Origin of the sequence: Lacticaseibacillus thailandensis DSM 22698 = JCM 13996, assembly GCF_001436135.1 — a bacterium.
Lineage (GTDB): Bacteria > Bacillota > Bacilli > Lactobacillales > Lactobacillaceae > Lacticaseibacillus > Lacticaseibacillus thailandensis.
The window spans coordinates 1-57,159 of record NZ_AYZK01000005.1; the positions used below are offsets into that span (position 1 = coordinate 1).

56 protein-coding genes, 1 other RNA gene and 1 pseudogene (1 of these 58 only partly in view) are annotated in these 57,159 nt (G+C 54.3%); 42 read left to right on the forward strand and 16 right to left on the reverse strand.

Annotated features, from left to right (window positions below):
• Nucleotides 1-79: 79 nt before the first annotated feature.
• Nucleotides 80-274: pseudogene (locus FD19_RS10070) on the reverse strand (ISL3 family transposase); the annotation flags it as partial.
• Nucleotides 275-706: 432 nt separating this feature from the next.
• On the opposite strand from FD19_RS10070, the gene FD19_RS07300 reads away from it, so the two are divergent.
• From FD19_RS07300 to FD19_RS07310, 3 genes are all read left to right on the forward strand, one after another.
• The gene (locus FD19_RS07300) at nt 707-1,606 is read left to right on the forward strand and encodes an ABC transporter ATP-binding protein (RefSeq protein WP_056969537.1); all 900 of its coding nucleotides are present in this window, start codon (nt 707-709) and stop codon (nt 1,604-1,606) included.
• Nucleotides 1,599-2,840, forward strand: coding sequence for an ABC transporter permease (locus FD19_RS07305; RefSeq protein ID WP_056969539.1), 1,242 nt, complete (start codon nt 1,599-1,601; stop codon nt 2,838-2,840). Before FD19_RS07300 ends, FD19_RS07305 begins: the two co-directional genes overlap by 8 nt.
• Before the next feature lie 266 nt (nt 2,841-3,106).
• A complete protein-coding gene (locus FD19_RS07310; protein WP_054750592.1) occupies nt 3,107-3,406 on the forward strand; it encodes a hypothetical protein in 300 nt (99 codons plus the stop codon).
• Nucleotides 3,407-3,461: 55 nt separating this feature from the next.
• Here the strand turns inward: FD19_RS07310 and FD19_RS07315 are convergent, their stop codons facing one another.
• Nucleotides 3,462-3,965, reverse strand: coding sequence for a thiol peroxidase (locus FD19_RS07315; protein ID WP_054750591.1), 504 nt, complete (start codon nt 3,963-3,965; stop codon nt 3,462-3,464).
• Between the two features lie 301 nt (nt 3,966-4,266).
• Between FD19_RS07315 and FD19_RS07320 the strand changes: the two genes are divergently transcribed.
• On the forward strand, nt 4,267-4,866 hold the full coding sequence (locus tag FD19_RS07320; RefSeq protein WP_054750590.1) for a nitroreductase family protein: 600 nt from the start codon (nt 4,267-4,269) through the stop codon (nt 4,864-4,866).
• Nucleotides 4,867-4,955: 89 nt separating this feature from the next.
• The gene (locus FD19_RS07325; protein ID WP_054750589.1) at nt 4,956-5,585 is read left to right on the forward strand and encodes a sugar O-acetyltransferase; all 630 of its coding nucleotides are present in this window, start codon (nt 4,956-4,958) and stop codon (nt 5,583-5,585) included.
• A gap of 181 nt (nt 5,586-5,766) precedes the next feature.
• Here FD19_RS07325 and FD19_RS07330 read toward each other — a convergent pair whose 3' ends face one another.
• Nucleotides 5,767-6,225 (reverse strand): DUF2975 domain-containing protein, encoded by a 459-nt coding sequence (locus tag FD19_RS07330; protein ID WP_056969541.1) that lies wholly within the window; start codon nt 6,223-6,225, stop codon nt 5,767-5,769.
• Between the two features lie 224 nt (nt 6,226-6,449).
• On the opposite strand from FD19_RS07330, the gene FD19_RS07335 reads away from it, so the two are divergent.
• Nucleotides 6,450-7,448, forward strand: a complete 999-nt coding sequence (locus tag FD19_RS07335) for a DNA/RNA non-specific endonuclease (RefSeq protein WP_056969543.1) — start codon at nt 6,450-6,452, stop codon at nt 7,446-7,448.
• Between the two features lie 129 nt (nt 7,449-7,577).
• Here FD19_RS07335 and FD19_RS07340 read toward each other — a convergent pair whose 3' ends face one another.
• Both FD19_RS07340 and FD19_RS07345 read right to left on the reverse strand, forming a co-directional pair.
• Entirely contained in the window at nt 7,578-7,928 is a 351-nt protein-coding gene (locus FD19_RS07340; RefSeq protein ID WP_054750587.1) for an MmcQ/YjbR family DNA-binding protein, read from the reverse strand.
• Between the two features lie 16 nt (nt 7,929-7,944).
• Nucleotides 7,945-8,889 carry a zinc-binding dehydrogenase gene (locus FD19_RS07345; RefSeq protein ID WP_054750586.1) on the reverse strand — a complete coding sequence of 315 codons (945 nt, stop codon included), beginning with the start codon at nt 8,887-8,889 and terminating at the stop codon, nt 7,945-7,947.
• A gap of 93 nt (nt 8,890-8,982) precedes the next feature.
• On the opposite strand from FD19_RS07345, the gene FD19_RS07350 reads away from it, so the two are divergent.
• Nucleotides 8,983-9,780 (forward strand): MerR family transcriptional regulator, encoded by a 798-nt coding sequence (locus FD19_RS07350; RefSeq protein ID WP_054750585.1) that lies wholly within the window; start codon nt 8,983-8,985, stop codon nt 9,778-9,780.
• 66 nt (nt 9,781-9,846) lie between these two features.
• Here FD19_RS07350 and FD19_RS07355 read toward each other — a convergent pair whose 3' ends face one another.
• The 4 genes from FD19_RS07355 to FD19_RS07370 form a co-directional block, all read right to left on the reverse strand.
• A complete protein-coding gene (locus FD19_RS07355) occupies nt 9,847-11,193 on the reverse strand; it encodes an APC family permease (RefSeq protein ID WP_056969545.1) in 1,347 nt (448 codons plus the stop codon).
• A gap of 25 nt (nt 11,194-11,218) precedes the next feature.
• Nucleotides 11,219-12,385 carry an amidohydrolase family protein gene (locus tag FD19_RS07360; RefSeq protein WP_056969547.1) on the reverse strand — a complete coding sequence of 389 codons (1,167 nt, stop codon included), beginning with the start codon at nt 12,383-12,385 and terminating at the stop codon, nt 11,219-11,221.
• 100 nt (nt 12,386-12,485) lie between these two features.
• Nucleotides 12,486-13,853, reverse strand: a complete 1,368-nt coding sequence (locus FD19_RS07365) for a glutamine synthetase family protein (protein ID WP_054750584.1) — start codon at nt 13,851-13,853, stop codon at nt 12,486-12,488.
• A gap of 201 nt (nt 13,854-14,054) precedes the next feature.
• A complete protein-coding gene (locus FD19_RS07370; protein ID WP_054750583.1) occupies nt 14,055-14,807 on the reverse strand; it encodes a gamma-glutamyl-gamma-aminobutyrate hydrolase family protein in 753 nt (250 codons plus the stop codon).
• Between the two features lie 172 nt (nt 14,808-14,979).
• On the opposite strand from FD19_RS07370, the gene FD19_RS07375 reads away from it, so the two are divergent.
• From FD19_RS07375 to FD19_RS07390, 4 genes are all read left to right on the forward strand, one after another.
• Nucleotides 14,980-15,309, forward strand: a complete 330-nt coding sequence (locus tag FD19_RS07375) for a PTS sugar transporter subunit IIB (RefSeq protein WP_054750582.1) — start codon at nt 14,980-14,982, stop codon at nt 15,307-15,309.
• A 56-nt stretch (nt 15,310-15,365) separates the two neighbouring features.
• Nucleotides 15,366-16,187 carry a Cof-type HAD-IIB family hydrolase gene (locus tag FD19_RS07380; protein ID WP_054750581.1) on the forward strand — a complete coding sequence of 274 codons (822 nt, stop codon included), beginning with the start codon at nt 15,366-15,368 and terminating at the stop codon, nt 16,185-16,187.
• A 94-nt stretch (nt 16,188-16,281) separates the two neighbouring features.
• Entirely contained in the window at nt 16,282-16,641 is a 360-nt protein-coding gene (locus tag FD19_RS07385; protein ID WP_054750580.1) for a hypothetical protein, read from the forward strand.
• A gap of 512 nt (nt 16,642-17,153) precedes the next feature.
• Nucleotides 17,154-18,482, forward strand: coding sequence for a PTS sugar transporter subunit IIC (locus FD19_RS07390; RefSeq protein WP_191978614.1), 1,329 nt, complete (start codon nt 17,154-17,156; stop codon nt 18,480-18,482).
• Between the two features lie 1,082 nt (nt 18,483-19,564).
• On the opposite strand, the gene FD19_RS07395 is transcribed toward FD19_RS07390, so the two are convergent.
• Nucleotides 19,565-20,938, reverse strand: a complete 1,374-nt coding sequence (locus tag FD19_RS07395; protein WP_056969551.1) for a glycoside hydrolase family 1 protein — start codon at nt 20,936-20,938, stop codon at nt 19,565-19,567.
• Between the two features lie 183 nt (nt 20,939-21,121).
• Between FD19_RS07395 and FD19_RS07400 the strand changes: the two genes are divergently transcribed.
• On the forward strand, nt 21,122-21,856 hold the full coding sequence (locus FD19_RS07400; RefSeq protein ID WP_054750579.1) for a GntR family transcriptional regulator: 735 nt from the start codon (nt 21,122-21,124) through the stop codon (nt 21,854-21,856).
• Nucleotides 21,857-22,192: 336 nt separating this feature from the next.
• Here FD19_RS07400 and FD19_RS07405 read toward each other — a convergent pair whose 3' ends face one another.
• Entirely contained in the window at nt 22,193-22,900 is a 708-nt protein-coding gene (locus FD19_RS07405) for a GntR family transcriptional regulator (protein ID WP_056969553.1), read from the reverse strand.
• A 337-nt stretch (nt 22,901-23,237) separates the two neighbouring features.
• On the opposite strand from FD19_RS07405, the gene FD19_RS07410 reads away from it, so the two are divergent.
• The 9 genes from FD19_RS07410 (at nt 23,238) to FD19_RS07455 (ending at nt 34,071) form a co-directional block, all read left to right on the forward strand.
• Nucleotides 23,238-23,558: a PTS sugar transporter subunit IIB gene (locus tag FD19_RS07410; RefSeq protein WP_056969555.1), complete on the forward strand. Its 321-nt coding sequence runs from the start codon at nt 23,238-23,240 to the stop codon at nt 23,556-23,558.
• A gap of 24 nt (nt 23,559-23,582) precedes the next feature.
• Nucleotides 23,583-23,951 (forward strand): PTS lactose/cellobiose transporter subunit IIA, encoded by a 369-nt coding sequence (locus FD19_RS07415; protein ID WP_054750577.1) that lies wholly within the window; start codon nt 23,583-23,585, stop codon nt 23,949-23,951.
• A 100-nt stretch (nt 23,952-24,051) separates the two neighbouring features.
• Nucleotides 24,052-25,509 (forward strand): 6-phospho-beta-glucosidase, encoded by a 1,458-nt coding sequence (locus FD19_RS07420; protein ID WP_056969558.1) that lies wholly within the window; start codon nt 24,052-24,054, stop codon nt 25,507-25,509.
• Between the two features lie 123 nt (nt 25,510-25,632).
• A complete protein-coding gene (locus tag FD19_RS07425) occupies nt 25,633-26,262 on the forward strand; it encodes a DUF4352 domain-containing protein (RefSeq protein WP_054750576.1) in 630 nt (209 codons plus the stop codon).
• A gap of 30 nt (nt 26,263-26,292) precedes the next feature.
• A complete protein-coding gene (locus FD19_RS07430; protein ID WP_056969560.1) occupies nt 26,293-26,892 on the forward strand; it encodes an SOS response-associated peptidase in 600 nt (199 codons plus the stop codon).
• Between the two features lie 690 nt (nt 26,893-27,582).
• Nucleotides 27,583-28,782, forward strand: a complete 1,200-nt coding sequence (locus FD19_RS07440; protein WP_056969564.1) for a metal-dependent hydrolase family protein — start codon at nt 27,583-27,585, stop codon at nt 28,780-28,782.
• A 59-nt stretch (nt 28,783-28,841) separates the two neighbouring features.
• A complete protein-coding gene (locus tag FD19_RS07445; RefSeq protein WP_162205194.1) occupies nt 28,842-30,494 on the forward strand; it encodes a peptide ABC transporter substrate-binding protein in 1,653 nt (550 codons plus the stop codon).
• Nucleotides 30,495-30,521: 27 nt separating this feature from the next.
• Nucleotides 30,522-31,916 carry a M20/M25/M40 family metallo-hydrolase gene (locus tag FD19_RS07450; protein ID WP_082619532.1) on the forward strand — a complete coding sequence of 465 codons (1,395 nt, stop codon included), beginning with the start codon at nt 30,522-30,524 and terminating at the stop codon, nt 31,914-31,916.
• A gap of 202 nt (nt 31,917-32,118) precedes the next feature.
• The gene (locus FD19_RS07455) at nt 32,119-34,071 is read left to right on the forward strand and encodes a S9 family peptidase (protein ID WP_056969567.1); all 1,953 of its coding nucleotides are present in this window, start codon (nt 32,119-32,121) and stop codon (nt 34,069-34,071) included.
• A 109-nt stretch (nt 34,072-34,180) separates the two neighbouring features.
• Here FD19_RS07455 and FD19_RS07460 read toward each other — a convergent pair whose 3' ends face one another.
• Nucleotides 34,181-35,023, reverse strand: coding sequence for an aldo/keto reductase (locus tag FD19_RS07460; protein WP_056969569.1), 843 nt, complete (start codon nt 35,021-35,023; stop codon nt 34,181-34,183).
• Between the two features lie 170 nt (nt 35,024-35,193).
• On the opposite strand from FD19_RS07460, the gene FD19_RS07465 reads away from it, so the two are divergent.
• Nucleotides 35,194-36,174: a zinc-binding dehydrogenase gene (locus FD19_RS07465; protein WP_056969571.1), complete on the forward strand. Its 981-nt coding sequence runs from the start codon at nt 35,194-35,196 to the stop codon at nt 36,172-36,174.
• A 178-nt stretch (nt 36,175-36,352) separates the two neighbouring features.
• On the forward strand, nt 36,353-37,159 hold the full coding sequence (locus FD19_RS07470) for a Cof-type HAD-IIB family hydrolase (RefSeq protein ID WP_156639673.1): 807 nt from the start codon (nt 36,353-36,355) through the stop codon (nt 37,157-37,159).
• A 58-nt stretch (nt 37,160-37,217) separates the two neighbouring features.
• Here FD19_RS07470 and FD19_RS07475 read toward each other — a convergent pair whose 3' ends face one another.
• A complete protein-coding gene (locus tag FD19_RS07475; RefSeq protein ID WP_056969573.1) occupies nt 37,218-38,318 on the reverse strand; it encodes a glycosyltransferase in 1,101 nt (366 codons plus the stop codon).
• A gap of 331 nt (nt 38,319-38,649) precedes the next feature.
• Between FD19_RS07475 and FD19_RS07480 the strand changes: the two genes are divergently transcribed.
• From FD19_RS07480 to FD19_RS09755, 6 genes are all read left to right on the forward strand, one after another.
• Nucleotides 38,650-40,557, forward strand: a complete 1,908-nt coding sequence (locus tag FD19_RS07480) for a heavy metal translocating P-type ATPase (RefSeq protein WP_054750670.1) — start codon at nt 38,650-38,652, stop codon at nt 40,555-40,557.
• A 24-nt stretch (nt 40,558-40,581) separates the two neighbouring features.
• A complete protein-coding gene (locus FD19_RS07485; protein ID WP_054750570.1) occupies nt 40,582-40,812 on the forward strand; it encodes a heavy-metal-associated domain-containing protein in 231 nt (76 codons plus the stop codon).
• Nucleotides 40,812-41,363: a ferritin-like domain-containing protein gene (locus FD19_RS07490; protein ID WP_054750569.1), complete on the forward strand. Its 552-nt coding sequence runs from the start codon at nt 40,812-40,814 to the stop codon at nt 41,361-41,363. The genes FD19_RS07485 and FD19_RS07490 overlap by 1 nt, the downstream gene beginning before the upstream one ends.
• A 31-nt stretch (nt 41,364-41,394) precedes the next feature.
• Nucleotides 41,395-42,069, forward strand: coding sequence for a Crp/Fnr family transcriptional regulator (locus FD19_RS07495; RefSeq protein WP_054750568.1), 675 nt, complete (start codon nt 41,395-41,397; stop codon nt 42,067-42,069).
• 178 nt (nt 42,070-42,247) lie between these two features.
• Nucleotides 42,248-43,027, forward strand: coding sequence for a Cof-type HAD-IIB family hydrolase (locus FD19_RS07500; RefSeq protein WP_162259464.1), 780 nt, complete (start codon nt 42,248-42,250; stop codon nt 43,025-43,027).
• Between the two features lie 75 nt (nt 43,028-43,102).
• Nucleotides 43,103-43,273, forward strand: a complete 171-nt coding sequence (locus FD19_RS09755; RefSeq protein WP_156321900.1) for a hypothetical protein — start codon at nt 43,103-43,105, stop codon at nt 43,271-43,273.
• Between the two features lie 72 nt (nt 43,274-43,345).
• Here FD19_RS09755 and FD19_RS07505 read toward each other — a convergent pair whose 3' ends face one another.
• From FD19_RS07505 to FD19_RS07515, 3 genes are all read right to left on the reverse strand, one after another.
• Complete coding sequence (locus FD19_RS07505) at nt 43,346-44,176, reverse strand: energy-coupling factor transporter transmembrane component T family protein (protein ID WP_054750566.1); 831 nt, start codon at nt 44,174-44,176, stop codon at nt 43,346-43,348.
• Nucleotides 44,176-45,882, reverse strand: coding sequence for an ABC transporter ATP-binding protein (locus tag FD19_RS07510; RefSeq protein ID WP_056969574.1), 1,707 nt, complete (start codon nt 45,880-45,882; stop codon nt 44,176-44,178). Before FD19_RS07510 ends, FD19_RS07505 begins: the two co-directional genes overlap by 1 nt.
• A 132-nt stretch (nt 45,883-46,014) precedes the next feature.
• Nucleotides 46,015-46,575 (reverse strand): ECF-type riboflavin transporter substrate-binding protein, encoded by a 561-nt coding sequence (locus FD19_RS07515; RefSeq protein WP_054750565.1) that lies wholly within the window; start codon nt 46,573-46,575, stop codon nt 46,015-46,017.
• Nucleotides 46,576-47,367: 792 nt separating this feature from the next.
• On the opposite strand from FD19_RS07515, the gene FD19_RS07520 reads away from it, so the two are divergent.
• From FD19_RS07520 to holB, 13 genes are all read left to right on the forward strand, one after another.
• Nucleotides 47,368-48,558 carry a quaternary amine ABC transporter ATP-binding protein gene (locus FD19_RS07520; RefSeq protein ID WP_054750564.1) on the forward strand — a complete coding sequence of 397 codons (1,191 nt, stop codon included), beginning with the start codon at nt 47,368-47,370 and terminating at the stop codon, nt 48,556-48,558.
• 13 nt (nt 48,559-48,571) lie between these two features.
• Nucleotides 48,572-49,429 (forward strand): ABC transporter permease, encoded by an 858-nt coding sequence (locus FD19_RS07525; RefSeq protein ID WP_202813246.1) that lies wholly within the window; start codon nt 48,572-48,574, stop codon nt 49,427-49,429.
• Nucleotides 49,430-49,451: 22 nt separating this feature from the next.
• The gene (locus FD19_RS07530) at nt 49,452-50,354 is read left to right on the forward strand and encodes a glycine betaine ABC transporter substrate-binding protein (protein WP_056969634.1); all 903 of its coding nucleotides are present in this window, start codon (nt 49,452-49,454) and stop codon (nt 50,352-50,354) included.
• Nucleotides 50,355-50,586: 232 nt separating this feature from the next.
• On the forward strand, nt 50,587-51,195 hold the full coding sequence (locus tag FD19_RS07535) for a class I SAM-dependent methyltransferase (protein ID WP_054750562.1): 609 nt from the start codon (nt 50,587-50,589) through the stop codon (nt 51,193-51,195).
• An 11-nt stretch (nt 51,196-51,206) separates the two neighbouring features.
• Nucleotides 51,207-51,716, forward strand: coding sequence for a tRNA adenosine(34) deaminase TadA (gene tadA / locus FD19_RS07540; RefSeq protein WP_054750561.1), 510 nt, complete (start codon nt 51,207-51,209; stop codon nt 51,714-51,716).
• A 54-nt stretch (nt 51,717-51,770) separates the two neighbouring features.
• An RNA gene (gene ffs / locus FD19_RS09630) (signal recognition particle sRNA small type) lies at nt 51,771-51,857 on the forward strand.
• A gap of 133 nt (nt 51,858-51,990) precedes the next feature.
• On the forward strand, nt 51,991-53,775 hold the full coding sequence (gene dnaX, locus FD19_RS07545; RefSeq protein ID WP_054750560.1) for a DNA polymerase III subunit gamma/tau: 1,785 nt from the start codon (nt 51,991-51,993) through the stop codon (nt 53,773-53,775).
• 377 nt (nt 53,776-54,152) lie between these two features.
• The gene (locus FD19_RS07550; RefSeq protein ID WP_235804147.1) at nt 54,153-54,452 is read left to right on the forward strand and encodes a YbaB/EbfC family nucleoid-associated protein; all 300 of its coding nucleotides are present in this window, start codon (nt 54,153-54,155) and stop codon (nt 54,450-54,452) included.
• A gap of 25 nt (nt 54,453-54,477) precedes the next feature.
• Nucleotides 54,478-55,077 carry a recombination mediator RecR gene (gene recR, locus FD19_RS07555; RefSeq protein ID WP_054750559.1) on the forward strand — a complete coding sequence of 200 codons (600 nt, stop codon included), beginning with the start codon at nt 54,478-54,480 and terminating at the stop codon, nt 55,075-55,077.
• Between the two features lie 10 nt (nt 55,078-55,087).
• On the forward strand, nt 55,088-55,360 hold the full coding sequence (locus FD19_RS07560) for a DUF2508 family protein (protein ID WP_056969578.1): 273 nt from the start codon (nt 55,088-55,090) through the stop codon (nt 55,358-55,360).
• A gap of 152 nt (nt 55,361-55,512) precedes the next feature.
• Nucleotides 55,513-56,160 (forward strand): dTMP kinase, encoded by a 648-nt coding sequence (tmk, locus tag FD19_RS07565; RefSeq protein WP_054750557.1) that lies wholly within the window; start codon nt 55,513-55,515, stop codon nt 56,158-56,160.
• Nucleotides 56,161-56,181: 21 nt separating this feature from the next.
• Nucleotides 56,182-56,511: a cyclic-di-AMP receptor gene (locus FD19_RS07570; protein ID WP_056969580.1), complete on the forward strand. Its 330-nt coding sequence runs from the start codon at nt 56,182-56,184 to the stop codon at nt 56,509-56,511.
• Nucleotides 56,511-57,159, forward strand: partial view of a DNA polymerase III subunit delta' gene (holB, locus tag FD19_RS07575; RefSeq protein WP_056969581.1) — the 5' portion only. It continues 329 nt past the right edge of the window; the window shows 649 of its 978 coding nt (coding positions 1-649); the start codon lies at nt 56,511-56,513; the stop codon falls past the right edge of the window. The genes FD19_RS07570 and holB overlap by 1 nt, the downstream gene beginning before the upstream one ends.

Below are 57,159 nucleotides of genomic sequence, written 5' to 3' on the forward strand. Positions count from 1 at the left end.
CGTAGGCAGCTCGGAAGCGTGGGAAGCGTGGGGCTTGATCGAGACCGAGGTTAACCGCGGCCTGCGGGACAGGGATAATTCATTCCTTTAATCCCCGTAAATATTGGCTCTTGGCTCGTTCAAATTTGTCTTCGTTGAGGTGAAATAAGCGCCACTGAGATTTTAGAATGCGATAGCGACGACTATGTTGGTCGATTTCTTGGTGGAGTAGCCGTAGGCGCTCCTGATCAAGTGCCCTAGCCGCCAGTTGCATGATGTGAAAGCACTCAGTGGTGAACTCAGCGTCGCTTTGACTACACGGATCTTTCTCCCTTGCACTCGCTTTGGCTGGCTAATAGCGATTTCTGCGAGATGTGGGCCTGTCAATTCGAGCAAACTTAGGATAGAATCACCTTGGGGCACCATATTTCCTCTTCTCGATTAGGTTTAGGCGCTTAAATCGTAGCATGAGGGGACAATGATGCCCTTTTGATTTGCCAAAATTAAAAAACTGGCATTGGCTTTCACCAATACCAGAAAATGTAGACCCTAAAAAAAGCCAGCGCAGTCACTATCGACTGCGCTGGCTTTTTGCTGAAGCTGAGTGCAACCGCCCTGACCACCATGTGGGTGTCCCCCCCAAAAAAAATAAAAATGATTGCGCTTTCATCGCTTTAATGATACCTTCTGGATGAATGTTAACGCCATGAACGAAGGAGGGGATAATATGCTGGAACTGACGGGGGTCACAAAGCGCTTTGGTAAACAGGTGGCCGTGGATCAAATCAGCCTCACTGTTAAGCCAGGTGAAATTCTGGGTCTAATTGGCCAAAACGGTGCGGGCAAGACGACGACGTTTCGGATGATTCTGGATTTTTTGCACCCTGATAGTGGGACGGTGCAATGGCAAGGCCAAGCCATGAGCAAAATTGACCATGACTTTATTGGTTACTTGCCCGAGGAGCGGGGATTGTATCCCAAGCTGAGCATAGTCGAGCAAATCGAGTTCTTTGGCCAACTGCACGGTATGACCCGCACAGCGGTGCGGGATGCTTTGCCGGAGTGGTTGGAGCGCTTTGAAGTGAAGGGCAAGCTGACGGATAAGGTCAAGGATCTGTCCAAAGGTAATCAGCAAAAGGTGCAGTTGATTGCCGCCCTGATTTTTATGCCCAAACTGGTAATCTTAGACGAGCCGTTTTCGGGTCTGGATCCGGTCAATGCGAGCCTGCTGGAAGCAGGCGTGCGGTACTTGCAGACTAGTGGATCGGCCATTATTTTTTCCAGCCACAACATGCGCAATGTCGAGTCGCTGTCCGACCGCTTAGTCATGCTGAAAAACGGTGCCGTGGTGCTTGCGGGCACGGTCGGCGAGATTCGCGCCCAGTACGGTGAGACCCGAATTAGTCTCACCAAGCCGCGGTTATCGGCTGACGCGTTGGCGCAATTGCCCGGGGTGTTGGCGGTGCAAGGGCATGGGGATGAGTTTGAGTTACAGTTGGATGACCCGGAGCGCGGGCAGGCTATTTTCCAGACAGTGACGCAGGGGGAATATATTGCGGGGTTCCAGCAGCACGCTCCGAGTTTGGACGAGATTTTTCGCAGGAAAGCGGGTGACGAACATGCGTAAATTATGGTTGATTGCCAGCATGGTGTTCCGGAAGAATATCCGTAGCTTTTCCTGGTGGAGCTTGGTGCTGACCCCGCTTCTGGCAGTGGGCGCGATTGGGGTGATCCAGTGGTACGTGAGCCATACTCATGAGCCGGCTCGCGTCGTGGTGGTCGCGCCGCGTGCTGTTGCCAGTGCGTTCAAAGCAAGTGCGGATGGCGATATCACGTACACCGTGGCAGCAACCAAGACAGCGGGTCAGCGGCAGTTACGGCATGAGGATGCCGATGCGCTGCTGGTCGTACCCCGCACCTTGGACCATGCGGCCCATTTATACAGCCGCGACAATGGTCAGTCGGTGGATGCCGCCACCGTGCGGCGGGCCCTTTCCGGGCTCAAGACCATGGATACCGCGCAACAGCTTGGACTGTCTGCCGCGCAGCTGGCGCAGCTCAACGCGCCGGCGCAATTGCGCACCCAAAGTGTGAGTTTCAAGGCCCGCAAAATGGTGGTTGCCCGCAGTAAGACTGACTGGTTGAAAGTCATCTTGTCACTAGCCGTCGGGGCCCTGATGTACGTCTTTTTGCTGAGTTACGGCACCATCGTGGCGCAAGAAATTGCTACGGAGAAGGGTTCACGGATTGAGGAGTCGATCCTGACGGCCATTAAGGCCTCCACGCAATTTTACGGCAAGCTGCTGGGCGTGACGGTGTTACTACTGGTGCAAATTGGTGCGTATGCCGGGGTAGCCGCCATCGCGTGGTTGTTGCGGGACCGGTTTGCGGTTGTCCGTCAATTCCTGGCCACGATTGATTGGTCGGGGATTGGTTGGCCGTTCGTCCTGGTGATGGTGGCGTTCTTTGTCATTGGGATTATTAGTTACACCGTGTTGGCGGCGTTGTGTGGATCCCTTGTCAGCAACCAGGAGCAGGCTGGGATGGCCCTCCAGCCGGTTCTCTACCTGGGCGTAATCGGATACATGGCGGCGCTCAACGTGAGCTCGGGTAGTGGCCCCATTTTAAGGACAATGAGTTACATTCCGTTCTTGAGTCCCATGGTGGCCCCAGCACGCTTTGGGGTGGGCCAAATGGGCCTGGGGATGGTGACGCTTTCCTTGATCATCAGTGTTGTCTTTTTGGTGGCCTTTACCTGGTTCAGTGCCCGGGCCTACCGTGATAACGTACTGGTTTACAGTGATAGCGGTTTATTCAAAGCTTTGAAGAAGAGTTGGACGCTGAGTCGTAGCAGTCGGTAGTTGCGACCAACGTGTGGATGATGTGGGGCGACTACAACCGCCCTGGTGGCACGGTCTGCAACGACTTTGCGCACGACATGCCCCGAATGGGAAAACCACCAAATTTATGCTAACACCTTGAAACGGCCATGACGCCAGTACCGGCGCTGGTTTTCGCCCGCCAGTGGGTCGCTTTCGTGGTACCCTTTGACGGTCACTCGCCGTACGCTATTGGCATAGCAACCAGTGATACTGTGCATGGTGACGTTTCAAGGAGGGCGACGTTTATGCGTAAACGACCGGTAGTAGCTTACCCCGTAATTTTTAAATACTTCACTGCAGACTCCGGCCCGTTCATTTCGGTGACTAGTCCTAATTTACCAGGTCTGGTCGTTGGGGCGAACAATGCTCGGGCGGCGTTGCACGACACCCAGGCGGGAATTGCTCAATTGTTGAGTTGCCCACCGTACCCAGAGGTGGTTGATGCGACCACTTGGGCGTTGCAACCCAATGAGGAGGTCGTCTTCGTGTCGGTAGACCTTGACCGGTGGCACGCGGGCATGTTGTCAGCGGGTACACATGAATGAAGTAGTGGGCACAAAGGGGCGCGACCATTGGCCGCGCCCCTTTTGTTGGGCTGAATTAATTGAGTTCTTGGTGTGCTTCGAGGTATGCCAGGGCGCTGTCGTAGTCGGGCTCGTGGGTTTGTTCCGTGATGAGTTCACGGTACGCGACTTTGCCTTGTGGATCAATGATCCACACGCTGCGCGCATCCGTGCCGTCACTCGCAATATACAGGCCCATGGCGCCACCAAAATGGTGCTCCTGGTCGGACACCAGCTGCATCCGGTGCACGTTTTCGGCTGCACACCAGTGAGCTTGGTCGGCGACCGTGTTGGTGGAGACCGTTAGAAAGTTGATATGGTGGAAACGGTCCACGGATTCGTTGAAGCGTTTGGTTGAAATACTGCAAACGCGCGTGTCAATATTGGGCACGACGCTGATCAGGGTGTAAGCACCGCGCAAGTCCTGGGCGATGAGGGTGGTCCCGTCAGCTTGAATTACCGTGAAGTCGGGAAGCTGATGACCAACGACTGGTGGTTCACCGTTGGTTTGGTTGGGTTCGTTGTGTCGGGTAATTTGCATGTCGATATCCTCCTTGCGTAGGGGTTGCGCCCGCGTAACCCCTACTTAACTACCCACAGTTTACCATACTTATGTGGCTGGCCTAGTAGTTGTGCAAGGCCGGTAGGCACCGCGGTGGGTGCCCTCGACAATTAATTTGTTGCATATTTGACATGCAAGTACCGATTGTGTATCCTTAAAGTACGATATCAGACGGTCAATTAATTTACTAAGTTGGCCAGTCACCAGATAACAACCAGTGGATGCAGGTGTTTGTGACGTGTACAGTTTAGCAGTTGCAAACGGTTGACGAGGAGGAAAAATGGAATTTTATGACGTAATCAAGCAGCGGCGAACGATTCGCCAATTCAAGAATAAGCCGATTGCTCAAGATAAATTGGAGCGGATATTGTCAGCGGGACTCGCTGCCCCATCCTCCAACCATCAGCGCCAGTGGCAATTGGTAACCGTGACGGACCGTGACAAGCTGGACGCCATCGCACAAATTGTGAAACCATACCCTGATCGCATCAAAGAACCAAAAACCCCACAACAAGAAATGTTCAAAATTTCGTATTCGCGGCAACGGACGATGATTAAAGAGGCACCTTGCGTAATTTTACCGTACCTACGCATGAAGTATGATTTGACTACCAGCAAGAACAAATGGGGACTGTGGGATTACGGTGCCGGCTGGGCGTTGATTGAAAATATGTTGCTGGCGGCAACTGCCGAGGGTCTGGGTACTGGGATTCATGCTCTGGTGAAGCAAGAGCCGGATCAGATTCAAGAATTAGTTGGCGCCAAGGATGGTTATTATCTGCCTGCATTGGTCATCTTGGGTGAGGCAGCCGATAATGCTGAAATACCAACTCAAGTGCAGACTTCGATCAAGAAAAATGTGCACTGGCAACAATGGTAGAATAAAGGCACCCAAAACTAGTTGGGTCGTTCATTACGCTTCAGGTGTGGCCCGCATTACCGACCAAGGATCAATTGGAGGCTGACAATATGGCAAAGAAAGTAGACCAGGCGTTGAATTCGGGTGACCTTTACCGCGTTTTTAATTCAAACTATGCTGACCCGCATTACAACGACTATCTAGAGGCAATGCACCAATACAACCAGTTGGGATACACGCCCGCTGATGAACGTAAGAAGGCGACGATGCTGAGTCAGCTGTTTGCTGCAGTCGGTGTCGGTAGTTACGTTCAGGTACCGTATTATGCCATGTGGGGTGGGCGCCATGTGTATTTGGGTAAAAATGTCTACGTGAATTTCAACTGTACCTTTGTGGATGACGCGGAAATCCGGATTGGCGACAACACCATGCTTGCGCTCAACGTGACGATTGTGACCGGTACCCATCCGGTTTCGGCCCAATTGCGCCGGCAGTCGTATGGTTTTAGTAAACCGGTGGTGATTGCCGCAAACGTGTGGGTGGGCGCGGGCGCCACCATTTTACCTGGTGTCCACATCGGTGCTAATTCCGTTATCGGTGCGGGTGCTGTGGTCACTCGGGACCTGCCTGCGAACGTAGTGGCGGTGGGTTGCCCGGCAAAGGTACTGCGTGCAATTACTGACGACGATGAAGTGACTTATGATCATGGCAAAGTAATTGCGGACCACCGCCTGGAATAAAGCAGAAAATATTGACGTCATGGTGTATGCAGGAGTGGCCGTGAGCTACTTCCTGGGTGCACCTTTTTGTTGGTGTCGGGAAACGGGCATACTGACCTGTTTGGGGTCTGTAGTTAACCACAGCGCCGCCAAAAAAGGGCCCCTTCATCATGAAGGGACCCCAGGTACGGGATTGCGTTCATTAAGCGTGCTGATGGGTCCGAACCGCCGTCCGCAGTACTTGCTCGACGACGGCAAAGGCGGCGTACATGGCAAAGGGGATGAATGCCACACCCAAACCGACGAGCATGAGGCCGGGTGCATCATCGCCATCTGCCCACATGTACATGGCGGGTAGACACCCCAAGGTGGTGAAGGCGGCAATTAGACTAGCGATACGAATGTGCCGGAACACGGCGATGGAAGCCTGGGTAAAGGTTTTGTTGACGGCAATCAGGCGGAGCAGGCTGAAAAACTTACTGATGATATAGAGCACCACCAGCGCTGTTGCCACCACCGCCACTAGGAAGAGTATCAGGGGAAAGTTCAGTGCAATGTGAATGCTGGTGGCAAATTGAATACCAATTAACCCGACAAAACCGATGATGACGGCCGCGGTCACCGCCAACGCGAACCGTAATATCTGTACCTTACCGTTCATAATATGTAGCCCCCAAGCCGACTGGAATTGACTATATTATGTCCAGAAGTATGGGGAGATGCAAGCGATTTCGTATTGAAAGTTTCTAAAGAATGCTGTCGGTGCCACCAGGTACGGCGCGTCCACATAGTAATTTATTAATTAGCGTATTATTGATGCACGATTTGCGCGATAATAACCCCAGTGGGGTAACAGCACGTAATGAGGAAGAGGTTGGGACAACAATGAAGTGGAGTAAGCGCTGGGCGCAAGTGCACCTGTGGGGATTACTAACCGTCGTGGCGGTGATCGCGGGCCTAGCCGGCGGGGCGACGGTCAACGTTACCGGACCTGACGCCGCGGGCAACACGTCTGTACAGCAAGTGGCGGCTAAGTCACACCACGTGACTAAGCACCAGAGGCACCAGCGACGCGTGACCAGTGCTAATTTAGCACAGCTACAATACCGGGGGACGCAGACGATTGACGTCAATAATGGCCACCCGACTTTTACCAAGCAGGAACTCAGCACGGCCAAGGGGGCTTGGCAATATTACGGTGCGCTGGACCGGTACAACCGGGCAACCGATGCTGAGGCGTTACTCAACCAGTCGTTGATGCCGACCGCGAAGCGCGAGGAATTAACGGTGGATCCGACTGGGTGGCACAATAAGCGCATTCGTAGTGGTTACCTGTACAATCGCAGTCACCTGATCGGTTACCAGCTAACCGGACAAAACAATAATTGGCGCAATCTGATGACCGGGACGCGTTCGCTCAACAGTCCGGAGATGTTGCACTATGAGGACGATATCGCGGATTACCTGAAGCAATCCCCGCAGCACTACGTTCGTTATGCGGTGGTGCCGGTGTTCAAGGGTAGTAACCTACTAGCCTCAGGTGTGCACATGATGGCGCAATCGGTGGGCGATGACGCGGTTAGCTTCAACGTCTACATCTTTAACGTTCAGGATGGGGTGCAGTTGAACTACGCCGACGGCACCAGTACCGTAACGGCCAATCAAGCGGCGTCGAGTAGTAGCACGGCGCCGGCGCGGACCACCAGTACTACGGCCACGACCAATGGTCAGGGGGACAACCGCACGGTCTACGTCACGCCGTCGGGATCGCGGTACCACTTTGATCCGCATTGTCGCGGTTTGCGCAGCGCCAAGAGCGTTGAGACGATGACATTGTCGCAGGCCCAAGCAGATGGTTACACGTTGTGTAAATTTGAGCAATAAAATGATTGTTTAAAGGCCGCCGGTACCCGCGTTACCATGACGCAATGCGGATACCAGCGGCCTTTGTTGCGCCTAATAAGCGGGGCGCACCAACAAGGGTAACTATGGTTGCCCTGTTGACGCCGTGCCTTATTTAGTGGCGGCGAAACTGCCCTCAATGAGGTCAGCAAGGTTGTCCACGCTTTCAAATTGATCCAATAACGCCGTCAGCCAGTGCTTCTTGGCCATGTGGTAGCCCGGACGGAAGCGCGGTTGGGTCTGTAGAATCGAGTTGAGCTCGGGCTCGACCTTCAAGTCAACGATGTCGATTTCTTGGGGGTCATCCAGCCCCAACTTGGTGCCGGGCACGTTCATAATCAGCCCAAACCATTTGCCATTTGGGTGGCGCAGGGCCACGTAATGGGGGTAATGTTTGAACGGATGATCAACGACGGCATTGTACTCGTTTTGACAGTACGTAATGAGTTCATCACGGGTCATATTGTGACCTCCTTTGCTAGTCAGTTGTAACGATGACTTCACCAATTTGCGGGTTGGCCATTACGTAATCCTGTGCTGCCGGCAAGTCGGTAAACGGGAAGACCTTGCTGATGGGGATGGTAATGTGGTGGGCGTTGATCAGGGCGAACATGGCGTTGATCAACTGCTGGTCCGCAAAGCCGGAGTCGTAAGTGGTCAGGTAGCGGTTCTGTAGGTCAAACGGCGAGAATTCGTGCATGACCCACTCGCCACTGAGTAGACCAACCATGCAGCATGTCCCACCAACGTTAATGTGGGCCACCGAGTTCATGACGGTCGTGGCCCCCACGAGGTCGATAATGCCGGCGTACATGGACTCGGTCTGTAGTTGCCCGTCGCGATCCTGCACTGCTTCGTCCGCACCGGCGTCACGTAAGAAGGCCAGCCGTGCGGCTTTGCGGGAAGTGGCCGTTACCTGGTAGCCACTGGCCTTAGCTAACTTGATGATGGCCAGACCTACAGCGGAGGTACCACCACGGACCAGCAGGTGGTCGTGTGGGGCGAGACGCAAACTTTGCAGGGCCCCGTAGGCCGTGCTGAAGGTCTCGGGATACTGGGCAAAGTCAGTCCAACTACCTTGGTAGTCGGCTGTGTACAGTTGCTTGTTAGGTACTAGCGCGTACTCTTCATAACTGCCATCAAAGGCCCGGCCAAAGCCGCCATTAATGGTCAGCACGTGCGCGCCGACTTTGAGGCCGGAATCGGGTGCCGTTGCTGCCACCTCACCAACGGCTTCGACACCCAGTACGCGTGGAAAATGCACGCTAGGCGATCCGCCTTCACGGGTCAACACTTCGTACCGGTGAACGCCAAACGCGCGGATCCGCATCACTGAGTGCGTGGCGTCTGCATGTGGCATGGGCCGGTCAACGAGTTCCAGCGCGGATGAATCACCCGCATGGTTCACAACAAAAGCCTTCATAATAATATGCACCTCCACATTTAGTTGGGTACCAACGAACTGACTTTAGTGTAAACTATCACGTGACGTGCAGGTCAAGAAAGAGGACGGACAATGATTACCATCAACAAGTTTGCGACCCTAGCGGGGACGACCCGCCGCACCTTGCAGTTTTATGACGCAGTGGGATTGTTTCACCCGGCAAAGGTGGGGGAAAATGGTTACCGCTATTACGCCGCAGACCAGCTGTACCAGCTTCAATTCATTCTCCAGCTACGCCATCTCGGGTTGTCGGTCGCCGATACGCAACGCGTCGTCGGGGCCACGGGTGCCGAACTGGACGCCTATATTACCCCCTTGTTAGCCCGTATTGAGGCCAAGTTGACGGACTTGACGAAACTGCGGACGTTGTTGGCTGACCGGCTACAGGCCCGCCCCGTTACCGTAGCCCCCATTGGTCGGGCCATGGTGGTGCGGCGGCCGCGGACCCAATTTTGGACGTCACCCGAATCGGTCGGGTGTACGGACGAGGCGGTGCGGGATCTGTACCAACAATTTTACGCGCTCATTGGCCGGCTAAAGTTGGTCGACAAGCAAGCATCCGGTTTTCTGACCGACTTACCTGCCGCAGATGCGACGGGGTATGCAACCGCGAATTTTCGTATTTTGAAGGCAGTCACCTCCCCAGTAACAGGTGACGTGCCGGTAATCGTGCGGCCACAGGGACAGTATGTGGTCGCGAGCACGCAGAATAATGCGGCCAGCATTGCCGCGGGGCTCGATGCAATTCGGGCGCAGGTCGCCGCACAGAATTTGACCATTAGTACCCTCTGCTGGCAACTGAATAACGGCGAACAGTTCGGTAAGAAGGCTAGTACGCCGGAGCTATCGTTGGAGTACCAAATTATCTAGGACCAGCAAAAAGACGTTACCCGTCGTTCAACGGGTAACGCCTTTTTAATTGGTGCTATTTAGTGGTTACTTTGCCGCTTTGCCGTGCTTGCGGGCCAGGTAAACGAAGATACCGATGACCAGCCAGATGATCAGTACGTACGGGAAGATGTTGTACGGCTTGGCCGGAACGGGCCACAAGTTACTGTAGATGGGGAAGACCATCACCAGCAACCCAATGACGGGTGCGGCCACGTGCTTCCAGAAGCCAAAGTGTTCCCGGTGCTTGTTAAAGTACACAATGGCACCAATGTTGACCAAGACGTACACCAGCAGGAGTGGGTACATCCCAATCGTCCCAAAGTAGTTGTAGTAATTCGTGGCACTGACGTGACTGAGGATGCCGAACACGGCGTAAAGCAGGATGGCCAGCCCGGTGATCAGGTCGAGCGCGTGGGTCGGCGTCTGCTTATCACCCTTGAGTGCGCCCAGCCACGGGTGCATATAACCCTTGTTGGCCATGGCCTCCATGATGAAGGCCCCAGCATTCAGGGCGCCAAAGAAGCAGGCAAAGTAACTGGTGACGGAGGCAAAATCGATGAAGATGGCCATCCAGCCGCCAACATAACGGGTCGCCAGGTAGTTCAGCGGCGCGCTGGAACTAGCCATTTTGCCAATGTGCGCGGTCCCAAAGCCGATCACTTCGGCGTAGCTCACGATGCAGTAAAAGACCATGGCGAACAGGACGGCCCCGATCAGGGCGACCCGAATGGCTTTGGCTGGCTTCTTGGCGCGCGGCGCGATGGTCGCGGCCCCTTCAAACCCGGCAAAGGACATCAGGGCAAAAATCATCCCACCGCCCAACGTACCGAGTGTCCCGTGACGTGGGTCCAGTGGGGCAGCGGTGTTGCCAGCGTTACCCCCGTGGGTAATGATGATCACGGTCAGGATGGTGAGCACGACCACGGCAATTAGTTCAAGCGTCAGCGCAAAGCGCGTGGAGAACTCAATGCCCTGGTGGCTGAGCCAATCACTAATGAGTAGGGCCACGATGATGTAGAGTGGAATCGGGCCGTGGATGCCAAAGTGGCCGAGGAACACGTTGAGGAAGTTTCCCACGATGGCCGCACTACTAGTGGTGAACGTGATGTAGGTGAGGATGAGGGCCCAGCCGGACACAAAGCCCCCCTTTTCACCAAGGGCCTGGCGGTTGTACGCATAGGCGGAACCCTCGCCGGGGATGCGGCGGCCGAGTTCGACGAAACTGATCCCGGTAAAAATCACGCCGATACCCCCCAGGATAAAGGCGAGCGGGACGTTGATGCCGGCCATGTTGGCGGCGCCGGCGGTGTTAAAGGCCATGGCCCCAGTGGGTGCGACCATGGCGATGGAGAGTGCAAAGACCTCCAGTAATGATAGTTGCTTCTTCTGCATAAGGTACTCCTTCAATTATATGTGGTTAATCGGTGGCCGTGACGGCGACACCGTACAGGTTGGCGGCGTTGGCGTAGCAGACCATGCGGGCCCAACTTTGCTTCTGCGCGTCCGTCGCGGTTGTGACCGCGTCCAGTTGGGCGGCCAGCGCGGCTTTGAACGTTTGGGCGGCGACCGCGTACATTTCGACGTAGGTGCTGGCGTCACTAGCAAACAGGTAGCGTGAGTACGGGGCCAGCTCCAGTGACTCCCGGACGACACTCATGGTGCTGGACGGCGCCAGGTTGTTGACCAGTGAGGTGTCGAAGTAGACGCCGGGGAAGACGCTGGCCAAGTAGCCCGCTTCCCGGTGGTAGGGGTAGCAGTGTAGCAGGACGACCTGCAACCCGTCGTAGCAGAATCGCCGTAAGAATGACCGCAGCAAGAGCGGGTTACCCAGGTACAGGTCAGTATCGGCGTCGCCATAGCCCACGTGGAATTGGAGTGGCAGGTGCTGGTTGATCAGGGCCGGTGCTACCAGTGCGAGCAGGTAGTTAATGACGTCCTGATTTTCCAGGCGGGCCACGCCGGTTTCTTCGTAGTGCTGGCGCCATTGGTCAAAGGCGGCCCGCGCAGCGTCGGGCGTCACCGGGGTAACCTGTAACCCGACACGGTAGGCGGCAATAGACTTGCAGCCGACGTAGCCGTGCGCACGCACGTGGCCAACGGCGTCAAGGAAGTGGTCAGACCAGGCGTCGAAGTCGGCGTACTGCTGCATGTAGGCTTCGGCGTGGGTTTCCAGCCGGTAAATGGGGCGCACGGTCAGGCCGGTGAGGTCGGCCGTCGCGTTCAAATCAAGGATGGCGTCATCGGGCACGAAGCCCGTGTCGATGAACAGCGTCTGGTAGTGATAAGCCGCAAAGACGCGGTGGTTATAGTCACGGTAATGGTCCGCGTCCATAGGCTGCAGTGCCTCCTCGGGGGTGGCACCACGCTGGTAAGCAGCAGCCACGGTGGGATCAAAGTCACGTGCCGTCTGCTGGAAGGCCGACCACGCTAACCGGTTAGCCGTATCGGTAATTGGGTACTGGGCGTCGGCTTCGCTGGATACCCGCAATAAGCGGTGAGCCCGGTCGGCCACGTCGCCCCGAATTAGGTAGTGGGCGTGGTGGTCAAGTAATGGTAGTGATTGAACAAATGCGTTGATGGACATAGTTAGCACTCCTTTCCGTCCGTAATTAGTCCGGATTGGCGGGGTGGGTCCATGCCGCGACGAGTTAAATGCGGTGCGCGCATAGGCAACTCCTTTGGTTTTAGTACAGGTGGGCGGTTTCGGTACCGATGGCTTGGTCATCGTAGTGGGCAAAGTGGTTGATGTCTGCCTGCTTGACCGCGGTGTAGCCCGTCAACATTTGCTCACCCATCAGGTCTTTGAACAGGGCGTCCGCGTTGAGTGCTTGTAAGGCCTCATCCAGAGTCAGCGGCAGGCGCTGAATACCGGCAGCCTCGCGTTCCGCGTCCGTCAGGGTGGCGGGGTCGACGTTGACTGGTGCTCCCGGATCGATGTGATTACGGATGCCGTCCAGGCCGGCGCTCAGCAGACCTGCCAGTGCGAGGTAAGGGTTGGCCGTAGCGTCACTAGCCTTGAGCTCAATGTTGGCAGTTGCAGCCACGTGGTCCCACTGGGTGGACGGGATCCGGACCGCGGCTTCCCGGTTGTCTTTGCCGTAAGCGGCGTAGGCCGAACTCCATTCACCCGGTTGGAGGCGCTGGTAGGAGTTGACGGTGGCAGCAGTCAGTGCCAGTAAGCCGCGGATGTGGGCCAGAATACCGCCGACGAAGTAGTACCCCTGTTGGCTTAACCCCACGGGATCCTGTGCGTCTGCCAGCACGTTGTGGCCGGCTTGATCCCACAAGGAGAGGTGGAGGTGTCCCCCGTTACCCTCAGTTTGCATGTCCGGCTTGGGTGCAAAGGTGGCGCGCATGCCGTGCTTACGGGCCACGGCGCGGACTTCGCGCTTGAACCAGATTTCGTTGTCTGCCGCTTGCAGTAACGGGTACGGCCGCATTGGTAACTCGTGTTGGCCGGTGCCGGCTTCGGGGTAGTACTTATCAATACCGATACCCATTTGCTTCAGCTGGTCGATCATCTCGGAGATAAAGTCGTATGCAAACTCCATGGCGTCGGTGTCGAAGCAGAAGTTATCGTTTGCGGGCGCGTCCGTCTCCGCGTTACGCAGCATGAACTCATTTTCATATGTAGCTTGGGCCGTAAACCCATCCTGTGCGGCGTCGGCAATTACGCGCTGTAGGAGGCCCCGGGGATCAGCCGTGAATGGCTGCTGGTCCTGGGTCAGGTGGTCGCACATGAACGTGGCTACCTGGGGATGGTTGGGCAGAATGTGCATGGAATCCAGGTCGGGTACCAGCCGGGATTCACCCACTGCGGTCAGGCCGGGCACGTCGACGATCTCGTCGCGCGCGGTGGCTGCAAACTGCACGAGCGTCAGGCCCACACCATCCACAATGTGGCGGCTCAAACTGTCGATGGTCACGGTTTTGCCGCGGGCCACACCGTTATAGTCGACGTAAATGAATTCCACGAGTTGCACGCCCTTTTCACGCAACCCGTTGACGATGTTTTGAGCCCGGTTTTCTTCCGGTAAATATGTTGATGCCATTTTCATAGCCTCCCTGAAATTTTACAAACTACCGTCATTGTACCCGCAAAGCCCGTACTTGACTACTACCCCACAGATTACTGGTTCGTACGACCGCGGGGTGCCGTGGGTTCTCACCCAAAGAGGGGGACGTTGGTGGGTACAAAAAAGGCCACTACGCTGCCCCAACTACTGCCGGATGGGTCGTAATGGCCAAAGTGGTTAAGCGTGCTTGTGGGCCTGCGCGCGAGCCACGATGTCACTGAAAAAGCCAAATTGTTCGGGGTGGTGTTGCCACATGTTTTCTGGGTGCCACTGCACCGCCAGCACGAGGTCATCAGCCGTGGATTCGAGTGCTTCGATCACTCCGTCTGGCGCGGTCGCCGTGACGGTCAACCCGGTACCGACTTTGCGTACCGCCTGGTGGTGGCGGGAGTTAACGAAGGCCCGGTCGCCCAGTAAGGCGTGCAGGCGCGAGTCCGGTGTAATGTCGACGTGGTGCGTTGGGTAGTGGGGCGGTGCCACCTGGGGATGGCGAATGTAACTGTCAGGGTCCTGCGTGTGGGTGTCTTGGTACACATCGCCGCCCAGCGCTACGTTTAGAATCTGGATGCCCCGGCAAATCCCCAAGATGGGTTTCCCCGCAGCCAATGTAGCCTTGATGAGCGCCAACTCAAAACGGTCCTTAGGGTAGTACGTGTCGCCGAGGTTCCACATGGGTTCTTCGCCAAACGTGGTCGGGTCGACGTCCGGGCCACCGGGCAGGATGAGACCGTCAAATAGCGGCACCATGTCGGTTGCGGCGGCATCCGCTAACTCAGGGTTGTCGGGAAACGGCAGGATGGTCGGAATGCCCCCGGCCTTGAAGACGGCTTCTTTAATGTCGTGCGGTGCAAAGGCAGGGTAGTCATCGGGCATCCGGGGGTTAGTGTCGGCGAGTGCGTCAGCAGTCATTGCAATAATCGGTTTGGTCATGCGGCAACTTCCTTTCATACATACGGTTTGCGCTAAGATTACCACAGCAAGGGGGGAGGAACAATATTTTGGGCGCCACAAACTAAAATTGCAAAATCCGGGGTAAGAAGCTATATTAAAGTTGGTTACTGGAAACGCTTCCGTTGAGTTACCTCTCGAGGAGGGGATTATTATGGCACAAAAGAATATTTTATTGGTATGCAGCGCGGGGATGTCGACTGGTTTACTTGTTTCCCGAATGGAAGCGGCAGCTGCTAACGACAACGTTGACGTGCAGGTGGTGGCAATTGGTGCTGCCGAGGTCAACAATGAACTCGTGGATATGCAGCCAGACGTTATTTTGGTTGGTCCGCAGGTACGCTACCTCGCTGACCAACTACAGTCCAAGTTGGACGTGCCCGTAGCGGTGATGAATACCCACGATTATGCGGGCCTGGATGGTGAGCGCCTGTTACAAACGGCGCTGGACACCATTGCGCACGCCCCAACCTGTGCCTCATAATTGGCGTGCAGGGGGCGACCCGTTAAATACGAAAACCTAATGACTGGGAGATTAACATGATTTCATTAGCTGGGACGGATTTGGACGGCACTTTCTTTAATAACCAGAGTCAGGTATCGGCTTACAACCGGCAGGCGGTGCGCGACTGGGTGCGCAGTGGCCGTGACTTCGCTGTTTGCTCAGGGCGGTCGTTACCCACTGTAAGTAACCTATTACGACAGGATTTGGAAGTGCCGGGCTATAAAGTCTGCCTGAACGGTGCCATCGTGTATGATCAGCACGACGAACCGATTGTTCGGCGGCCGCTGGATAACGCGGTGGTGCTGGCGGCGTTCCACCTAGCCAAGCATTACCTCGTCCGCATGGTGTTCTTTGCTGAGCACCATGCGGTTAGTTATAAACCGGGGGTGCCCGGACGTGTGCGGGGTAATTGGCATAACGGTGAGACCATCCACATTAGCCGCGAGTCAGAGTTGCTGCAAATGTTGACGGTGGACCACGTCCAGTTTTACAAGTTTACGTTTAACGGCATCTTCGGCAACGGTCTGAGTTTGGCCCTGGCGATGAAGAAAATTGCGGCGTTGCCCGTGCACCTATCGCGTTCCAACAAATTTTTCTTTGAGGCGAACGCTCCACACACGACCAAGGCCAGTGCGTTGCACGCCATCGCGCGGCACACGGGCCAGAGTATGGAGCACTTTATGTGCTTTGGGGACTATGAAAACGACCTGGAAATGGTGCGCGATGTTGGTTATGGGGTGGCGATGGCCAACGCGATTCCTAAAATCAAAGCCGTCGCGCGTCTGCAAACCGTTGATCATAATGACGACGGGGTCGGTAAAATGCTGACCGCCGTCCTGGCCGGTAAAATTAAGTAGTGATATACAGAATTTAATGAAAGTGTTTACAACCTCCTGATAATTTGGCATAATGCGTTTAATGATAGCGCTACCAGAAAAGGAGGAGGTTGCTGTGAGTTCTCTTTTTATTAACGTGTTTGGTATTGCAATTATTTTGGGTCCCATTTTTATTCTGGCGTACCAAAACGATAAGGTGTCGCTACGCCCCTTGCGGCCGCTGGATGATGAACATCCCCGTTTCGTTGTGGATATTTGGTTCTTCCAGGGTGGTCGTCGCCAAGTGTTGACCGGTGAGATGTACCAGCCTGGCAAGGTGGTTGGTAGCAGTCAGGGCGGTCGATACCGGGTCGAGCAGGTAACGCGACAACGGCGTTTGGCTGGTTTGCGCGAACACTTCGAGCTACGCATGCGGCGGTTGCCGGATGGTGCGGGTGCAACGGCAGATGTGTTCGGACACGCGCAGAGTTTGTAAGTATAATGATTGATGATCCGCGGGATACCCGCGGATTTTTTTGGTTTATGTTGCTAAACGATGGGGTTGCCACTGCATGCGGGTTCTAGAAGGGCATTAGTCGCATCATGTACATAATGGTATAGTCCAAAACGTTAAAAATGTTCGTTTGAGTTGTCGTTATTTAACTAGCGATAGGGGCGGGGCTACGCCGTTAGTTTAAGGCGTTTACAATGTTGATTTGCAACGGGTTCAGCTAATTGTATATACATTAAAATAAAAAAGTATTGAAATGTTATGGTCACGGTGTATACTTTAACTGTTGATAGGAGCGAAAACGTTTGCAAAGCGTGTGGGGAGGTTTGTTTAAGCGTTAGTGATTGTACGTTAATTGTTTAAATAAAGCAGCTGGTGGTTACACTCGTACTCACGGAGAAATTATTCAGTTTTGTTCCGCTGTCGGGTCATTTGGGGACGGCCTGGTGGCACCACTGCTAGCTGTGGGAGTTCAAGAATAGGAGATGTGGATACACATGGCTCTAGAAGACAGTAAATTCGGTCAGGGCTTCATCAAGGTCGCCGTTGCGATTGGCAATGAAATTCATCTGCGTTCGTTGCGTGACGCCTTTGCCACGATCATGCCACTATATATTCTGGCTGGTTTGGCCACCCTGATCAACAACACGGTATTCACCTGGTTGTTTAAAGGTGCAACGTTGCTTAAGGTTCAGTATTGGGGCACGATGCTTTCCAATGCGACCCTAAATATTTCTAGTTTGTTGGTTACGACCATGATTGGTTACTTCCTGGCGAAGAACCGGGGCTTTGATAACCCGTTGGCGGCCGCGATGGTTTCGCTGGCAACTTTGGTGACCATGATGCCGAACACCGTGCAGATTATTGCGGATGGTGCTAAAAAGGCGTCCAACATCAGTGCGGTGCTTTCATACACCGAACTGGGTACCGGCGGTATGTTCGCCGGGGTCATCATGGGCCTGCTGGCAACCGAACTGTTTATTAAGATTTCTAACATCAAAGCGTTGAAGATCAACCTAGGCGATCAGGTACCACCAGCAGTTGGCGATTCCTTTAACGTTTTGATTCCTGTAATTATTGTTCTTTGTTTCTTTGCCCTAATTTCCACGTTGCTGTACGACACGACCAAGATGAACGTGATCAGCCTGATTTCTACGTTCATTCAGGAACCACTGCGGCACATTGGCACTGGTATTGTCGGGACCCTGATTATCTACACCTTAGCTAACTTGCTCTGGTTGTTCGGTATTCACTTCTCTGTTATCTACAGTACGATTCTAGAACCACTGTTGATTGTGAACATTGCGCAGAACACCGCTGCTTACAGTGCTGGTCACGCAATTCCGAACATCATCAACCTGTCACTGGTTCAGGCCTTCGCGCTACTTGGTGGTTCTGGTGGTACGCTCTGTTTGCTGGTTGCGACCTTCATTGTCAGCCGCAACAAAGCTTCCCGAAACGTGGCTAAGTTGGCCGTACTACCAGGGGTATTCAACATTAACGAACCAGTTATCTTTGGTTACCCAATCGTTTATAACGTTGCGCTGATTATCCCGTTCATCGTACTACCATCTCTGGGTATCTTCATTGCTTGGTTGACCACGGTTTTGGGTTGGATGAACCCAATGGTTGTCCAAGTTCCATGGACGACGCCGATGTTCCTGAACTCGTTCTTGGCAACTGGTGGTGACTGGCGTGCGCCGGTGATTCAGATTGTGGTCTTCATCATTGGTGTGCTGATGTACATGCCATTCGTTAAGATCAACGATGGTGTTGTTGCTAAGCAGGTTGCTCAGGAAAAGGCTGAGGCTGCAAAGCAAGCCTAACGTTAAGGCTGTCTGCTGGATTAATCAGACGATTTGATAATTCCCTCGGGGGCATTGCCTCCGGGGGAATTTTTGGGTGGTGCGGAATCGTTTCGAGCGGGTGCATTCACAATGAGGGACCAATAGCTGAGGCAGCCGTGTGGTTGCAGGGGAGGTCTAAATCGCGTTCATAACTAGTTGATGGAGTAGGTTAACGTCTCATGGATGCGCAACTGCAGGACATACGGGACCACTCATTCTCCTGTGTGTTGGAGCAATCGTGGTTAGGCAGATAAGTGCTGATGTAATACCCCACAATACAGGATCATGACAAAAATGGTGCTAAGTCACTCTGATCTGCCTTTGGCATGGTGCCAGTGCGGTTGCAGACCAGCATAATCGGTCTACAGCGGTCCCCACATGCAGAGCTGGACGGATGGGCGATAATGTATAGAGTTGCGTATTAGGAGCCACAACGTCTGGTATTGATTAACACGTGATAATGCTACGGTCGGTTTCTGCGCACAACATGTGCAGCCAGGATAACGGCGACCTACTGCCGGGTACCGCGTATTGGTGGTGATCCTGAATATCCCAGCAGCGACCAGTTGTCGGCGTCCACGCTTTTGGTAGTGCGTGGACAAACCGGCGTTAGTTGCAAACAAAAATGGTGCCTGCAAAGGCATGGTGTTTGTGCAGAGACAATTAGCGTGGCAATGATGCTGCTCAAATCAGCGGATACTAATAAGGCTTCGGTTGTGACACGGAGGCGCTGACGGGCATGCCGTGAGCACGGGATGCTATTGTCTGTTCGGACACTTACGCGGTACTGACTAACTTCTTGGTCCCAGTCGTTTTGGTATAGGTACACAAAAGGCGCTGTCGTCACCGCTCTGTGCAGTGACGACAACGCCCTGGTGGTTGTCATTCTTAAGTTGACCCCTGTTGGCGGGCCAACGGTGGGGTGAGCGGGTATGTTTGTGGTTGGGCGGTGGTAGACCAATTGGGGTTGGTGACCGCCGCCAATCAAGTGATGGCGCTCGGATCACGGTGACGCACAAATCAAAACTTGTTGATAGCAGTGATTACGTTTGCGTCACGCGTTAATCCAGTCGCGCACCGTTGGATTCAATGACCTTTTTGAACCACCAGTACGACTTTTTGGGAATCCGCCGGAGGTCGCGCAGATCGTGGTTGGTCCGGTTGACGTAGACCATGCCGTAGCGCTTATCCATGTTACCTGACGAGCTAGGAATATCAATTAGACCCCAGCCCAGGTAGCCCAGCACTGACACGCCGTCCGCGAAGACCGCGTCTTTGAGTGCCTGGATATGCTGACGGTGGTAGTCGATCCGGTAATCATCCTGAATCTCGTGCCCCTGGTACACCTCACGAATACCAATTCCGTTTTCAATGGGGAACATTGGCAGGTGGTACTGGTCATAGACTTTCGTGAGGATATCACGGAAGCCCAATGGATCCACCTGCCAACCCCATTCATTGGCCTGCAATCCCGGTACTGGCTGGGCACCAAAGTCGAGGTAGTGATTAGGAAAGGTATTGATGGGGACTAAACTACTGTTGATTTGGACGGAACGGTAATAACTAAAGGCAATGAAATCACTGTGGAGTTGATTGAAAATCGCCTGGTCGTCAGTCGTCAGGTCCAAATCGATCCGCTGATTACGGATAAAGGTGAGAAACTCAGTGGAATATTGCCCGTTGACGAATACGTCAAGCAGGTTACGGTTCAAAAACTCGTCAATACGGCGAGCGTAAAGCACGTCACGTGGATTTGCGGAGGCAGGATACACTTCGGAGTACGCCAGCATGCCCCCAATTTGAGCGTGACTGTGAGCGTGCAGGTAATTAGCGACGGCGGCGTGCGCCACCATCACGTGGTGGCTAATTTGAAATAGCTCTTCGTCCGTTTGGGGGCCGTGCAGATACCCGGCAATAGTGAACGCATCGCTCATCGAGTACAGGTTTTGCTCGTTGAACGTAATCCAGTACGGCACGCGATCCGCAAAGCGGTCGACCATTTCCTGGCCATAGCGAATAAAGGCGTCAACAACGTGACGGTCGCTAAAGCCGTTGTACTTTTGGGCGAGGGCAAGGGGCATGTCAAAGTGGTACAGGCAAATCATCGGCGTAATGTGGCGGGCGAGCAACTTGTTGATCAGGTCATCATAGAATTTGATGCCTTCCTCGTTGAAGGGCCCGTCGCCCGTGGGACAAACTCGGCTCCAGGAAATTTGGAACCGGTAGCAGTTCATCCCCTGCTGGGCCATCAGGTCAAGATCTTCGTCGTACCGGTGATAATCATCAATGGCCACGTGCCAATCGCTGCTGTGGTCCGTGGCTGGACGGTCATCATAAACGGATTTACCTTTGCCACCCTCATTCCAGCCGCCTTCAGTTTGCATGCTCGAAGTGGAATTGCCCCACAGGAACCCCTTTGGTAATGCTTGGGACATAATTACTTGGCCTCCTCCGTAGATACTGCTTCCGTGAATCCGGTTTCATTATGCCACGTCTTTTACAATTCGTAAAGCCTTTTTATATAAAAGTATATACAAATATTCAAGGTGGTCTATCGCAACAATTGTTAAAATAGCGTAAAATGGTGGGGAAAAGTGGTTTGTTGGGAGGGACTGTCCATGTATAAGTACCAGGATATTTCGCAGAAGTTACGCCAAAAATTTACGGGTGGGGAATACCAGCCGGGGGATTTGTTACCCGACCAAGAAACCTTAGCCAAGGAATTTAACACCACCCGGATGACGGTGCGCAAGGCCATTCAGCTATTGATAGTTGAGGGTGTGGTGTATACCAAGCGTGGCGCCGGCACCTTTTTGCGTAAGGATTTCCACCACAAAGATCCTAACGACATGGAGTCCTCAATTGACCGACCAGTGGGGACAACGTTGACTTATGCGGGCCGCAAAGTTACCAGTAAAGTTTTGTCGCTGGATGCGCGCTTACCCACGCAGTCCGAGCAGGACAATCTGATTATTGGTCCCGACGAGCCGGTGTACGTGATCCGGCGGGTGCGGTACGTTGATGGTGCAGTGTATGCTTACGAGCACACGATTATGCCGACGAAGATTACCACCATCACCCGTGAAATTTTGGAAGGGTCAGTCTACAAACACCTGGCTGATGAGGCGCACGTGCATATTGCGGGTTCACACCGGCGAATTCACGCAATTAAGGCAACGCAGGATGACGTGGAGGCGATGGGGTGCCAGTTGAACGACCCCGTTTTGGTGATTAACCAGGTGAGTTACACGGAGGAGGGCGAGCCCTTCAAAGTTTCGGAGGTGCACTTCCCGTACCAAACCAGCAGCGTCGTCGCGGACGTTGAACTGAGTCTAGGCAAGCGGCCCCACTAGTGGTGAGTTACAGTTGCGGTGCATTAGTATGAGTCTGCGAGAGGTGCTTGGAACGATATGTTATGCGTGCAAGCGGAATCACGTCGAATCATTGGTGATCATACCCATACGGCCAACTAATTAACGTTAGTGGCCGTATTTTTTTGAATCTACCTGAATGCGATCATGCCAATAAAAAAGCTGTCAATGACGACACTTTGGGGATAAACCCACCAGCGCGGTATGCACAGCTTTGTGTTTGATTGAATTGTAAAAGCAGTGTGGGCGGAATGGCACCACGGGGTGAGGCTATTGACTAAGTGTCGCGGGGAGGGTTGTGACCAAAACACCCTGAGTTCATGAATGGCTGACGGGGAAGGAATGTGAGTAGAAGCGGAGGCCCGGATAGACGAAGTAGGTGGTGGAGTAGTTAAAGGCCACACTGTTGCCATAGAAATTGGTCTGTTCCAACGCCAGGACCTGCTTGCCAGGCTGTTGCCCCATGACTGTGGCCTGGTCATGTGCCAACGTGGCAAGAAAAATGTATTCCTCACTCGCAGTAATGTGGACGTGGTAATTTTCCGCAATGAAGTCAAAAATCGAGCCGTTAACCGCCTCCACCGGCAGGTATGGTACCGCGCCGGTGGAATAATAGGCCTCTTCCAGGCAGTAGAGCTGGCCATTGAGGTAACGCAACCGCACGACCCGGTACAGTTCGCTATCTGGCTGGAGTTTCATCGGTTGGACTAGTTCGGGATCGGCCTTGATTTTGTCAAAAGTGACTATCCGCGACGTGAGGTGGTTGTCCGGGCTATGCAAAGAGGCACCGGCCCCCGCGACTAGGTTGATGACCGTCTTTGAGGGTTGGGGCATCTTGTTGACGTAGTAGCCGGAACCCTGAATTCGCCGCAATAAGCCCCGTTGGTAGATGACATCAATGGCCCGCCGGATGGTGTTGCGACTCACGTCGTAGGTTGCCATTAACTCCGCTTCGGTTGGCAGTTTGTCTGTGTACAGGCCCTCGTGAATGGACCGGATAATGTCTTCAGCAATTTCGTGATACATATGGTTACCCCCACGCGCTGCGCTGATATATTTAAGCCACACATTAACGATATTTGTACCCTTATCATAGCACCTTTGTCAGCACTAACCGCTTATGCGTTGTCACCAATCGGTGCTTTTGACCACCCGTAATTGCGCACCACAAGCGGCTTCTGGCGGTTTGGCGAGTACACCATCACGGCGTTAGGGCCAAAAATATTTGTAAGCACTTGCAAAATTTGTACCCACGTATTATATTATGGGCGTGGAGTTGAAAGCGGTTGCCAAAAAGGCTTGCGGCAATCGTGGTGCGTAACGATTGTGGAATATAGTGCCTTACACTTAAGGAGAAATTATTATGGCTGAAAAAAATATTTTGTTGGTATGCAACGCGGGGATGTCGACCAGCCTGCTCGTGACTAAGATGCAGAAGGCTGCGGACAAGGATGACATCACGGTAAACATTGCCGCGACGGCTTCACCTGACCTCAAGAACAAGTTGGATGAAGTTAAGCCTGACGTGATGATGTTGGGCCCGCAAGTTCGGTACATGGAGAAGAAGCTAGCCGCTGAGTATGACTTTCCCGTTAAGGTCATTAACATGCGTGATTACGGCCTGATGAATGGCGAAAATGTATTGAAGGACGCACTGGCCACCATTGATGCGGCTGGTAAGTAAGCCCGTAATGAAAGGATAGTGCTCATGGCAGACACTGAAGACAAGAATGAAGCGCCAGAGAAAGAAGAAGAGCAAAACCTAGAATCCATCATGGGCTTGATTGTTAATGGTGGTAACGCCAAGAGCTCGGCTTTTGAAGCCATTGATGCGGCTAAGCACGGTGATTTTGACCAGGCGGACGCTAAGTTGCAAGAAGCTGATGATTTTCTCGGTAAAGCGCATAATTCACAAACCGGGATGTTAACGGCTGAGGCCCAGGGAAAGCATGTACACGTTACGCTGCTGACGGTACACTCCCAGGATCACTTGATGAACGCCATCACTTTTCGTGACCTAGCGGGTGAGATCGTTGATTTGTACAAAAAGCTTGCTGGTCAGGACGTAGCCGATTAGCACCAGCGTATTATTGAACGACAATTAAAGACAAGACAAACAGTTTGCGAGTTTGTCTTGCCTTTTTTTCCCGGTCGTGGAAGAGAGGGTGCATAAATTTATGAGTGAAGCATTAACAATGCCAAAAGACTTTTTATGGGGCGGCGCTGTTTCCGCCCACCAGGTTGAGGGCAATTGGCAGGCAGACGGTAAAGGGGTGTCGATTGCCGACGTCATGGCTGCGGCCAGTCGTGAACAGCCGCAACGTGTCGTGACGGACACCGTGGAGGCTGGTCAGGTCTACCCGAACCACTGGGGCATCAATTTTTACCAAACTTACCCGCAGGACATTGAATTGTTTGCCGAGTTGGGGTTGAAGGCGTTTCGGACGTCGATTGCCTGGACGCGTATTTTTCCCAATGGCGACGAGGCGGAACCGAATGTAGCGGGGCTGCGCTATTACGACGACCTCTTTGACCGGTTGCGTGCCAAGGGCATTGAACCAATCGTGACGCTGTCCCACTTCGAAATGCCGTACCATCTGGTAAAAAAATACGGTGGTTGGCGTAACCGCAAGTTGATTGGTTTCTTCGAACGGTTTGCGGAGACCTGCTTCCACCACTTTGATGGCAAGGTTCGCTACTGGATGACGTTTAATGAAATCGATAATCAGTCGGATTGGCGTAATGCGCATCACCTGTATCAGGATTCCGGCCTGCAACTGGATAGCAACGTGAACTGGGAAGAAGCAATGTTCCAGGCTGCGCATAACGAGATGGTGGCTAGTGCCAAGGCGGTGATTGCCGCGCACAAGATTGATCCGCAACTCCAAGTAGGGGCCATGCTCGCCATGGTGCCGATTTACGCGTTGACGGCCAATCCCGGTGACCAGATGTTGGCCGCCCGGGCCATGCAGTACCGCTATTACTACGGCGACGTCCAAATGGAGGGCGAGTATCCGCAGTGGTTACTGAAGTACTTTGACCGCAAAGGGTACCAGGTGCCAATTTCGGCAGCGGACCGCGCCACACTAAAAGCCGGCGCGGCCGACTTTCTGGGGATGTCCTACTACTTCTCCTTCACGGTTAAGGAACGGGCGGACCACAAAGTCGAGTTTGATGAGCACAACGACCTGGTCGATAATCCGTACGTTGAGAAGTCCCAGTGGGGCTGGCAGATTGACCCTCAGGGGTTGCGGTGGATTCTGAACTGGATCCAAGATCGCTGGCACAAGCCAATCATGATCGTTGAGAACGGTATTGGTGCTTACGACCACCTGGAGGATGATGGGCACGTGCATGATGATTACCGGATCAGTTACCTCCGGGCCCACATTCATCAAATGGAATTGGCGGTCGTGGAAGACGGTGTGGACGTAATCGGTTACACCATGTGGAGCCCCATTGACATCGTATCGGCCAGCACTGGTGAGATGGCTAAGCGTTACGGCCTGATTTATGTCGACCGTGATGATAGTGGTCACGGTAGCGATCGACGGTACAAGAAGGATTCCTTTGCTTGGTACCAGCAAGTGATCAGCACTAACGGTGCGAACTTAGACGACGTTTCGGCAGAATGATTACCTGTTACCCGGGGCAGTCACATCCGTGATGGTGTGGCTGTTTTGTTGTGGGGTGATAATGCCAGTTGACCCGCACGACCCGCCATTGTATAACGGAACTAATATTCGTGGAGGTTGGTTATGTCTGGGTTGTGGTGGATGATTGGATTTGGGGTTGTAAGCACGTTGGTTACTGTGGGCGCGGCGCTGTGGACGGCGCGCCGGCAACTACGGCAGCAACCGTTAAACGCCCCGGTAGCAGTAATGGTGGTGGGTTTATTGTTGACGGTTAGTAGTTGGGTTGGCGCTGGCGTGACGGTCCAGCACCTGGTGGTGGCTGCGCACACGGCTAGCCAAATGCCGAGCCAACCGTTGCAGCAGCCCCAACCCCAAGCACCCGCGGCGGATGACCAGCTAGCCGTGGGGCGGGATGCCCAGTTTGGGCGAAGGTTACGCTTTGCCCACCAGTTGACGGTGGTCGTCGGACCGCCAATCAGTCGGTGCGATGCGGGCGCCAAGGTGGAGCAAGTGAGCGTCACGGTGCATAACGGTGGTCACGAAACCGCCAAAGTTGATTTGGCTGACTTCCAGATGTACAACAGTGGCGCTGCCATGCCACAATTAACCACGTTGGCGGCCAAGCAGGATGTTGCACCGGGTCAAACCCGCACGGTACGCCTATCGTTTCAGGTGGCTAATCAGCAGGATGAGGGACAGTTGGTTGTGAGTTATCATGGTGCCGGCTGGGAATGGCAGGGCACCTCGTTTTAGGACTGGTTGACCAGCAAAGGAGTAATGAGGATGTGCGGACGCTATTCGTTTAATACGACCCATGCGCAACGCTTGCGGCACCTGACCGAGCTGTTGGCGCAACGCGGTGTTAAGGTGCAGACTGGTGAGGTTGCTCCTGGCGACCAGATGGCGGTCGTGACGGGGAAGAACACCCACATGGTAGTCACAGCGGTACGCTGGGGCTTTCCGGGATATAGTGGCGGGCGTCCGCTGATCAATGCCCGGGCCGAGAGTGTACTGTCCAAGCCAACGTTTCGTGACGCCTTTTTAAACCAGCGGTGCGTGTTTCCCAGTGACGCGTTTTATGAATGGGACGCGAGCCACACCCGGTTCAGCTTTGCCCAGCCAGATGGCGGACTGATTTTTTTGGCGGGTTTTATTCGGCAGTACCCCGATGGGCCGCGTGGCATCATCCTGACGACCGCCCCCAATAGTGATGTTCGCGCTGTGCACGACCGGATGCCGCTCATGGTTCCCGAAGCACGGTTACGTGACTGGATCATGGACGAGGCTTGCGCGCAGAAACTGTTGCAGGCGCGAATGGGGGCGTTAACGGCCACCCGCCAGATTGGCTTGGGTCAGGATATGCCGTTGGGTCTGGAGGAGTAATTACTGCCGGGTTAATGCTGAATGACAGCTTAATCAGCGTTCTGTATGGGCAAAAGATAAGAAAAATGTGCCCGAAATGTGAAAATGTAGTTGACTTCTAATTTTACTCACGTTATGATGAATGCATCCTCATTAAGAGGGGCAAATCTTCCACAACGAAAGGGGCAATGATCATGACTCAATGTCAGATTACATTCACAGCAGTGACACGAATGAACACAGTAAAGAACAACCAGGTTGCCTCCGCGTTGTTGTGCTTGCGTGCGTTGTAATTCATGTGGGCGGGTAGCTACCCGCTAAATGATGAACGTTTCGGGCCCATTTTTAGTAGTGGGCTGCACGTAGGTACCCGGCAAAACATCTTGCCGGCGGGGGTATTTTTTATGCTTAAAATTAACTTTGTGGCACCAAAATTGTTGTTGAACACGACTAATGCAGCGTTGTTGTTGCGTTAATGAAGCTTTGCTAGCAGGAATGCTAGTCGTGAACGTGTGACCCACGGTGGTGGGTCAAGATAACAATTTTGGTGCCATTTTCTGTCTGCAGACGGAAAATGGCGGCCACCCGTGGTAGTACGGCGCGGGGTGGGCGTCATTTTTTGTACCCTGAAACGGGGAAAACGGGCGGGAAAAGCAGGTGTGGCACACATAAACGGATGCAGTTAGGTGCAAACAGAAAGGGTTAAATAACATGGCAACAACAGCGTATGTGCACGTGAATTTGTTTAACGGACAGGATGATGGTTTTATTCCCAACTCATGGTTGGTTGTTGATAATACGACCGGGCGGGTCACGGCGACCGGCCACGGACCCACTCCCAATACTGATCAAGTTGTGGATGTGGCAGATAAGTTCATCATGCCCGGAATGATCAATACACATGTTCATGTTGATGCCGATGCTAATCACACGATGGATGGTCCGATAACTGAAACTGAGGTCACGTTGATGGCGCTGGCAAATCTACGGCAGGCGCTTCAGGCTGGCGTAACGTATGTACGCAACTTAGGTACTGGTCACGATGTGGATATTAAACTACGTGACGCGCAGCAGCGTTATCACTTTCCCGCCCCCGGTATTGTGGCGTCGGGACGCCTGATTTCATCGACCGGTGGCAACGGCGATGGTCCGTATCACGAACGCAACGCCTCGTACATTGTCGATTCTCCTGACGAGATGCGTCGTGTAGTACGGCAGATCATTAAGAATGGTGCAGATGTCGTTAAGGTGCTGGTAACCGGTGGGGTGATGTCCAAAGGTGATGATCCCCGTGATGTTGGGTTCTCAGCGGAAGAGCTAGCGGTGGCCGTTAGCGAGGCCCACGCACGGCGCCGCAAAGCCGTGGCTCACGCACAAGGTACTACAGGCATTCAGATGGCTTTAGACGCCGGATTTGATTCAATTGAACACGGCATTTACTTGAATGCGGAGGAAGCGCGGGTGATGAGTGAACGGGGCGTCTATTTGGTGCCCACACTCAACGCGGTGGAGTCCATCGTGCGTGATGGACGAGGGCACATTCCAGATTACATGGTGGATAAGGCTACTACGTTGAGCAATGCGTTCTTTGATAACATGCGCCAAGCAGTGGCGTTAGGTGTACCCATGACGACTGGGACGGATGCAGGTACCACGTTTAATGATTTTGGTACTGGTTATTGGGATGAGTTGCACTTGATGGTGCATAAAATCGGCGTTTCACCGCAACAAACGTTGTATAACGCCACAATCAACGGAGCCCGGTTGTTGGGGATTGATCAAGATTATGGAACGTTAACGGTTGGCAAATTTGCCGACTTCATCGTGTTGTCGGCGAGCCCGTTAGCAGATATCGATGCGGTGCGTGAAGCCGATAAGCAGGTTTTCCAGCACGGCGAGCGTAAATTTTAGACAACATCACGGAATGAGGAAGAAAAATGCATAACAAGATAAATGGGCGCATGAAAACAATGAGTAAAGTATTTGGAATTATTGCAGCAGTTGGCCTGTCTGGGGTTGCCCTGTCTGCTTGTGGACAAAAAGCCGCAGCCGCCAGCAACCAAAACATCAGTGTTGGCATTGCCAGTGAAATTCAGATGCTTGATCCTGTGCACGATGTGGATACTACCAGTAGTGAAATAATTGGGAACACTGAGGAAGGCCTGGTCACGATGGGTAAGCAGAATAAAGCTGAGCCGGGAATCGCCAAGTCGTGGACCAAAAGCAAGGATGGTTTAACTTACACCTTTAACTTACGGCATGACGCTAAGTGGAATGACGGCACCCCAGTGACCGCCCAGGATTTTGTTTACGGTTGGCGGCGTGGTGTTGACCCTAAAACCGCAGCTGAAAATGCGTACCTGTTCTCTGGTATTAAAAATGCGGACGCTATTATTGCCAACAAAAAGGATCCTGATCAATTAGGCATCCAGGCTAACGGAAAGTACCAAGTCACTGTGACTTTAGAGCACCCTATTTCGTACTTTGAACAGTTAGTGCAGAGTGCAATTTTCCTTCCTCAGGAGCAAAAAGTAGTGCAGAAGTACGGTAAGAAGTACGGAACGGATGCCACTAAGGTTGCCTACGATGGGCCGTACACCATCAAGAAGTGGAACGGCAGCGGTGATTCATGGACGCTCACGAAGAATAACCACTACTGGAATCCGAATAATGTTCACCTTAATCAAGTGACGTACCAAGTCGTTAAGGAATCTTCCACGGGTCTCAACATGTTTGAATCCGGGCAGATTGACCAAACGACGTTGATCGGCAACCAAGTACAAAACGAGAAAAACAACAAGAGCTACACCAAGGTCGCTAGTGGTTCAAATTACTTCGTGCAGTTAAACCAGAAGAGCCCTAGCAGTACTATTTTGAAGAAAGCATTTAACAACGTTGACATCCGTAAGGCCCTCTCGCTATCAATTGACCGCCAGTCGTTCGTCAACAACACGTTAAATGATGGTTCGACGGCCGCCCTCGGCATCGTAACGACCGGCATGGGCCAGAATCCGTCGGGTGGTGAGGACTTTGCCAAGGCTGCTTACGTAAAGAATGATGCTGACAGCGGGGTCAATTACAACATTGCGCTGGCAAAGCAACTGTGGGCCAAGGGCATGAAGGAAATTGGTGCAACGTCGCTGAACGTCACGTTAACTGCCGATGATGATGATACGCACGATACCATCGTTCAATACCTTCAGAACGCGTGGACGAAGAACCTCAAAGGCATGCGGGTGACGGTGCGCAAAGTGCCTAAGACTACACGGGTAAAGTACCTGCAGACCGGCAACTTTGATGCCATCATCTCTGGATGGAGTCCCGACTATAGTGATCCGTCAACTTTCCTAGATATGTTCACGACCGGTAACTCCTATAACTTTGGTGATTACAGCAACAGTAAATTTGATGCCGACATGAAGACTGCAGACAACACGGCGGACGCGAAAACCCGGTGGAATGCCATGGTGAATGCTGAACAGACGCTGATGAAGGATCAGGGAGTCATTCCGCTTTACCAGCTGTCCACTTCATACCTACGTAACACGAAACTTAAGAACGTCATTATTAACCCGGCCGGCGGCAACCCTGGCTGGCGCGGCGTGTACCTAGCAAACAAGTAACAATAATCATTATTGGAGGATATGCTTATGACTGAAACACGGACAACAACAACGAATGATATTAAGGCAGGCACGCCCGCAGAACGGGCGGCTGTTGAACAATTTGCAATGGACTATTTCCCTGAGGTGGCGCCATACGTCAAGATCCCCAGCATTTCGGTGCAGGGCAAGGGCATTGACAAAACGGTGGCCTGGTTGACGCAAAAGTTCGCATCAATTGGTGCTCGCCGTGTGGAGGCGTGGGACGATCAGGGTGGCAACCCCGTCGTCTTTGCCGAGTTTGGTGGTGCCAGTGACCGTACCATTATGTTTTACAACCACTACGACGTCCAGCCACCGGAACCCATTGAGGAATGGCGGACGGAACCGTTTGCACCAACCTTCCAGGATGACGGTACCATCCGGGCACGCGGAATCGCGGATGATAAGGGCGAACTGATGTCGCGTATTACCGCGATGCAATTCATGTATGATCATGGTGGTTACCCGTGTCACATTAAGTTTGTGGTTGAGGGCGAAGAAGAAATTGGTTCCATCCACTTCAATGATTACGTGCAGGCACACCAGGCGGACCTGGCGTGTGATGCCTGTGTGTGGGAAGGTGGCAGTATCAACGAGCAGGGTCACTTTACTATTACTGGTGGGGTGAAGGGCTGCGTGGCCTTCGACATGAGTGTGCAGACGGCGGATGTGGATATGCACTCCTCCATGGCTGCCTACGTAGACAACGCTGCTTGGCGCATGGTTGAGGCTTTGAACTCCATTCGCACCCCGGATGGCCACATCAAAGTCGATGGTTACTATGACCACATTGAACCCATTAGCCAGTCGGGGCGCGATGCAGTTGCCAAGATGGACTTTGACGCGGCGGGCATTCGCGAACGGACGGGAATGCGGACAGCATTCACGACGGATGACCCTAAAATGGCCAGCGTCACTACACCAACGATGACCATTAATGGCATTGAGGCCGGGTATAACGGGCACGGCGTCAAAACCGTCATTCCCCGCTACGCCAAGGCCAAAATCGACTGCCGCATCGTGCCGGGCCAAGACGCGCATACCGTCTACCACATGATTCGGCAACAGTTGGACCGTAACGGCTTTAAGGACGTGGAAATGCACTTTAACTTGGCTGAAGAGGCCTTCCGGTCCGACATTGATTCGCCATTTTTCAAGGAAGCAGAGTGGGTTGCCAAAACGGTGTACGGTGACGATAACGTACGCGTGATTCCGAACAGTGCCGGTAGTGGCCCCGAAGCGCAAATGGATGCGGCCATTCATGCCCCCATCGTGTCGGTAGGTTGCGGCTACTTTGGCGCTGGTGCCCACGCCCCGAATGAAAGTCTGCGGGTGCATGATTATCAGTGGGGCACGTACTTCATGATGCAGTTGATGCGCGCGGTCGGTGCACAGCAGTAGCCATTCACGGTGGGTACAGCGGGGAATGACTGGTGCCAAGTTTTCGGGGGACACTTAGGGGGGCAGCAAAGTCATTTGCTGGCCCCTTATGTTGCACACACGCATTGTTGGTCCGTGCGCCCCAGAAATTCGCAATTAAATGGTAAAAGGATTAGAATGTGATTACAATAATATCAAAGATTGCACCTGAGGAGGGATTGTTTTGCGCGTACGCACAACGGATTTATACAACATCAAGACTTTGTCACGGCCCGTCCCGACCGCGGCGGGCGTGGTGTTTAACGAGAATTGGATCGATCAGGCCCATAATGATTATCGGCACCGCTTGTACTTCCAAAACCGGGCCACGGGGGCGCGGGTTAGTTTAGGTCACGATCAGCAACACGATACCGCGGCGGCCTTGGGGCCAGACGGGTCGACCATTGCTTTTTTGAGCCACGATGCTGCGGGTCACGACCAGGTCTTTACGCAGGCCTTTACTGGCGGAGCGGCGACCCAGCGTACTTGGTTTGCAGACGGTGTCACGGGGTTCCAGTGGGATCCCACTGGTGATGGTTGGTTTGTGCAGGTGACGGAACAACATCCCCAGCACCCAACAACTCTGCCCCACGCCACGCGGGTCACGCGTCTGCACTACCAGGACAACGGGCCGTGGTTGCTAGATGAACGTCGCCGGTTCCTACTATATAAACAGGGCTGGGCGCAGGCAGCGACCCAGCAGTTGTACCAGGATGACACCACGTTTACCCTGGCGGCGGTGAGTGCGCAAGGACAATTAGCCCTAGACCGTACCGTTGCCACTGACCGGCCGCAGCGGGTGGCAAGTGTGCTGTTGCTGTTGACGCCCGGGCAGGATCAGCCGGTGCGTCTCGATACCGGTATGGAGTTCGGGACGTTTAGCGCGGTGGCCTTCAGTCCGGACGGGCACCAGTTGCTGTTTGCGGGTAATCCCAACGAGGATACGGGGTGGCTGTCACAGACCCTGTTTGTCGCGGATTGCCAAAGTGGCGCGGTGCGGCGTGTCTTTGATGATGAAGATGTGGAAATCGGGGCCGAGTTAGCCGCTGATACGCAACAGAACCTTAGTGGGCGTGTGGCTGCGTGGAATGATAACCAGCAAATTACCTACGCGTCGTCCCGGCACGGCTGTGTGGGGTTACGTACCATCGACAACGATGGCCACACGCAAGTCGTTGTTGACGGGCGTTTACACGTGACCGACTTTGCGCTGACTGCCGATGGTCAGGGCGTGTATTACACGCAAAGTACCATCACGACCCCGAGCCAGTTGTACTACTGCGCAGTGGGTGCGTCCGAGCCCGAATTAGTGTACGATCCCAACACTACGTGGTCGCAGGAGCATACGACGGTGGCGCCCGACGATTTCAGCTTTGACCGTGAGGGCCGGCATCTGCAGGGCTGGTATTACCGGCCAGTTGGGGTACCAGCAGGAACCGCCCACCCAGCAATCTTGTACGTGCATGGTGGCCCCTTCGCGGCGTACGGTGAGACGTTCTACCACGAGCTACAGGTGTTGGCTAATGCTGGTTACGGTGTCATTACGTTGAACCCGCGGGGCGGGGCGACGTACGGCAACGACTTTGCACACGACGTCTTTGCCGATTATGGTGATAATGATTTTGCTGACCTGATGCAGGCGGTGGATGTGGCTGAACAACTGGATCCCGATATTGACGACACCCACGTTTACGCCACGGGTGGTTCATACGGGGGCTTTATGTCCAACTGGATCGAAACGCACACGGACCGTTTCCGGGCCGTGGCTACCTGCCGTTCCATCTCCAACTGGGTCAGCATGTTTGGGACCAGTGACATTGGTTGGGACTTCCTCCCCACCAACCTGGACGACCGGTGGGAAAGTGGCCTGGAAAACGCCGCCGCATGGTGGGACCGCAGCCCACTCAAGTACGTTGACCAGGCCCAGTCACCGATTCTGATTTTGCACGGTGAGGAAGATCGCCGTTGCCCAATTGAGCAGGGTGAGCAGTTCTACAACGCCTTGAAGTTGCAAGGGGTGGAGACGGAGTTTGTCCGCTTCCCTGGGAGTAACCACGAACTTTCCCGGTCGGGCCTGCCAAACCTACGTATTGAGCGTATGGAAGCCATTATGGAATGGTTTCAACGCCACGCCTAAACGGTCGTGAGCCAATAAAACAGCGTTACCCGTACCTGCCACCTGCATGGCTGGGTGGGGTAGCGCTGCTTTGATTTACTGGTTAGCTTGGATCAGGTAATGGCGCAGCTTAATCAGCCAAGCGGTCCAATTGTGTCTGATCATCACCACTCAGGGTGATGTTAGCGGCCGCAATGTTCTGGACGGCATGGTCTGGGTTCGAGGTGCCCGGAATCGGCAGGATAACGTCGGAACGCTGCAATAACCAAGCCAACGCAATTTGTGCGGGGCTGGCATTGTACTTGGCAGCAATGGTGGACAGCGTGTCGCCCGCGGTCAACTTACCCGTTGCGAGTGGGAACCACGGGATGAACGCAATGTGCTCTTGGGTGGCATAATTTAGCACGTCCTCATCAGCCCGGTCAATCAGGTTGTACCGATTTTGTACGGATACGATTGGAGCTACCTTACGGGCGGCTTTGATTTGGTCGACTGAGACTTGGCTCAACCCAATGTGCTTGATCTTGCCTTCCTTTTGCATGTCGGCCAGAACACCAACCTGTTCCTCGATGCTGTAGCGGCTATCAATGCGGTGCAACTGCATCAGGTCAATGTGGTCCAAGCCCAACGTGAACAAGTTCAGTTCAACTTGCTGGCGTAGGTAAGCGGGGTCGCCCAACTCCGTCCACTTGTTTGGGCCCTGGCGGGTAAAGCCCACCTTGGTTGCTACCATGACCTTGGCGTTGGGCCGCTGGCGCAACGCGTCGCGGACGTACAGGTTGGAATATAGCGGGCCGTAAGCATCGGCGGTATCGATAAAGTTGACGCCGTGATCGATGGCGGTCGTGATGACCTCGCTGGCACGCTTCGGGTCGGTAGCGGGGCCCCAGACACCTTTGCCGGGTAGCTGCATGGTACCGTAGCCCAAGCGGTTAACGACTAGGTCGTCATCAAAACGGAACTGTTTTTGCATGAACAATACTTCCTTTCCGTAGTACGTGTCATCACCAAAGTAACGATGAGTAACTCACGTACTTCCATCTTACAACCATAAGTGGACTTGTGGTCAATCAACTTACAAAAAAATAGTTTACGTCATAATCTGGTGTATGATGAAAGCAAAGCGATTAAGGAGGACAAAAGATGCACGCAGTAATTGCACGAAACCAACAGTTGGTTGATGAAACGCTCACAGATCCGACGCCATTGCCCCATGATGTGGTGGTGGCCGTCGACGCCGTGGCCATCAATCCCCACGACGTGAAGGCTTTAGCCCGGGTAACTGGCGATGATCAACAAGTGTTTGGTTACGACGCGGTCGGCCGCGTGGTGGCCATGGGTGACCAAGCGCAAAAGTATCAGGTTGGTGACCGCATCATGTACGCGGGTTCGGCTGTCCGCCCGGGGGCATGGGCGGAGCAGGAAGCCGTTGACGAACGCCTGACAGCACTGGTCCCTGATGCATTAACGGACTGGGCGCCACTGGCGGGGATGCCGCTGACGTCTTTGACCGCCTGGGAGATCCTCTTCGATAAGGTGGGGTTTATCCCGGCGGCGGATGCCAATCTTGGCCGTAGCGTGCTGGTGCTTAATGGTGCTGGTGGCGTTGGCAGTATTTTGAGCCAGTTAGCCCACTGGGCGGGCATCAAGGTCTACGCCACTGCCAGCCCACGGCATTATGATTGGTTGCGCCAAAACGGCGTGGACGTTACGTTGGATTATCATGAGGACCTGGAAGCCCAGATGGCCGGCACGACCGTTGATGCCACCATCAACTTAATGGGTGTGGATCAGTACCTGACGGAATCGGTCCACTTGACCCGGCCGTTCGGTCACATCGTCAACGTTGGTGGTAATGATGACCACTTTCCTATCCGCCGACTACAAAGTCGCGCCCAATCACTAGACTGGGAATTGATGTTTACCAAGAGCAAGTACGGCTACGAGCTGGACTCTCAAGGTGAGATTCTCAGCCACGTATTGCAACTACTGGTCGACGGGACGATCCACCACACCACGACGACGATCATTCGGGGCGGAATCGACGCCGCACACCTGAACCAGGCGCGCACGCAACTTGAGACGGGCCACCAAGCGGGCAAAATTGTCATTACGCGCGCATAACCAATTCTGATGAGCACCGCCACCCGCATGATGGCGGTGCTTTGTTGTCCCTTAGTGTGTGTCATGATTATGAAAGTATGGCGTTGGAAAGTGGGGTATTGGGACGTGCACAACGTCCAACCTTTGCCCAACATGGTGTACACTGGTGATATTGAATTATGAGGACGGTGGATGAGTTTTGGGGACGATTAGACACGTTTTTTGTGATATGGACGGCACGCTGCTGAATAGTGCTGGCGTTGTTAGTGCCACGAATGCCGCGATGATCAAGCACAGCGGGGTGCCACTCACCCTGGTATCAGCACGTGCACCCATGGAGATGGCCGCCGCCATCCACATGCTAAATTTGCACGCCCCACAAATCGGTTTTAACGGGGGCTTGATTTACCAACCGGGTGCCCATGGCTGGAACGTGATTAGTCAGCGGACCATCGAGTTTTTGGCGGCCACGACGCTGTTGCGGGCGGTGGCCACGGATTTTCCCAATGTCAGCCTCAGTTTTTATGACCTGAACCGATGGTATGCCGACCGTGTGACGCCTGGTTTGCGCTATGAAGCTAAACTGACCGGCCAAACCCCGACGTTGGCTGATTGGCGGACCGTCCTGACCAGTCCCACGGAACCGGTCTTTAAGGTGATGATGATCACCTTTGATCGTGACGAAATGGCGCGTCTACAACAATTTGTCCGGAGCCTGCAACTACCTCACGTGGCGATTGCGCAGTCGGGGACGGCGTACCTAGAGGTGACCCATATTGAAGCACAAAAGTCGCGCGGCATCAACTACATCATGACGCGTGAACACCTCCAGCCGGCTGATACCGCGGCATTTGGTGATGGTCATAACGACCTACCCATGCTGAAGATGGTGGGCACGCCGGTGGTGATGGCAAACGCCCTGCCTGAGATCAAAGCGGTGGGCCAAGTGATCACCAAGTCCAACGATGAGGATGGTGTGGGTTACGGCCTGCAGCAACTCTTGTAAAAAGCGTCACAATAAAGAAGGTGTACCGATATTCATTATCGGTACACCTTCTTTGACGTTATGGCTCTGGGACGGGCAGACGTTCAATAATCGGCCGCCAATCAGCCACAATTTTGTCGATGTTAAAGTCTTGTGCGCGCTTCAAGGACTGTTCCGCGTAGTACTTACGTAATTCACGGTTGGCAATCATGCGGTTGAGGTGGTGCATAAAGTCGTCGGGATCGCCGGGGCGCGTGATGATGCCGAACTCGTCGTTACCGATAAACTCACGGCTGCCGGTGTTTTCCATGGCCACAATGGGTAACCCGAAGGCCATTGCCTCACCAATCACGAGGGGCATCCCCTCCCAACGCGAGGTGGAAGCAAAGATGGCTGCGTCTTCGTAGTGCTGTGTGAGCTCCGCGTCCTTGAGTGGGCCGCGGAAATGGACGCGGTCGTGTAAGTGCCAGAAATCCATCAGTTGGTTAAAGACGGCCATGTTTTCGTCGTCGCCGCTACCAGCAATGTTGATATGCCAGCCGGGGTAGAGGTTGCGCGTGGCTTCGAGCAGCAAGTCAATGCCCTTGTGCTCGATGGCGATGCGCCCGGTGAAGGCTACCGATTGCGTGTCCAGGTTTGCGCGTCCGGTGGCCTGGATGGTAATGGGGTTGTAGATTTTGACCGTGTGCTGGTTGTACGCGCTGTACGAGTGGAAGTCGGATTCCGTGAGCGTCACCAGGGTGTCCACGGCGCGTAGACCAGCGCGGAACTCCTTGCGCATGTAACCGTAATAGTCGTTGACGTAGGTGTCGTAATTATTGTGCATCCAGCCAATTAAGCCCACGGCGGGCAGTTTGGCGCGAATCAGGGGGGCAAAACTGGTCAGGAGTCCGGCCGGGAGGATGACCATGTCGATTTTAAGTCGTTCAATGGTCGCCAGCATATCACCAATCTGGTCGGCGAATACTTCGTAGGGTTGGCTACCGAAGAAGTTAGCCCGGTGTGGATCAGTTGGTGGATCCGCGATGATCAGGGGGGCGTCAAGTTCAAAGTAGCGGGGGGCGTCGGCCAACGAGTAATAATACATATCGTAATGGTCGGTGAGCGCGTTGGCCAGCACAGTCGAGGCTCGTTTGACGCCGTCCATCACCACATTTTCCAAAGCCATCATTACTTTCATTGCGGTCACCCCCGTTTGATTAGCGTTTACGTATCTAAACAATTGTTAATGCCTTATATCAATTATACGCGTATTGGTTACCTAATAGCAATATTCTGACGAATAGTAACCGGTTACGGGTGGCGTACCAACAAGAATAGTTCTTGGCGAAGGCTAAACCAGAACGGTACATGACAGGATGTCATATTCTAATCTTGTAAGTGTATTCACGTCCGATAATATGACAACTAGCATTAGTGATTGAACTTGACCCGCATCAAGGTCGTTGGGGTGGCCTCCGAGTTAGCCTATAGTCATGCAGCAGCAATTAAGTTAATGGAGGCGATTGATGATGCGGTGGCAACAATATTTGAACCAACATCCTGGTCAGGCAAGTTTGGTGTTGGCAGGGTTGATCCTTGTGAGCTGGTTGGTAGGGTGGCTACGACTACCCGCCGTGGCGTTAGGGGTGATGTACCTGGCTGGCGTTCTGGGCACTATACCGATTGCGTTACGGGCATGGAGCGCGTTGCGCATGCGGACGGTCAGTATTGAATTGCTGGTGACCATTGCGTGTGTAGGGGCGTTGGCCATTGGCGAGCCGAATGAGGCTGCCATTGTGACCTTCCTGTTTCTTTTTGGTAACGTGCTGGAAGCCCGCACGTTAGCCAAAACCCGGTCGGCAGTGCGCGCCCTGACGGACATGGCTCCGCAACAGGCCGCTGTAGTTGACGCGGCGGGACACGTGGCCGCCATGGATATTGACGATATTGAACCTGGTATGCACGTGCGGGTTCGGCCTGGCGATCAGGTCCCCGTGGACGGGACGGTGGTGGAGGGCACGGCCCGACTGGTAGAAGCCGTCATTACGGGTGAAGCTGCACCGGTGGCTAAAACTACTGGTGACCAGGTCTATGCCGGTGCCACCGTCGATAGCGGCGCGCTGACCATTAACACGACGGCAGCCGGAGAGGACAGCACCTTTGGCCAAATCGTGGCCCTGGTGGAAGATGCCCAGGATGCACAGGCTCCGGTTGCGCGGTTCATTGACCGCTTTGCCCGGTACTACACGCCCGCCGTGATGGTGATTGCGTTACTTGTCGGCCTGGTTACATTGGACGTGCGGTTGGCCATTACCATGCTGGTGCTTGGTTGCCCCGGCGCGCTGGTGATCGGTGCGCCGGTGGCGAATGTGGCCGGTATCGGCCGCGCGGCGAGTCAGGGAATTTTGTTCAAAGGCGGCGCCACGACCGACGCGCTCGCCGGTGTGGATACGATCATGCTCGACAAGACCGGCACGATTACTACTGGGAAAATGACGTTGAGCCACCTGCACGACTTTGTGGGGCATGCGGACGCGGACCTGGCGTTGCTGGCGGCCATTGAGGCTGATTCCCAGCACCCGCTGGCGCAGGCCATCATGCGGGCAGCCCGGGAGCAGCACTTACCGCTACCAAGTGCGCCGGCCATGACGACCGTGAAGGGCCGTGGCCTGGTGAGTGCTGATGGGCGGTATTTAGTCGGTAACTTACGGTTGATGCAGTCGCACCAGGTGCCCATTACTGGGGACGCTCAAGCTGGAATGAATGACATTCAGCGGCACGGTGATTCGGTGGTATTGCTGGCAGTGGCGGGGCAGTTACGGTTGGCGGTCGGCATTAACGATGTGGTGCGACCAGACGCGGCGGCGGGCTTAACGGCGTTGAAGCAACGGGGCATTCAGCATGTGGTCATGCTGACGGGCGATAACCACGCGTCTGCACAACACATTGCGGCCGGGTTACCGATCGACTCAGTGCAAGCAGAGCTGCTGCCGGCGGACAAACTGACCGTGGTCCGGCAAGCACAAGCGGCAGGGCACAAAGTTGCCTTCGTGGGTGATGGCATTAACGACGCCCCCGCACTCGCTACGGCGGATGTTGGTATCGGCATGGGTGGCGGTACTGCGGTAGCGCTCGATACGGCCGATGTTGTATTGGTCCGGCCCACCTTTGCCACACTGACCCAGGCCGTGCACCTCGCGCGAGCGACGCGGTCGGTCACGCGCCAAAACATTGTGATCGCGGTGGGCACGGTGGCGTTATTGTTGCTGGGCCTGGTACTCGGTGTCGTACAAATGGCCAGTGGCATGCTGGTGCACGAAGCGTCCATTCTGGTGGTCATCGCTAACGCCCTGCGCTTGTTGCACCACCAGCGCGGGCCAAAAACAACGCAACTTGATCAGCATCAAGTTAATGTGGCGGTAACCAAGGTAAATTAAGGGTAGTGAAAGGACTGATCAATGATGACAATGGCAATTTTGAAGTTAGACGGACTGACTTGCCCGTCCTGTATGCAGAAAATCGAGCACGCCGTGGCGGGTGTTGACGGGGTGCAGGCCGTCAAGGTGCTATTTAACGCGGCCAAGCTAAAGGCCAAGTTCGACCCGCACGTCACGAGTGCGGACGCCTTGAGCACGGTGGTCTCTAAGTTGGGTTATACGGTTGTGGGTAGCAAAGTAAAGGAGTTGGCGTAATGGCAACGGCAGAAGCGTTGTATCAAGTTGAACAGGAGCGAGCTGAGCATGACCATCACGTCCCCACGGCTGGGGCAATGATCAACCACATTCTGAGTAACCACGTGATTCTCACTAATAAGTTGCGTCAGGCGACGTGGTTTATTCGCGGGGTCGCAGCTCCGCAACTGGCTACCGCGTTACGGACGACCAATCAGGAAAATAGTACTTGGATCGACCGGGTTGCGGACGCCTTACTGGATGAGGGCGAAATTCCCGCTAATTTGATGTCCGAATACGCATCCTGGACGATGCTCAAGGAAGACGGGGCCCAGAAGTATCGTGATACAGACACCATCATCAACGGGTTAGTGCACGATTGGGATACCGATAACCTGTTCGTTACGCGCGCAATTGCTTTGGCCAATCAGGAAGAGCGGCCAGCATTGGCAGCGACAATGACGGCGTTGTACGGCTGGAACCGGCACCAGATCCGACTGTACCAGGCCGTGCTGGGGCACGCCGCCCGGACTGGTCTGGATGATGAGGATGATGACGATGACGCGTTTTAGGCGCGTATAATGTTGGTGGGAGGTGAGTGGCATGGACATCCAGGCATCCATCGAGTGTGTACAATTGGTGCCAATTTTTCGGCAGCTCGATGAAACGGCCGTGCGGGCCATCGCAGCGTTGGTCCGTGACCATACGTACCAGGCCCGGGAGCAACTGTTTACCGCGGGCACCGATGCCGACACGTTAGTGATCATTGCGCGGGGACAGGTCAAAGTCACACAGTCAACCGCCAGCGGCCGTGAACAACTGCTACGATTACTGCAGCTGGGCGACTTTGATGGTGAAGCCGTCCTATTTACGCCGACAGAGCGGACCACCACGGCCACGGCGTTGACGGCGGTACAGGCGTGCACCATTAGTCGCCAGGACTTTCAGCACCTGCTGCAGGCCACGCCACCGTTGGCGCTAAACGTGCTCAATGCCCTGGGTCAGCGGGTGGTCAGGCTGGAAGCCCAAGCCACGGCGGCCAACACCACTAGCGTCGCAGCTCGGCTAGCCAATTACCTGGTGGAAACCAGTGCGGGAATGGGACACCAGGCGTTTGACTTACCACTACCCAAAAAGGACCTGGCCGCCTATTTGGGGACCACGCCCGAAACGGTCAGTCGCAAGTTGGCCGAGTTTAGTACGCGCGGGTGGATCACCCAAACCGGCCGGCGCCACATCGCTATCAACAACAGTGACGCGTTGCTGACGGTAGAATAATTTTTACAGGTAGCATTGACTTAGAGGTCCACAACTCCCAACGAGTTGTGGACCTCTTGGCGTTTAGTCCTGGCAATTACGGCATCAAGAAAGGGCTTGCAAGTTGAGCGGTAATCGGGCATGCTGGAGGTAAATAATGTGCGTCGGGATGAACGCACACCGGAAGGGACCAGTTAGTATGCAGACACCGCGTGGTTTGGTTTTCTTTGACCTAGACAAAACGCTTCTCAACCCGCAACACCACGTTGACCCGGCTGTTCGCCAAGCCTTGGATGAACTACGGGCGCGCGGGTACCAACCCGTGATCGCCACGGGACGCCCGGCGGCGGGAATCCGGGACGTGATGGTGGCCAGTGGTATTGACAGTTTGGTGGCGCTGAACGGCCAGTATGTGGAGCTAGCGGGGACGGTGGTCTATGCCCAGACGATGCCGACCACCGTGGTGAACCAGCTGACCGCGATGGCGGCCCAACGGCACGTAATGCTGGGCTACTACAATGCTGATGGTGAGTGGCTATCGGGGATGAGTCCGGCCGTTGTGGCTGGTTACGCCGCCATTGCCAAACCAACGCCGCCGGTGCGCCCAAGGGATTACCAGACGCAGCCTGTGTACATGATGATGGCCTTCACCGAAAACCGGACGGATGATCAGGTGCTGGGTGCGGCCTTTCCCGGCTTAAGTTTCTTCCGCAATTTTGATTACGATATCGACATCATTCCCCGCAACGCCAGCAAGGTTCGCGGGATTCAGGCGGTGCAAGCTGCGGTTAGTCAGTCAGTGCCCACGTTTGCGTTTGGGGACGGGTTGAACGACCGGGAGATGATTGCGTACGTCGATCACGGAGTGGCCATGGGCAACGCGCTACCAGCAGTGAAGGCCGCGGCTACTTACGTCACCACAAATTTTGATCATGGCGGTGTTATTAATGGTCTCCAACACCTCGGCCTCATTGACTAGCTGTTTTACAAGAAAGCGCTTGCAAAATCAACCGATGCCTGTTATTATTCGGGTGTAAGAAGGGGCGGTGGTTTTATGGAATCCCGTAACCATGACACGTCGCTATTAATAGGTATTGGGTTAGGCCAAGTTCTCGGGGTACTGTTTGGTGGACTAACACACAACGTTCCGGTTGGCTTTGCTGTGGGTTCGTTTATCGGTATCATTTTGGGTGCTGCCGGCGTATTCCCGCTACGTAATTGGTAGTCACCGCATCATAAAAAAGCACAATGGCACCAAACGGATTGTCCGCGTGGTGCCATTGTGCTTTTTGTTGTGTTAGCGGAACGGGTTCCAGAACCGGCCATCATTGACCTTAAAGAGCGCGATGCCGAGGATAATAATCAGGACGGTTGCGAGCAGCGTTAGCCAGTCACTGGCGTGAAAGTCACGGCCCATGTACCACGTGCGCTTACGGTAACGCCCAAAGCGGCGTAGCTCCATGGCGCGACTGACCGTATCGATGCGGTCTAGGCTGGCAAAGACCAGCGGGATCAAGATCTTACCCGCGCCCTGCAGCCGTTGCCAGAGGTTGGCTTTGCGGGACAGTTCGTACCCGCGGGCTTGTTGCGCTAAGCTAATTTGGTGGTACTCACTTTGCACGTCCGGAATGTACCGGAGTGCTAGGGCCACCGAGTAACTGACCTTGTAGGACAAGCCGACTTTGTTCAAACTTGAGGCGAACTCGCTCGGGTTGGTGGTCATCAGAAAAATCAAGGCTAGCGGCACCGTGACGATGTACTTAAGGGTCAAATTCAGTTCGTAGAATAACTGTTCTTGGGTCAGCGTGAAGTAACCCGTGCTACCGAGGATCAGGTGGCGCGTACCGTACAGGTGGACACCATACTCCGGGCTGAATACGTAGACCGCCAGCAGGTTCAGAATGGAAAAGAACAGGATGAACTTAGTCACCAGGCGAATTTGTCGCCAAGTGATGTGTGCCTGTTTGAACAGGATCAACGACATGATGGTGATGGCCGCTAGGAAACGGGCGTCGTAGGAAATCATCGCAATGATGGACAGGCCCAGAAATGCAAGCAGCTTGGTGGCGCCGCTGAGGTGGTGTAGCCAGGTGTCCTGGTCGTCAAAGCCAAATAATTGGAAGCTCATTAGCGGCGCACACTCCTTTCCGTATCAATGACGTGCTGAGTAAAAGCATCGGGGTCGATGCCAGTACGTTCTGCCAGTTGGTAAAGGCTGGTAGGGGCTAAAGCAGCGGCACTGACCACTTCGGGGTTGGCGAGCACCGTGGACGGGCGGGCATCGAGCATGACACCCTGGTCACCCAGCACTACCGTGCGGTTAGCATACTCGAGCATGAGGTGCATATCGTGGGTAATGAACATCATGGTGATACCCTGCTGGTTTAGTTGTTCCAAAAACGTCATCATGTCTGTGTAGTGGCGCCAGTCCTGACCGGCAGTTGGTTCATCGAGAATCAGCAGTTCGGGTTGGAGCACCAGGATACTGGCAATGGTCACCCGTTTGCGCTGGCCAAAACTCAATGCGTTGATGGGCCAGTTGCGGAACGGATACAGGCCACAAATCTTGAGGGTGTCATCCACGCGCTTGGTGATGGTGTCGTCGTCTAGTCCGCGGAGGCGTAAACCGAGGCCGACTTCGTCCCGAATCATCACTTGGCTGATCATCTGGTTGGGGTCCTGCATGATGTAGCCGATCTTGTCGGCCCGTTCCTTCACGGATAGGGTAGCGAGGTCAACTTTCTGGTCGCCATCGTGGTAAGTGAGGTGGCCCGCTGCGGGGTTCAGGAAACCGGTAATAATTTGACTCAGTGTCGACTTACCCACCCCGTTGCGACCAACAAGGGCCAACATATCACCGCGGTTGATAGTCAAGTTCAGGCCGTCAAAGATTGGCGTGTGCCGGTTGTAACCAAAGTGGAGGTCGGTAACGTCTAGTAGTGGTGTCCGCGCGACTGTGGGTGGTGTGGCTGCGGCGCCGTCCTGCCAGTGCTGCAAAGTGGGTGCCAGAGCTTGAGTATCGAGGGCAGTGATGTCCTCAATGTGGTCGACCTGGTTCAGGTCGCACCCAGCGTAGCGCAGGGCTTCGACGTACAGCGGTTCCCGCAAGCCAATTTGCTGCAGCCGGTTACTACGCAGAAGCTCGGCGGGGGTGAGGTCGCCAATAATACGTCCGTCCGCCATCAGGATCACCCGGTCCACGGGCCGCGTCAGTACGTCCTCGATTTGGTGCTCAATGATGATGACGGTATTGTGTAATTGTTGGTGCAACTTGTCGATTAAGGCAATCGACTTGCGCCCACTTGCGGGATCCAGTGCAGCTAAGGGTTCATCAAATAGGAGGATGTCGCCGTCATCGATCAATACGCCCGCCATCGCGTCACGCTGCTTTTGGCCCCCCGATAGTTCCTGGGGGGATTGGTGCAACTGCGCGGCGATGCCCAAACGCGTCGCCCATTCCTCCACCCGTTGGTGCATCTCCGGTCGGGCGACGCGGTCATTTTCGAGCCCAAAGGCGATGTCTTCCGCAGTGGTGAGGCCGATAAACTGGCTGTCCGGATCCTGCAACACGGTACCGACCAGCAAGGATAAGTCGAACAGGCTGGCGTCTTGGGTGTCCTGATCGCCGATGCGGACGGTCCCGGTCACATGTCCCTTGATGGAGTGGGGGATGGAACCGTTGATCAGGTTGCCGAGCGTAGACTTACCCGAACCGGACGGGCCCGCAATCAGCACCTTTTCACCGGCGTGAATGGTGAGGTTGATGTCGTGGAGCGTCGGCTCAGCCTGACTTTCGTACTGAAAATTAACGTGGTCGAATGTAATTGCTGGCATGTTGTCTCCCAAATGAAAGCAAAGTAGTGTGGCATATCGATAGAAAGGCTATTACCAGACCTACGCGGTGGGTCTAGTAATAGCCCGTTGGTGCACCGCCATAGCGGATGGCGGCTCAGTTGAGGTTTGTGTCTACTCGCGCTTGAGCGACCCACGCTTGGTGCGTGAGGCGGCGTAAATGACGAGTAGGATGGTGCCGATAACGCCGGTGGAGATGGCGTTACTAATTCCGGATACAATACCCTGTAAGTATACCTTATTTGCGGGTTCGGAGTAGACCAGGATGTCCAGGGTTGGCGCGAGGAGCACCCAAGCAACCAAGTTAGTGATCACTTGCAGCACGTTGAAGCTGACGATCTTTTTGACACCAAAGTTACCCCCCTCGACGTCAAACCGTTTCCAGAAGAGCCCGATGACGCCACCAAAGATCCCGGTAGTAAAGACCCACGTCCACCATGGGGTGCCGTAAGTGAGGTCGTTGAGCATGTGGCCCAAAAACCCGATAATGAAGCCGGCAATCGGTCCAAACAGGCTGGCAAAGAAGGCCAGGAAACCGTAGGACGTGTCAATGTTAGTGTTCGGGACCCCAGTAGGAACGGAGCCAAACCGCTTTAATAGAAACACGATGGCGGCGCCGATCCCAATGGCGACGACGGTGCGAATGCTCAGACCACGATGTGATTGTTTCTGCATAACGTTTATCCTCCTCAGGTTTGTACATAAAACGGACAACTAAACTAGGCACAACAATTATTGCGGGTCGCGGGGCACAGTTGAATACCTGGTCAATCAAAAAGGCCGTCCTACCATGAACTGAATCATGATAGGGCGGCCAAAGTCGTGGTACCACCTACCTTGTTCCGCCACAGCGGAACCACTTACACTTAAGGCGTGTGTCACCGACCGTAATTGACGAGGATTCATTCTGGTGGGCCAACAGGCATCACTTGCAGCAAACATGACGCTCTCTGACACTGCTGGGGGACCACCGTACTATTTCCTGAACGCGGCTGTTAATATGATGAGAATTCTAACAGTAATATGAGTAAAAGTCAAAGCGGCGTTTGACCCAATCAACAGTTTAGCGGGTAGCGTGCGGCGGTCACTATCCTCAATAATGGTAATTGGTCTACTTGTAATCAGTGGCGGTCGGCTGGATGTGACATGTTTAGTCCGTTGGTCATGATGGGGGTGTCTTGGGTCTGGTGATGGGGAAACTTTGACCGAAATTTTGTTGTTCAATTGTCGATTTTGCCCGAGAACTGGTTTGCCACGAGCATTAATTATGAGAGCGACTCTCATGATGCTTGCACCGCATCAACCGGCATGGTTTGGCGTTTTCATAGCTGTTTGCAAAGCGTGAACCATTTGACAAACACTGATTTTACCCCCAGTATTAATTATGGTTGCCGCATTACATTGCTTATTTTTAACGTAATGCGGTTTTGTTGCATAGTGCAAAAGTAAGTTTAAGGGAGGCTACGTATGGAAAAGGTCAAGGTTGAACACCTCACCAAGATTTTTGGTGGCCACAACAAACAGGTACGGTCTATGATCGAGGCCGGCAAGAGTAAGGCAGAAATTTTAAAGGCCACAGGGTCGACTGTCGGGGTGAGTGACATTAGCTTCGACGTCCAGTCTGGGGAAATCTTTGTCATTATGGGGTTGTCTGGGTCGGGTAAATCGACGCTGATCCGGATGATCAACCGACTGATTGAACCCACTGCTGGTAAGATCGCCATCGACGGTGAGGACCTCACGCAGCTTGATAAGAAGCAGTTACGGGAAGTGCGGCGGCACAAGATGAGCATGGTGTTCCAACAGTTCGCCCTCTTCCCGCAACGTACCATATTAGATAATGCCGCTTACGGTCTGGAGATCCAGGGTGTGGGCAAGGAAGAACGGTACGCCAAGGCCAACAAGGCCCTGGATCGCGTGGGTTTAAACGGGTACGCCGATCAGTATCCGGACCAACTTTCCGGGGGGATGCAACAGCGGGTCGGTTTGGCCCGCGCGTTGGCGAATGACGCGGATATCCTACTGATGGACGAAGCCTTTTCGGCGCTGGATCCCTTGAACCGGAAGGATATGCAGGATGAGTTACTGGAATTACAGGCTGACCTGCATAAAACCATTATCTTTATCAGTCACGACTTAAATGAAGCGTTACGAATCGGTAACCGCATCATGATCATGCGTGATGGTCGGTTGGTTCAGATCGGGACGCCGGAAGAAATTTTGACGGCGCCGGCTAATGATTACGTGGAACGGTTCATCGAGGATGTTGACCGGACCAAGGTCATCACGGTTGGCAGCGTCATGATTCGGCCGTACACCGTGAATGTGGACACGGATGGTCCGCGTTTAGCGCTGCGGCGGATGCGGGATAACGAAGTGTCGACGCTGTTCGTGATCAACAACCGCCGCGAACTGGTGGGCTTTATTGAAGCGCGTGATACCGTTAAGTTGATTGAAGATGACCACGACCGGTCCGTCCGGAGTATCAAGTCCATCGTTAACCCCGACGTGAAGACGACTACCGTCGACACGCCAATCAACAGCATCATTGACGAAATTTCGTCGATCTCCGCACCTTTGGGGGTACTGGATGATCAGCAGCGGTTGATTGGTGTGGTTATTCGTGGTGCAGTGTTAGCTGCTATCGCGGGCGACTAGTGGGGGTGACAAAATGATGAATGTATTTGGTGCAAGTATTCCCCAGTTGCCGTTGGCTAACTGGGTCGATAGCTTGGTGAACTGGTTGACCCAGTTCACCGGGTTCTTCAACGTAATTATTAACTTTGTTTCTGGAATCAACGGTGCCTTTCAGTGGGTGTTTGATTTACTGCCACAATGGCTATTTATCGTGTTGGTGATGGCATGGACTTGGTTCTTGAGTCGCAAAGCCCCACGGTACTGGCTATTGGTGCTGGAACTGGTCGGACTGGCCCTGATTTGGAACTTGGATTACTGGCAGGACATGACCCGGACGCTGTCTTTGGTGTTGACGTCGAGTGTCATTGCGTTGGTGATTGGGATTCCCCTGGGGATCCTGATGGCCAAAAGTAACGTGGCCCAGACGATCATCCAGCCCATTTTGGACTTCATGCAGACGATGCCCGCCTTTGTTTACCTGATCCCAGCCGTCGCGTTTTTCGGTATTGGGACCGTGCCCGGGGTCATTTCTTCCCTGATTTTTGCCATGCCCCCGGTAGTGCGCATGACCAACCTGGGAATTCGGCAGGTGCCGAGCGATTTAATCGAGGCGGCTGATTCCTACGGCTCAACGAGCTGGCAAAAGTTGGTCAAAGTCCAGCTGCCGTTGGCGCGGAAGACCATCATGTCCGGGGTTAACCAGACGCTGATGTTGGCCCTATCAATGGTAGTGACCGCTTCAATGATCGGGGCCATGGGTCTGGGGACCGACGTCTACTTTGCCGTTGGTCGTAACGAGGCCGGGTCCGGGTTCACCGCCGGGTTGGCGGTCGTGATTATCGCGATTATTTTGGACCGGATCACGCAACTTGTGAACAAGCCGGAGCATTAGCGAGGAGGGACCAATTGTGCATTTGAAACAACGTCAATGGTGGTGGCTACTGGTCGCCGCCGTGGTGCTCTTGGTACCGACTTTAGCGGGGTGCAGTACCGACTTGGCGCAGTACCAAGCCAACAAGGCGGTCGGTCCGCAGGTGGATTACACCATCACTGGCATTGATGCTGGTGCCGGTGAAATGGCCACCGCGCAAAAGGCCATCAAGAAGTACCACCTGAGTAAATGGCAACTACAAACCAGTTCGTCCTCGGCGATGACCAGTACGCTGGGGAAAGCCATTAAGAACCGGCAGGCGATTATTGTCACTGGTTGGCAACCCCACTGGATGTTCACCAAGTACAAGCTGAAGTTCTTGCGTGATCCCAAGGGTGTTTTTGGTAAGGCGGAAAATATCCACACGGTGGTGCGCAAAGGGTTGAAACAGGACAAACCGGAAGCTTACACGGTGCTCAACCGTTTCCACTGGACGAAGGCCGAAATGTCCAAGGTGATGTTAGCCGTGAACAAGGGGGCTGACCCCAAGCGGTCGGCCGACAAGTGGATCAAGCAACATCCGCAGCAGGTCCGCCAGTGGACTGCCGGGGTCAAGCATGTGCACGGGCAGTCGCTTAAAATGACGTACGTGGCCTGGGACTCCGAGGTGGCGTCAACTAACGTCGTGGCGGAAGTGCTCCGGAGCATTGGCTACAAGGTCACGATTCAGTCGATGGAAATGCAACCGATGTGGGCGTCAATTGCGACCAAAGCGGCGGACGCGCAGGTCTGCGCCTGGTTGCCGAATACTAGCGGTGTGTACTACCGTAAGTATCGCGGCCAGTTCGTTGACTTGGGGGTCAACCTCCGGGGTGCGAAGGTTGGCTTGGCGGTACCAACGTACATGACAAAGGTCAATTCGATTACAGATTTGAATAAAAAGTAGTCTGCGGTGATCTACTTGGCTGCAGGTTAAAGTATGGGCCCGCGGCAATTCCAAATCAGGAATTGTCACGGGCCCTTTTTGACGTCTTTGTCCAAAGCACGCTAACTTCTTCCCCAATAGATGATGCTAATTGGTGGAGAAAGCGAGGGTGAACGCTCCGTAACCAGCGTTGGTCTGTTATAATCCCTTTAGATGGCCGCCCAAACGCGGGGCGGTATAAAGGAGTACGCACATGGAACATTACTACACCAATAATCCCGATGTGGCCCATGATGAGGTCACGTTTAACTTTCCGCTGGCGGGTCATGACGTGCGCCTGACCACCGACAGTGGGGTGTTTTCACGCCACACGGTCGATTATGGTAGCCGGGTATTGATCGCAACAGTCGCACAGCGGACCACGGTGCCAAGTGGTGACGTGGCGGATATCGGCTGCGGTTATGGGCCCATCGGTATTGCCCTAGCTTTGGCGTGGCCAGACCGCCACGTATGGATGAGTGACGTCAACGAGCGGGCGCTGGGCTTAGCCACGCGTAACGCGGCGACTAACGGGGTGGCGGATCGGACCACAATCGTGGAGTCCAGCGCGTTTGATAACGTGCCACCGACTGATTTAGGGGTGGTGGTCACCAACCCGCCGGTGCGCGCAGGCAAAGACGTGGTGAACGCTATTTTGACGGGGGCCTTCAGCCACCTGCGCCGTGGCGGGGAGCTGTTTGTGGTGCTACAGAAGAAGCAGGGTGCACCCAGCGCCAAGAGGCTGTTGCAGGCCACCTTTGGCAATTGTGACGTGCTCCGTAAGGACAAAGGTTACTACATTTTACACAGCATCAAGGGCTAGGAGGACGCGGCATGACAGCCACACGTGAAGAAATTGAAGGATTCATGAAGGTCGCACTGGGGGAAGCCGCTAAAGCCGAGGCCATCGGTGAGGTACCGATTGGTGCGGTCGTGGTGTACAACGGCCAGGTGATTGGTCGCGGGCACAACATGCGTGAACACACGCAGGATGGAACCCACCACGCAGAAATGATGGCGATTCGTGAGGCGTGCATGGTGCGGCATTCATGGCGGCTAGAAGATTGTGACCTGTACGTCACCCTCGAGCCGTGTCCGATGTGCGCGGGTGCGATGATCAACAGCCGGGTACGGATTTGCTATTGGGGTGCGCCAGATCCTAAAGCCGGGGCGGCCGGTACGCTGGTCAACCTGTTGACCGATAGTCGGTTTAACCACCAGGTCGGTTCAGTTGGCGGTATCTTCCAGGCGGAGTCGAGTGCGATGCTCACGCGCTTTTTCCGGGGTATCCGGGCCAAGCAAAAAGCCGCCAAGGTCGATACGGACGCGCACCCGGCGGTTTAAAATCCGGGTCTGGCCAAACGTAACTGGACTGTGTATAATAAACAGTGCCGAAAGGCCTGAAGGCAATGGCGGCTTTCCGAATCGTGTCAGGTCCGGAAGGAAGCAGCACTAAGGTTGGTTCACCATGTGCCTTTTGTTATTATGATATTGAGTGGGGTCGGACATCGTTCCGGCCCTTTTTGCATACACTGACCATTCAGCAAGTACCGGTAAAACGCTCGCCATCTATGGTAGAATTAACCTTAGTTTATTAGTACAGAAAGGATGACCACACGTGAGTTATCAAGCATTATACCGGGTATGGCGGCCCCAGACCTTTACCCAAGTGGTCGGCCAGGAGGCAATCACCCAGACACTCAAAAACGCGGTTGCCACTGGGCAGACCAGTCACGCCTACCTGTTTACGGGCCCGCGGGGTACCGGTAAGACTAGTGTGGCCAAAATTTTGGCGAAGGCCCTGAACTGTTTGCACGTCGAGGACGGCGAGCCGGATAACACTTGTGCCATCTGCACGGCTATCAACCAAGGAAGCCAACCAGACGTGATTGAAATCGATGCTGCCAGCAATAATGGTGTGGATGAGATCCGCGACATTCGGGATAAGGCCAAGTATGCGCCCGCCGAGGCCCGGGTCAAAGTGTACATCATCGATGAAGTGCACATGTTGTCCACCGGTGCGTTTAACGCGTTATTGAAGACGTTGGAGGAACCACCGGCCCACGTGGTGTTCATTTTGGCTACCACGGAGCCCAACAAGATTCCGGCAACCATCATCTCGCGCACGCAGCGGTTCGATTTTCGGCGGATCACCATGCACGATATCGAGCACCACTTGGGCGATATTTTGGATGATAAGCAAATCACTTACGATCCCGAAGCGCTGGCCGTGATTGCACGGGCCGCTGAAGGTGGTATGCGTGACGCCCTGTCGATTCTGGACCAGGTCCTCAATTTTAGTGAGAACCACGTTAGTCTCGAAGCGGCGCAGGACGTGACCGGTGCCGTGACGGAGCAGGAGTTAGGTCAATACCTTGCTGATGTGCGCCAGGGCAACGTGGCTGCCGGGTTAACGGTGGTGCGTGACGTACTGGCGGCCGGTAAAGATCCGGCACGGCTGATTGACGACCTGATTGCGTATGCGCGCGACCTGCTGGTTTACCAGTCAGCCCCAGAGCTGGTAGATTCCGGGGAGTTAGCGCTGGCGGGTGATGAGTTTAAGCAGTTGGCTAAATCACTCGATGCGCAGTGGCTGTTTCACGTAGTTAACACGTTGAACCGGACCCAGCAGCAGTTGCGGCTGACCAATCAGCCGGAGTTATATTTGCAGGTGGCCACAGTGCAGTTGACACAACCGGCCACGCCGGACACGGATGCGGACGCGGTGCCAACGAAGCAGCCGGCGGCAACGGCTACCACTGCAGCGGAAGTGGATGAACTGCGGTCAACGGTGGCGGAGCTGAGTAAGACGGTCAAGCAGTTGTCCGCCCATGGTGGCACCAAAGCCGCGCCACGGCGGGCGGCGGCGCAACCGAACCGCAGCCGGAAGCATGGCGAAGTCAACACGCACGCCATTTACCCGATTTTGGGGAAGGCCACCAAGGATGACTTGGCGGCGCTGCGGAGCGTTTGGCCCGATGTGCTGAACAAGTTAACGGACCGGCGGAAGGCCATGATGAACATCAGTGAGCCGGTAGCGGCTAGTCCTGACGGCGTGATTATCAGCTTTGATTACGACATTATGGTTGAGCGGGTACAGAATGATGCGGTACTCCTCAAAGAAGTTGAGGATTCGTTAAAGCAGTTCCTGCACCATGACGAGCAGGTCGTGTTGATTGAAAAGGCGCAGTGGCCGGTGGTGCGGCAACGGTTCATCAAGGAAGTTGGCTTCAAGAAGCGGCAGGCGAGTGCAGCAGCGACGTCAGCTGGGGCGGAGTCGTCGGCGGCACCAGCGGATGAGGAAGCAGCCAAGGTGGACGCTCAAGCGAGCGCTGAGGATAAGGCCGTCGAGACGTTGACGGATATTTTTGGGAGTGATAATGTCACGGTGAAGGGGGATTAGAGAGCGGAGCGGGCCGCTTAGAAAGCGGTAGCGTATGGCACTTAACCATGAAGGCCGGTTTTTGGCCTTGATGGTTAAGTGCCATACGCGATAGCTTTCTGGCCCGCGTAGCTCGTTTCAACCATTTTCTAGTGGGCGTGATGCCTGAAAGGCCCGGGTTTGGCCTTTTGACTTGGTCACCTTACGCGGCAGCTTTCTGTGGGGCGGAGCTCGTTTCAATACTTCTTTTTGGCAGGCGTGTCTAATCAGCTTGGCTTTGGCCACACTGAATCCGTATCACATTCCCCGAAAAGGCGTTCAGTACCAACATCGTTATCAACAATAATGAAAATAATAAGGAGTTTATCGTAATGGCAAATATGGGTCGTATGGGCAACATGGGCAACATGCAGGGCATGATGAAGCAGATGCAGAAGTTGCAGAAGGAAATGACCAGCACGCAGGATGAAATCAACAAGACCACCTTTACGGGCAAGAGCGCCCAGGACTTGGTACAAGCTGACTTTACCGGTGACCGGAAGATGACGGGTTTGAACATTAACCCCGAGGCCATTGACCCCGATGATCCGGACATGTTGTCGGACCTGGTGCTGGAAGCAGTCAACAACGCGTTGGCCCAAATTGAGCAGACCACCCAGGCCAAGATGGGTAAGTACACGCAGGGACTGCCGTTTTAGTTGTTGGCTAAGTTAGGGAGAGAATATGCAATATCCAGATCCAATTGCGAAGCTAATCGATAGCTACATGAAGTTGCCGGGCGTGGGCGAAAAAACTGCGACGCGCCTGGCTTTTTATACCATTGATATGGACAAAGAGGACGTACACACCTTTGCCGATGCGTTAGTTAACGCTAAGGAGCAGTTACACTACTGTTCGGTTTGTGGCAACATCACCGACGTGGACCCCTGTGCGATTTGCACGGATAAGTCGCGTGACCGGGGCACCATTTTAGTGGTGGAGCAAGTCAAGGACGTCATGAGTATTGACCGAATGAATGAATATCACGGTCTGTACCACGTCCTGCACGGGGTGTTGTCACCGATTGAAGGGTTAGGTCCCGATGATATTAACATCACCAGCCTGATCCGGCGGTTACAAAACAACGATGAGGTGCACGAGGTGATCGTTGCTACGAACGCGACACCTGAGGGGGAGGCCACCGCCTCCTACCTAGCACGCCTGATCAAACCAGCGGGCATCAAGGTGACCCGGCTGGCTCACGGGCTGGCCGTTGGTAGTGATATCGAGTATGCCGATCAAATGACGTTGATGAAGGCCGTCGAGGGCCGGACGGAATTATAGGGGTAGTGGAATGTTTGGACGCAAAAAAACCAGCGCTAAGTTGCAGCACGACGCAGAATTACTGGAATTGATTTACGCGGTACGCGACCAGAGTGCGCGGGCCCACAAGATTTTGAATAATTCGACTGAGGGGGCTACAGATCTGCGGCAACAAGCGCAGGTGGAACTGCAGGAGGGGCTGTTTGACTTCCTGCACCGCCAAGCGCGCACCCGTAAGGTTTCGGGCCAACAGGTCGAGGATTTTTCGGTGCGGTACAATTTGGAGCGCAAGCAGTTGCGCTAGAATCCTTTCAAGCAGGCTAACCAGCCTGCTTTTTTATTTTTAATGTTTCTCTCGTGCCCGATTTGGTAGGCTCCGCTACTCCCCCGGGTCCCCGTGCGGCTTTGCCCTGATTGGCTAATTACAGTAGAATAGGCGACAAAGGGGTTGTTGACGTGACTGGTGTATTTATCACATTTGAGGGACCCGATGGTGCGGGAAAGGACAGCGTTCTGCTGCGGGTAGTGCCCGCGTTAGCTGCGCACCTGCGCGTGCCGTTGGTGGAAACCCGCGAGCCTGGTGGGGCCCGAATTTCCGAACGCATCCGGGACCTAATTTTGGACCCGGATAATACCGAGATGGATCCCCGGACGGAGGCCATTTTGTACGCGGCGTCGCGTCGACAACACTTAGTCGAGAAAATTCGGCCAGCGTTGGCAGCGGGTAAAGTCGTAATTTGTGACCGCTTTGTGGATAGCTCCATCGCCTACCAGGGTGCTGGCCGCGGTATTGGCGAGGCAGCCGTTGCCGCCCTTAACGATTTTGCAACGGAGGGCCTCAAACCGGACTTAACGGTTTACCTAGACGTGCCGGCCAGTGTTGGCTTAGCGCGAATTAATGCGCACCGTCGGGATACACAATACGACCGACTCGACCAGGAAACGGAGAGTTTCCACGACCGGGTGCGGACAGCGTACCTAAAGTTGGCAGCGGCTAATCCGCAGCGAATCAAGACCATCGATGCGACCCAGGCACTGGACCAAGTTTGTGCCGACACGCTAGCGGTACTGCAGCAATATCTCGTCAATTACTGGCAGGAATAATTAGGGCTGAGGGGGAAAACCATGAAGTTAATTTTGGCAATTGTGCAGGATAAGGATGCAACTAATCTCAGTGCGGCGTTTGTAGACGCCAACGTGCGGGCTACGAAGCTGAGTACCACCGGCGGTTTCTTAAAGGCTGGTAACACAACGTTTATCGTCGGTATTGAAGACGAACGGGTCGACGAAGTGCTCGATATCATTAAGGACAACGGTGAAACGCGGGAACAGTTTATGACGCCGCCAATCATGAACGTGGAAACGGCGGAAGCCGGCCAGTCGTACCCCATTGAGGTGCAAGTGGGCGGGGCAACCGTCTTCGTGATGCCAGTTGAGTCCTTCCACCAGTTCTAATGGCAACGGCAGAGATCAACCAGTTGCAACCGGGACTGGTACAGCAATTTCAAAACGTGATTCAGCACGACCGGTTATCACAGGCGTACGTGTTTGTCGGCCCCCGAGGTAGTGGCCCCAACGCACTGGCACGATGGCTAGCCCAGCGCCTTTTTTGTACTAACCTACAGGGGGGACAACCCTGTGGCGAATGCGCTGAGTGCCAACGGGTGCTGACGGGGAACCATACTGATGTGCTCACCATTCGGCCGGAGGGCACGACGGTGAAAGCTGATGCTGTGCGTGGCTTGAAGGCAGAGATGAGTAAGTCAGGGGTTGAAGGCAATCGGCGTGTGTTCATCATTGAAGATGCGGACCGGATGACCGCCGCCGCGGCGAATAGCTTACTCAAGTTTTTTGAGGAACCGTACCCAGGGATGTTGATCATTCTGACGACCACCAACCGCAATGGGTTACTACCAACGGTGTTGTCGCGGGCCCAGGTCATCCAGTTTCCGGCTCCGCGGCGTAGAGACGTTGAGGCCCAGTTAGTCAAAGCCGGGGTGGCGGCGAGCCGTGCCGGCGTGGTGGCCCGGATGACGGTTTCGGTTGATGATGGGGTGGCGTTAGCCAATGACGAAGACGTGGCTAAACGGATTCACGTCATGT

Bases quoted from the DNA above. Each gene is read 5' to 3' on its own strand.
- FD19_RS07420 (WP_056969558.1), top strand. From the start codon at position 24,052: ATGAGTGAAGCATTAACAATGCCAAAAGACTTTTTATGGGGCGGCGCT.
- tadA (WP_054750561.1), top strand. From the start codon at position 51,207: ATGACAGCCACACGTGAAGAAATTGAAGGATTCATGAAGGTCGCACTG.
- FD19_RS07300 (WP_056969537.1), top strand. From the start codon at position 707: ATGCTGGAACTGACGGGGGTCACAAAGCGCTTTGGTAAACAGGTGGCC.
- FD19_RS07440 (WP_056969564.1), top strand. From the start codon at position 27,583: ATGGCAACAACAGCGTATGTGCACGTGAATTTGTTTAACGGACAGGAT.
- FD19_RS07505 (WP_054750566.1), bottom strand. From the start codon at position 44,176: ATGAGCTTCCAATTATTTGGCTTTGACGACCAGGACACCTGGCTACAC.
- FD19_RS07460 (WP_056969569.1), bottom strand. From the start codon at position 35,023: ATGCAAAAACAGTTCCGTTTTGATGACGACCTAGTCGTTAACCGCTTG.
- FD19_RS07500 (WP_162259464.1), top strand. From the start codon at position 42,248: ATGCAGACACCGCGTGGTTTGGTTTTCTTTGACCTAGACAAAACGCTT.
- FD19_RS07485 (WP_054750570.1), top strand. From the start codon at position 40,582: ATGACAATGGCAATTTTGAAGTTAGACGGACTGACTTGCCCGTCCTGT.
- FD19_RS07450 (WP_082619532.1), top strand. From the start codon at position 30,522: ATGACTGAAACACGGACAACAACAACGAATGATATTAAGGCAGGCACG.
- recR (WP_054750559.1), top strand. From the start codon at position 54,478: ATGCAATATCCAGATCCAATTGCGAAGCTAATCGATAGCTACATGAAG.
- FD19_RS07370 (WP_054750583.1), bottom strand. From the start codon at position 14,807: ATGACCAAACCGATTATTGCAATGACTGCTGACGCACTCGCCGACACT.
- FD19_RS07345 (WP_054750586.1), bottom strand. From the start codon at position 8,889: ATGAAGGCTTTTGTTGTGAACCATGCGGGTGATTCATCCGCGCTGGAA.
- FD19_RS07430 (WP_056969560.1), top strand. From the start codon at position 26,293: ATGTGCGGACGCTATTCGTTTAATACGACCCATGCGCAACGCTTGCGG.
- FD19_RS07390 (WP_191978614.1), top strand. From the start codon at position 17,154: ATGGCTCTAGAAGACAGTAAATTCGGTCAGGGCTTCATCAAGGTCGCC.
- FD19_RS07445 (WP_162205194.1), top strand. From the start codon at position 28,842: ATGAGTAAAGTATTTGGAATTATTGCAGCAGTTGGCCTGTCTGGGGTT.
- FD19_RS07310 (WP_054750592.1), top strand. From the start codon at position 3,107: ATGCGTAAACGACCGGTAGTAGCTTACCCCGTAATTTTTAAATACTTC.
- FD19_RS07410 (WP_056969555.1), top strand. From the start codon at position 23,238: ATGGCTGAAAAAAATATTTTGTTGGTATGCAACGCGGGGATGTCGACC.
- FD19_RS07550 (WP_235804147.1), top strand. From the start codon at position 54,153: ATGGGCAACATGCAGGGCATGATGAAGCAGATGCAGAAGTTGCAGAAG.
- FD19_RS07305 (WP_056969539.1), top strand. From the start codon at position 1,599: ATGCGTAAATTATGGTTGATTGCCAGCATGGTGTTCCGGAAGAATATC.
- FD19_RS07570 (WP_056969580.1), top strand. From the start codon at position 56,182: ATGAAGTTAATTTTGGCAATTGTGCAGGATAAGGATGCAACTAATCTC.
- FD19_RS07510 (WP_056969574.1), bottom strand. From the start codon at position 45,882: ATGCCAGCAATTACATTCGACCACGTTAATTTTCAGTACGAAAGTCAG.
- FD19_RS07525 (WP_202813246.1), top strand. From the start codon at position 48,572: ATGATGAATGTATTTGGTGCAAGTATTCCCCAGTTGCCGTTGGCTAAC.
- FD19_RS07325 (WP_054750589.1), top strand. From the start codon at position 4,956: ATGGCAAAGAAAGTAGACCAGGCGTTGAATTCGGGTGACCTTTACCGC.
- FD19_RS09755 (WP_156321900.1), top strand. From the start codon at position 43,103: ATGGAATCCCGTAACCATGACACGTCGCTATTAATAGGTATTGGGTTA.
- FD19_RS07495 (WP_054750568.1), top strand. From the start codon at position 41,395: ATGGACATCCAGGCATCCATCGAGTGTGTACAATTGGTGCCAATTTTT.
- FD19_RS07365 (WP_054750584.1), bottom strand. From the start codon at position 13,853: ATGGCATCAACATATTTACCGGAAGAAAACCGGGCTCAAAACATCGTC.
- FD19_RS07480 (WP_054750670.1), top strand. From the start codon at position 38,650: ATGCGGTGGCAACAATATTTGAACCAACATCCTGGTCAGGCAAGTTTG.
- FD19_RS07475 (WP_056969573.1), bottom strand. From the start codon at position 38,318: ATGAAAGTAATGATGGCTTTGGAAAATGTGGTGATGGACGGCGTCAAA.
- FD19_RS07340 (WP_054750587.1), bottom strand. From the start codon at position 7,928: ATGACCCGTGATGAACTCATTACGTACTGTCAAAACGAGTACAATGCC.
- FD19_RS07535 (WP_054750562.1), top strand. From the start codon at position 50,587: ATGGAACATTACTACACCAATAATCCCGATGTGGCCCATGATGAGGTC.
- FD19_RS07405 (WP_056969553.1), bottom strand. From the start codon at position 22,900: ATGTATCACGAAATTGCTGAAGACATTATCCGGTCCATTCACGAGGGC.
- FD19_RS07360 (WP_056969547.1), bottom strand. From the start codon at position 12,385: ATGTCCATCAACGCATTTGTTCAATCACTACCATTACTTGACCACCAC.
- FD19_RS07515 (WP_054750565.1), bottom strand. From the start codon at position 46,575: ATGCAGAAACAATCACATCGTGGTCTGAGCATTCGCACCGTCGTCGCC.
- FD19_RS07400 (WP_054750579.1), top strand. From the start codon at position 21,122: ATGTATAAGTACCAGGATATTTCGCAGAAGTTACGCCAAAAATTTACG.
- FD19_RS07560 (WP_056969578.1), top strand. From the start codon at position 55,088: ATGTTTGGACGCAAAAAAACCAGCGCTAAGTTGCAGCACGACGCAGAA.
- FD19_RS07465 (WP_056969571.1), top strand. From the start codon at position 35,194: ATGCACGCAGTAATTGCACGAAACCAACAGTTGGTTGATGAAACGCTC.
- FD19_RS07315 (WP_054750591.1), bottom strand. From the start codon at position 3,965: ATGCAAATTACCCGACACAACGAACCCAACCAAACCAACGGTGAACCA.
- FD19_RS07520 (WP_054750564.1), top strand. From the start codon at position 47,368: ATGGAAAAGGTCAAGGTTGAACACCTCACCAAGATTTTTGGTGGCCAC.
- FD19_RS07415 (WP_054750577.1), top strand. From the start codon at position 23,583: ATGGCAGACACTGAAGACAAGAATGAAGCGCCAGAGAAAGAAGAAGAG.
- FD19_RS07335 (WP_056969543.1), top strand. From the start codon at position 6,450: ATGAAGTGGAGTAAGCGCTGGGCGCAAGTGCACCTGTGGGGATTACTA.
- FD19_RS07375 (WP_054750582.1), top strand. From the start codon at position 14,980: ATGGCACAAAAGAATATTTTATTGGTATGCAGCGCGGGGATGTCGACT.
- FD19_RS07380 (WP_054750581.1), top strand. From the start codon at position 15,366: ATGATTTCATTAGCTGGGACGGATTTGGACGGCACTTTCTTTAATAAC.
- FD19_RS07330 (WP_056969541.1), bottom strand. From the start codon at position 6,225: ATGAACGGTAAGGTACAGATATTACGGTTCGCGTTGGCGGTGACCGCG.
- FD19_RS07395 (WP_056969551.1), bottom strand. From the start codon at position 20,938: ATGTCCCAAGCATTACCAAAGGGGTTCCTGTGGGGCAATTCCACTTCG.
- FD19_RS07350 (WP_054750585.1), top strand. From the start codon at position 8,983: ATGATTACCATCAACAAGTTTGCGACCCTAGCGGGGACGACCCGCCGC.
- FD19_RS07425 (WP_054750576.1), top strand. From the start codon at position 25,633: ATGTCTGGGTTGTGGTGGATGATTGGATTTGGGGTTGTAAGCACGTTG.
- FD19_RS07490 (WP_054750569.1), top strand. From the start codon at position 40,812: ATGGCAACGGCAGAAGCGTTGTATCAAGTTGAACAGGAGCGAGCTGAG.
- FD19_RS07355 (WP_056969545.1), bottom strand. From the start codon at position 11,193: ATGCAGAAGAAGCAACTATCATTACTGGAGGTCTTTGCACTCTCCATC.
- FD19_RS07320 (WP_054750590.1), top strand. From the start codon at position 4,267: ATGGAATTTTATGACGTAATCAAGCAGCGGCGAACGATTCGCCAATTC.